Raw genomic sequence first — 57,671 nt, forward strand, 5'->3', positions numbered from 1 at the left:
AAAAGTTTTAGGAAATATTATGACATTCACTCGTACACTTTTGGCGTTAACGATGGCTATCGTACCTGCCGTATCTTTCGCATCAGAAAAGACCGCAGAACAAAAGCTAGAGGAAGTTACTCAGATACTAAAAGAAAACCCTCAAATTCTTGATTCATTGCACCAAAACCTTCAAGAGTACATTGCGTATCAACAGTCATTTGGCGACACCTTGAAGGAGGTTCGTCAATATCTAAGTGATGGCAAACATTCCTCTTTTGGTGCTGAAAACCCTGAGTTAACCATTATTAACGTAACAGACTATAGCTGCCCTTTTTGTAAACGTTTAGAAGGAGAGCTGGTCAAAGTTGGTAAGGAATATCCGCAGGTAAAAGTGCTTAACCTCAATGTCTCTTTTAAAGAACAATACGAGAAAAACGGCTACAACTCGGCAAGTTACGCATTAAATGTTTGGCAAAACCAGCGAGATAAGTACGAACAAGTGCATGAGTTATTGGTGAAAAAACCGGGCGCACATGACGCACGTTCCTTAAATCAAATAGCGAAAAAAACGGGGACAGAAGCACAGATTGTCGACGACAAAGAGACCAAGGCGTTGCTTGATAAAAACTATCAGTATTTCACGCAACTTGGTTTACGCGGCACGCCCGCGTTGATCATTAATGATCAAGTCATTCCTGGCTATGTGCCGTTTGACGAGCTAGAAAAAGTCATCGACCAAGAACTGGCGAACTAATACAACAAAGCCCTTCCCTGATAACTCAAGGAAGGGCTTTTTCTATCTAGGCTTAAAACGAAGTTCTAACTACTTGTCGCGACCCACAAACGCCACAACGACTTTGTCATTGCCAAGCGAGCGAGAGAACACGTACGCGCCTTCTTGTTCAATTACTTGATGCTGACCCGCACCAATCGCTGGGTGCGCTTTACGGAACTGACCAAGAGTTTGCCAGTGTTTGAGCAGCGCTTGCTTCTCATCAGATAGCTTCCATACCATGTCAGAACGAGTGCCTTGGTGGAAATCGTCCGCGTAAGGACCAATGTTACGACCAACTTCATCACCATAATAAACCTGAACAGCACCAGGACTCAAAAGCAGTGCATTCGCGGCGTTACGCTGCATACCGTAATCTTTGAAGCGAGAGAAGAACAGCTCGGTATCGTGAGAAGACATGTAGCTCACAGGGTTAAAGTCTTTCTCATTGGCGATAGTGTCCGCATAGCTTTGGTAAGTGTCTGCCATTTGGCTGAAACACGCCGCGCCTTTGTCTAACTTCTTCTGCATATCGAAGTTAATCAACGCATCAAAGCCGTCGTCGAAGTAAGGGCTGCGATATGCGGTATGTCCCCATACTTCACCCATCATCCAGAATGGCTGACCTGACTTACCGTTCTCTTTACGCCACTGCTCAAGGCTGCTTGATGCCTCTTCTTTCAAGCGTTTCCACACATCGCCTTCAACGTGCTTCACCGTGTCGACACGGTAACCATCAATACCAAAGCGTTTCACCCAATCAGTTTGCCACTCAATTAGGTAGTCCGAGACGGTGTAATTATCACGCTCCTCAACGCGAGTGCCAGGGTTATCCAATAGCCATTGAGCTGGCTTCACGGCTTTGTCTGATTCAGTGATAAAGTCTGGCAAACCCGCCAATGACATGGTGATATCACTGCTGCCCGGAACTGGGTATCCCGGTAGACCTGTTCTTACCCAGTCACCGCCCCACCATTTCGCCCAGTTTGGACTCTGGTAATCAATATTCTGGTGGTAGCTATGCCAGTTTTCGCCCGCTTTTGGTTTCCAATCCCCCCATTTCTTAGGTAGGTCAGCGTTTGGTTTTAACATCTCAATACCGTCAAATTGCAAATCGGCTAACGTTGAGTAACCAGTGTGGTTGATTACTGCGTCCATCAAGACTTTAAGGCCACGTTTATGTGCCTCTTCCACCAGCTTTTTAAGATCAGCTTCGTTACCGAAGTTCTCATCAATCTTGGTAAAGTCACGCGTCCAGTAACCGTGGTAAGCGTAGAATGGGAATGAGCCGCTATCGCCGCCACCCACAAAGCCGTGTACTTGCTCAACGATTGGCGACAACCAAATCGCATCGGTACCTAGGCTCTTTATGTAATCTAGCTTTTCGATCACACCTTTTAGGTCACCACCGTGAAAGGTACCAATCTCTTCTTTACCGTCTTTCTTGCGACCATAGCTGTTGTCATTGCTCGTATCAGCATTATTGAAACGGTCGACCATCACGAAGTAAATGTTGGCATTGCGGTAATCAAACGGCACTGCTTCTTTGGTTTTCTTCACTGGCTCTAGTAGCACCAAACCGCCTGAATCTTTGCTTGGTGTCAGCGATACTTGCTGATCTTTTACTTCGACCATCTGACCAGAATAGGCATCACGCAACTTGGTGCCATCGGGGAAACTGTCACCCAGCGCGATGGTGACTTCGCCGCCTTGGTAAACCTCACATTGCACTTGTGGGATTGGGCGTTTAAATTCTGTCTTGGCAGCTTTCTTAGGCTCTCGCTTGAAGCGTAGAGTTTTGGCTTCCGCATCAAAAGCAAAAGAGTAATCGCCAGTAAAACGGATTTTTAAAGGCAGTTCTGTTGGCTTTCCACAGTTCAGCGCGATAGGTTTGTTGAATTTGACCTTCTGACCATCAGGCGCGACACAGTCGCCTTCAATACCCGTGATTTTGAGCGTGTATCCGTCTTTGGTTAAGGGCACAACCAAAGGCTGCTCTGCACTTAACGGAAAGTCACGGCTGTTGGTCGTGGTAGCAATGGTGATGTTTGGCTCGGCGATGGCACTTGCCGATGCAAGCAATAAGGTAGTCGTAATCAGATTCAGTTTCATCGTTCAGTCCATTGGTTGCGCATAGGCGCAGTATTCGTGTTGTAGTTTTATTCACACTAATAGTAAATGGATGAAAAACTGAGCACATCATTCTGAAAGGCTACGCCCTAAAGCTTGTGACGCTTCACATTTTGCTTTTATGGGGGCGTAGTTCTACTTATGAGCAGGGTAAAAAGGAGTTTAAAGCTGAATGCTACCAAGGTTACGCATTTGTCTCATCGCCCAATTGACGCGGCTGATGGTGTAAGAAGTCTGAGGGTAAACTTTGATGCGATACGGATTTGGCAGCACCACCGCAAGCCTTGCTGCTTGGCGTGTTGAAAGTTGTTTAGCAGGAATACCAAAGTAGTTTTGCGCAGCGGCTTCCGCGCCATAAATACCTGGACCAAACTCCACCACATTCAAATACACTTCAAGAATGCGTTTTTTACTCCACATTGCTTCCATCAGCAGAGCAAAATAAAGCTCATACGCTTTGCGCACATAAGAGTGTGAAGGAAACAGAAACACGTTCTTTGCAGTTTGCTGAGTAATCGTGCTCGCACCGCGAGAGGGACCGTTCTCGCCAGACTCTGAGATCACTTTAAACAAGGAATCAAAATCCACTCCGTAATGGGTCGGGAACTTTTGATCTTCTGTCGCAATCACGGCCAGTTGAATGTGTTTAGAAATATCACTCAAAGGCACCCATTCATTTTGACTCTCTTCAGGAAATCCTTCAGGAGGAGAAATCATGCGGCTGATCTTCCATCCCCAAATTGGTGGATCGATGTATTTCACTATGCCAACGAGCATCACTGGTAAAAGCAAAAGCACCAATAAGATATTGAACAGAAGGGATTTAATCTTTCTCAAAGTCCGACCTAGCCTGATTTAACAAAACAATATGATGCAAGTATAGAGTATGCAGTCTGTTTATCGTTAGTGAAAACTTGGTCAAAAAAAGCCCGATTTACAATGTAAAACGGGCTTAGAATTTGATTAGACTAAATTATTTGTGCAGCTTGTAGAACACGGTTGAAAGTGGAGGCAAACGAAGCTCAAGTGATTGAGGCAGTGATTCACTTTCAACTTTTTCCGTTTTCACACTGGTCAGCACTTTAAAATCGCTGCCGCCGTATTTGCTGTCGTCTGTATTCAGTAGCAGTTCGTATTGACCTGCATTTGGAACGCCTAAACGGAAACGCTCGTGCGGTACGGGCGTAAAGTTGGTGATGATCAGAATACGCTCACCTTCTTTACTAATACGCTCGTGCGCTAGGATGCTCGCATCCGCTTCGTCTTGTAGACGCCACTCAAAACCAGCAGGAACACAATCTTGATCGTGCATCGCCGCTTCATTTCGGTACAAGTGGTTCAAATCTCGCATCAGCTTTTGAACGCCTTGATGACGCTCGTATTCTAGCAAGAACCATTGCAACTGATCATCGTGGTTCCACTCCGCCGTTTGGCCGATTTCCGCGCCCATGAAGTTCAGCTTTTTGCCCGGTTGACCATACATATAACCGTAGTATGCTCGTAGGTTTGCGGTTTGCTGCCATTCATCGCCCGGCATCTTGTTGTGAATAGAGCCTTTGCCGTACACCACCTCGTCGTGAGAGAGAGACAAGACGTAGTTCTCGCTGTGCGCATAAACTAGCGGAAATGTGATGGTATTGTGGTGGTATTTGCGGTGAACAGGATCTTCTTTGATGTATGAAAGACTGTCGTGCATCCACCCCATATTCCACTTGAAGCCAAAGCCTAAACCACCCATAAAGGTTGGCGCAGACACACCCGGAAACGCCGTTGACTCTTCCGCAATCGTCATCGCATTCGGGAAGTACTTGTACACTTCTTCGTTCATCCATTTTAAGGTTGCGATTGCGTCGTAGTTTTCGTTGCCACCATCAACGTTCGGGACCCACTGATCGTGGCTACGTGAATAATCGAGATAGAGCATCGACGCGACGGCGTCCACGCGAATGCCATCAATATGGAATTGTTCAAACCAGTACAGCGCATTCGAGACAAGGAAGCGACGTACATGTTCACGGCCTAAATCGTAAATGTAGGAGTTCCAATCTTGGTGCCAACCGCGACGAGGATCTGGATCATGGAACAGAGGCGTACCATCAAAGTTCGCTAAACCATGATCATCCGATGGGAAGTGCGCAGGAACCCAATCCAGCACTACACCGATACCAGCTTGGTGACACGTATCCACGAAGAATTTGAAATCATCAGGTGAGCCAAAACGGCTAGTTGGTGCAAACAAGCCAACAGGTTGATAGCCCCATGAACCATAGAATGGATGCTCAGACACAGGCATCAGCTCAACGTGGGTGTAGCCCATATCCACAAGGTATGGCACCAACTGCTCCGCGAGTTCGCGGTAGTTCAGGAAATCACCTTTCTCGTCGCGCTTCCATGATCCAGCATGCAGCTCGTAAAACGATAACGCTTCATCACGCTTTTGTGTCACTGCGCGATTTTGCCATTTCGCATCTTGCCATTGGTAACGCTTGTGATCGTAAGTAATGGATGCGAACGATGGGTATTGCTCAGAGTAGAAACCCCAAGGGTCTTGTTTGTGTGGCAGCCCTTCCCCATTTGGCCCTTTGAGCTCAAATTTGTACTGAACGCCTTCTTCTAAGCCAGGAATGAATAGGCCCCAGATACCGTAGTCTAGGCGTTGCATTGGATGACGACGGCCATCCCATTGGTTGAAGCAACCCACAAGGCTAACAGCAGATGCATGTGGTGCATAAACAAGGAAACGCACACCAGAGATGTTTTCACCGCCACGTTCTAGCGTGACAAAGTGTGCGCCCATGTAGTGATACATGTCTTTTGGCGTATGCAGATGCTCGTACTCTTGGTAGATATTGTGGTACTGGTACGGGTCATCAATAATTTGTTCAACACCATTCCAATCGACCGCTAAACGGTAGTGGGTCAGGTGTAAATCGCGTTGCTCTTTTAAGATGAAACCGCTGTCGCCATCACGCTCAAGCGCCACACGAGGTTCACCATTAACAAGCAGTTCAACCTTGTTTGCGCCCGGCATCCAAACTCTCAGCGAAGCTTCGTCGTCAATGAAAGGACCCAGCGCCGCAAATGGATCTGAGTAAGCCGCCTCAGCAAGCAGTTCGTATGCGCGTTCGTGTTGTTTCTTTATTTTCTTGGTTTTGGTGGTTTTCAAATCTTTCTCCCTAGAGCCAACATCCTTTTCAAGACCAGAGATCTGAATCAAACATCGGTTTCTCCACAGCCAACGTTGTGAACTCACAAAAAGACTCCGCTTCTCACGTTCGTTGCGTAAACGGCGTCAAAATACAAAAATGCCCGCTATTGTCGCGGGCATAATAACGGTACTTCATCCTAACGGATTGTGTTTTAGGAATGAGTGACCTAGACGGAACTTTCGTACCTCTGAGCTAACAAAATTGGTAATCAGCTCGTCCATCTACGTCACTCTAGGCATCTTACTTACTCGCCTGTGCGCGAACTTCAGTAAGGCGTTTAGAAATACGATTCACATCTTCACGGCTGAAGATTTCATCTAGGTTCATCGACAATTTACGACGCCAGTTTGGATACTCATCCACCGTACCAGGAATATTGACAGGTTGATCCATTTCTAGCCAGTCTTCAAGCTGAACGCTAAGCAGTGCAGAGTCACCCGCGGCTACGTGCAGTTGCAGCGCTTCGCTTAGGTATGAATCCATTGGCACGTACTGAGCATCATGACCAATGCCTTCTGGCAGATAGCCATGCCAGCGAACACTGTCTAGAATGCCTTGTTTGCACTTCAAGCGGTCAGCGAATAGGCCTTCCAACTGCTGCTCATCAGGGTACAGACCAATCTCACGCCCCATCTTCAAGTCATCACAGTGCCAGAAACCGCGTAGTGTTGGCATATCGTGCGTACACAGCGCAGCCATAGACTGCTCAGCGTAGTGCTTCGGAGAAATAAAACCGCCGTCGTCTTTTGATGTTTCGAAGAAGAAGACTTTGTACGAATGCACACCCGCATCACGAAGGATATCAACGATTTCATCAGGTACAGTACCCAAGTCTTCACCGATTACAGAACACTGATGACGGTGAGATTCCAACGCTAGGATTGCTAGCATGTCTTCAACTGGGTAGTACAGGTATGCGCCTTCTGTCGCTTTCTCGCCTTTTGGAATCCACCAAAGGCGAAGCAGGCCAAGTACGTGGTCGATACGCAATGCACCACAATGCTTCATGTTAGCACGTAGCAATTTGATGTAAGCGTCGTAGCCAGTCGCTTCTAAAACCTGAGGGTTAAGCGGAGGCAGACCCCAGTTTTGGCCTAGTGGACCAAGTACATCTGGTGGTGCACCGATGCTTGCATCCAATACTAGCGCGCCTTCATCAGCCCATGTTTCACTACCAGAATCAGCAACACCAACCGCAAGGTCACGGTATAAACCCACAGCCATGCCTTTTTCTTCGGCTAGCGCTTGCGCTTCTTTGATTTGATCGTCTGCGATCCATTGCAGGTACATGTACAAGTGAACACGATCTTGGTTGTCCTTAATGTACTTCTGAGTACCAGCTGCGTCGAATGTGCGGTATTTCTCAGGGAATACAGGCCAACCCCACATGTTTGCATCTTCTGCATGTAAATCAGCATGAAGTGCATCGAATGCAGCTTGATGTAGCAAGCTGTCGCCGCCTTTTTCAACAAAGTCCAAGAAGGCACGAGCGCGATCGGTGTTCTTGTCTAAATGGCGAGCTTTAAACTCACTGAATAGCAGCGGAAGAACGCTCATTTTTAGTTGCGAAACTTCGGTGTAATTCACCCAATGAGAGTCTCGCGCTTTTTGTAAACGTTGTTGGAACTCTGCGCTACCAACACGCTGTTGTGCTTCTGCACTTAGCGCGAATTCAGGTACAGAGCTTACGTCGATGTACATGATGTTCAACCAACGACGAGAAGACGGGCTGTATGGGCTTGCCCCTTCTGGATTCGCAGGGAACAGCGAGTGAATAGGGTTCAAGCCAATGAAGTCACCGCCACGAGAGGCAATATCACTCACCAGTTGTTTTAGGTCGCCAAAATCACCGATGCCCCAGTTATGCTGAGTACGCAGTGTGTAAAGCTGGATACTAGGACCCCATAGCTTTTTGTGTTGGTTTAGATCGTCTTGTTTGAAACACGCTTTCGGCGTAATGATCAATGACATCTCGTAAGGTGTTTTACGACGCTTACGACTGATGATCAGTTTGTGATAACCCCAAGCCAAGTTCTTTGGCAATGCAAACACTAGAGGGCCACCCTCAGCACGCTCATCACGAACAATTTGGGACTGAAGATAGCCTTCAAGTACCTCTCCTTGTTCTGTTTCTAAACGCCAGCTGAATTCACTCTCACGAGCACTCGTACCTAGGTTTAGTTCCACTTCGACTGGTTCGCCGTCGCGTAAAACAAGAACAGGGGCTAGTACGTCTTTTTTATGTTTCTTTTCAGCAGAAGCCAGTAGTTTTTCATCACTGCTAGTATCGTAGCCAAGCGAAGCGAGCAAGCGGCGTAGCGTCTCCTCAGACACTTTAGCCTCATCTCCCCAAGCACTGACATAGCTATCAGCCAATCTCGCCATTTCCGCGACTTTCTTTAATGCTGTTTGTTCTTTCATCGCTTTCTCCGAAGGTAATACCAACACCTTCCATGTAGGGTTTTATTGTTATCAATAACTTCTTTTGGAAAATGACCAAAGGTAGCGCTTGGCTACCTTGGTCTTAACTAGGTTCTATTAGCGTTTCACCGCTTCAAGTTTCCAGATATTGTTCACGTAGTCTCGGATTGAGCGGTCTGACGTGAACTTGCCAACAAGGGCGGTATTAAGAATGGCCTTCTTCGCCCAGCCAGCTTGATCTTTATATTGTTCGCTCATGTCTTCGTGCGCTTTCACGTAAGATGCAAAGTCCGCAAGACATAAGTACGGGTCACCGCCGTCTAGTAGGCTGTCGTATGTGGCACGCAGTAAGCCCGGTTGACCTGGAGTGAATTCTTCACCCAGTAGTAGGTCCATGGACGCTTTGAGTAAGTGATCCGCATTGTAGTAATCAAATGGGTTATAACCTTGAGCTTTCAGCGCTTTCACACCTTCAACATCTAGACCGAAGATATAGATGTTCTCATCGCCTACTTCCTCACGAATCTCAACGTTTGCACCATCCATTGTACCGATAGTTAGCGCACCGTTTAGCGCCATCTTCATGTTACCTGTACCTGATGCTTCTTTACCCGCTAGCGAGATTTGTTGAGAAACGTCAGCCGCAGGGATAATGATTTCAGCCATGCTCACGCGGTAGTCAGGGATGAATACCACTTTCAGCTTGTTACCGATGCGAGGATCGTTGTTCACCTTGTCTGCAATCTTGTTGATTGCGAAGATGATTTCTTTCGCTAGGTGGTAACCCGGTGCTGCTTTTGCTGCGAAGAACACAACGCGTGGCGTACACTCAAAACCTGGTTCATTAAGAATACGGTGGTACAGAGACAGTACGTGTAGCAAGTCTAGATGCTGACGTTTGTACTCGTGCAGACGCTTGATTTGAACATCGAAGATTGCATTAGTATCGAGCTCGATACCCATGTTCTCTTTCACCCAAGTTGCTAGGCGTTCTTTGTTCTCTTTCTTCACTGCCATGAATTCTTTTTGGAATGTCGCGTCAGTAGCGTACTTCGCAATACCTTCAAGTTGCTCTAGTTTCGCTGGCCATTCTGGGCCGACTTTCTCAGTGATAAGCTGAGACAGACCTGGGTTACAGAACTTCAACCAGCGACGTGGCGTAATACCGTTCGTTACGTTGTGTAGACGTGTCGGGTACATTTCGTGGAACTCTGGGAATAGGTCTTTCTTAACCAATTCAGAGTGAAGTGCTGCTACACCGTTTACTGCGTAAGAGCCGATTACACATAGGTTTGCCATGCGAACCATGCGGTGGAAACCTTCTTCGATGATAGAAAGCTTCTGTTGTTTCGCGACATCACCCGGCCACATTGCACGTACGTCTTGTAGGAAGCGGTGGTTGATCTCGTAAATGATCTCCATGTGACGTGGTAGCAGGTGCTGGATTAGCGACTCTGGCCATGTCTCTAGTGCTTCTGGAAGTAGCGTGTGGTTGGTGTACGCAAATGTCTTAGAGCTGATTTCCCAAGCCGCTTCCCAAGTTAAACCTTTTTCATCCATCAGGATGCGCATTAGTTCAGGAATCGCAATCGTTGGGTGCGTATCGTTAAGCTGGATAGTCTCTTGCTTAGGTAGATCCGCTAGCGAGTAGCCTGCTGCTTCGTGGCGACGTAGGATGTCACGTACAGACGCTGCTGAGTGGAAGTACTGCTGCATCAGACGCAGTGTTTTACCTTTCTCGTGGTTGTCGTTCGGGTAAAGCACTTTAGTGATGTTACCTGCGTCGATCAGTGCGTGCTGAGCTTCGAAGTAATCACCATTGTTAAAGCTTGCTAGTGAGAATGGTGCAATCGCCTGACATTCCCAAAGACGTAGCGGGTAAACCGTGTCTGATTCGTAACCCACAATTGGAAGATCCCAAGGCATTGCTCTTACTGTCATGCCTGGTACCCATTTGCGAACTTCTTTACCGTTCTCGTTAATCACTTCAACGTGACCGTAGAAACCGATCTCTTGCGCAAGTTCTGGACGCGCAATTTCCCAAGGGTAGCCTTCTACACCGCGCCAAGCGTCAGGTGCTTCTTGCTGGCGACCATCTTTGAATGACTGTTTAAATAGACCGTATTCGTAATGTAAACCATAGCCGACAGTTGGGAATTCTTGTGCCGCACATGAATCCATGAAACACGCAGCCAGACGACCAAGGCCACCGTTACCCAATGATGGGTCGCGCTCTTCTTCTAGCAGATCAGTTAGGTTGTAACCCAGTTCAGCCATTGCTTCTGTTACTTGTTCATACAGACCCATGCTGATTAGGTTGTTACCCGTCAAACGACCGATAAGGAATTCTAGCGAAAGGTAGTTAACGCTCTTCGCACTTTTAATGCGTGGATCTTCTTCTGTCGCAAGCAAATCTAGAGTAGTAAATTCAGCCAGAGCATGCCCCATTGCTAGGTACCATGCGCGGCTGTCTGCGTTTTCAATCGTATGAGCGTAAGTTACAGATAGGTGTTTCTTTACGCTTTCTTGGAACGACTTCTTGTCAAATTGTTTTTGTTGAGTAGGTTTCATTACGAAATTCTCACGTCTTTTGGTAATTCATCTGCCATACATCGTGCATTTACCTCTGTGAATAAACATCCTCCTAATTCTCATCCTTTGAAGGAGGAGGGCTGAGGGCGTAGAGGGGGTACCATTGCTAGGTTAGTGATCCAAATCTCAACAAAGTGAACTTTGCACCAGTTCTTAGTGATTTTGATCACAATGGAATGTGAGAAAGGTTAAAACCCGTTCATGACGCTTTTTATAGTCCACTCATCTGATGATGTGAAAATTGTAATATCGGTCACATTAACTCGGTCAGCGTAGAAGAACTTTTCGTAATCTATGTGCAACGCGATCTTAACGCTAACGAAACAAACGACATTTAAGTGACGACAATCACAAATAAAGGGCGTAGTTGATGGTAAATCCATCAACCCTTGAGAATTAGGAAGTGGATCAAAGTAACGAACATTTCTGATGTCGTAACATCCCTCTCAGCTCACAGGATTGTACGCTTTTTATACAAACTAGAATTAGGCGATGTGAGTTATTTCTAGTTTTCGCTAGCTTTTATATCTAAGTGACCGTATGGAATGGTTTTTCAGACGGACACAAGCCCCAATAGTAGCGACATTATCCGGTATTCAAACAGTGTTTTTGATGCTGATGACATCATTCAGTAAGACGGCTTTCAAGGGGGCTTTACTAGAATGATCACGTTGCTGTCATTTGGGTATACATAAATAAGGACATAACTACTAATGTGGATTCCATCTAAGCTTACTCGACCAGGACGCCTGCACAATGCCATCGTGCGCCCACGAGTGTTGGACTTACTACAGCAAGCGCCTTACTACAAATTGGTTTTATTCCGATCCCCAGCAGGTTACGGAAAAACAACAATGGCAGCGCAGTGGCTATCCGATAAGCCAAACGTCGGTTGGTACAGCATTGATGACAGCGATAACGACGGCTTTCGCTTTGTAAACTATCTGCTTCAAGCATTAAACAAAGCCACCAACTTCAGTTGCGCTAACGCACAAAAACTGGCGGAAAAACGTCAGATCTCGTCTTTACGCTCCCTATTTAGCGAAGTATTCGCTGAAATGGCTGACTTTCATCAAGAGTGCTACGTGGTGCTTGATGACTACCATTTAATCACGAATGATGAAATCCATGAATCCATGCGTTTCTTCTTAAAGCACATGCCAGACAACCTCACCGTTGTGGTAACCAGTCGTGCAGCGCCGCCTCTGGGCACTGCAAACTTACGTGTTCGTGATTTAATGATCGAAATCGGCAACGAGATGTTGGCGTTTGATACCGAAGAAACCACTCGCTTCTTTAACCAGCGTATCGCCGATGGTATTGATGAAGACATGGCGAACAGCCTAAGAACCTATGTTGAAGGTTGGCCATCGGCGATGCAGTTGATCGCATTACAAGCCCAACATCAAAACCGCACATTGGCACAAACTGTAGAGTCGGTATCGCAGTTCAATCACGCGCACTTGTGGGATTACTTGGTCGAAGAAGTGTTTGACTTACTCGATCACGAAACTCGTCACTTTTTAATGCAAGTATCCGTGCTTGACCACTTCAATGATGAGTTAGTGTTTGCCCTTACCCAACGCGAAGACGCACTGGGAATGATTGAATCGCTTAACCGTTACGGCTTATTTATTTACCCGCTCGAAGGGGAACAGAACTGGTTCCGGTTCCATAACTTATTTGGCGAGTTTTTATCTCATGAGCGCCAAGCTCGTATTCCTCAGCAAGAAAAAGATCTCCACCGCAATGCTGCTATCGCTTGGTTACAACAAAAAGCACCACACCAAGCGATTCATCATGCACAAAAATCGAATGATAAGGACTTAGTGGTAGAGATCCTAAACGAATTCGGCTGGAAGATGTTTAACCAAGGCGAACTCAGCACACTGGAAAGCTCAATTAACAAGTTGGACGATGATCTGTTGTTCAGCCACCCAAAACTTACGATGCTCCGAGCATGGTTGGCTCAAAGTCAGCATCGTTATAACCAAGTGGGCCACCTGCTTGAAGAAGCGGAAGAGGAACACAAAAAGCGTAACATTGCGTTAGATATTCATTATCAAGGTCAAGCAAACGCGTTGCTTGCTCAAGTGGCTATCAACAGTAACCAGCCAGAAAAAGCTCTCGAATTAGCGGAGTTAGCGCTTAGCCAACTTGATAACACAATTTACCGTAGCCGAATTGTGGCGACTTCGGTTGTTGGTGAAGTTAACCACGTGCTAGGTAAACTAGACCGTGCTTTGCCAATGATGCAACAAACTGAAAAGCTAGCTCGTCAGTATCAGGTATACCACCAAGCGTTATGGGCAATATTGCAGCAAAGCGAGATTTTAATTGCACAAGGTTACGTGCAAGCGGCCTTTGAACTACAAGATTCCGCATTCCGTCTGATTGAAGATCAGCAGCTTCAGCATGTTCCTCTTCATGAATTTTTGCTGCGTATTCGCGCGCAAGTACTTTGGTGCTGGAACCGACTTGATGAAGCGGAAGAATGCGCGTACAAAGGTCTGCAAATTCTCGAAAACCATTCACCAAGCAAGCACTTACATAGCTATTCGATGTTGGCGCGTATTGCGATTGGACGCGGTGAATTAGACAAAGCCGGTAAATTCATTGAGCATATACAGCACTTGATGAAACAGTCGACTTACCACGTAGATTGGACTGCAAACGCTTCACTATCGTTGATTCTATTTTGGCAAGCGCGCGGGAATACCGATGCAATGCAAGAATGGCTCAACACTGCGGTTCGTCCTGAATCGGCATGCAACCACTTTTCTCAATTGCAATGGCGTAACATTGCCCGCGCCCACATTAACTTAGGCCAATATACCGACGCTCGTGCTGCGTTAGATTTCCTCCAAGGTGAAGCTCGTCGCACTAACCTAATCACAGATACTAATCGCAACTTAGTGGTTGAAGCGGTCCTTTCTGCTCGCCAAAAAGATGAGGAGCAAGCCAAGGCACTGTTAAAAGAAGCATTAGTAATGACGAACCAAACTGGCATGGTCGGAAACTTCCTGATTGATGGTGCAACCATTGGCGGTCTGCTGGAGAAGTTGAGCCTCCGCCATGAACTGGGCGATCTTGAGCGTCACCGTGCTCAACAGTTAATGAAGGACATTTCATCGAATCAACGTAGCCGGTCAATTCACTTTGATGAAGACTTTATTGAAAAGTTGGTGAATCACCCTAATGTGCCAGAGCTAGTACGTACCAGCCCATTAACACAACGCGAATGGCAGGTTCTGGGACTGATTTATTCAGGCTTTAGTAACGAGCAAATCGCACAAGAGTTGGATGTGGCAGGTACGACAATTAAAACCCACATTCGCAACCTGTACCAAAAGCTTAATATTGCTAATCGTAAAGAAGCCATTGTGACAGCTGAAAATTTGCTACAGTTAATGGGATACTGAACTGCTAGATAAACGGGTTAAAACGTAAAGTAAAACACAAGGGTTGGCGTAACACGTCAGCCCTTTTTTATGACTGACAGTAAGAGAAGTGCAATTTGCAAAGCACGTAAGTAACGTTGTTCATATAAAAAAATAGCCAACCGCAATAATCGCGATTGGCTTATATTTAGTGTGAACAAATTGTATTCACTAACAACGTCAGTTGGCTAGGTGACCCTCGGCTTAAGAAGGGTCGAGCAGTATTATGCATTAATCATGCCAAAATGCAAAGACTTATTTTTGGGCACAAGATCTCATATAAGCTGGATTTATTTACGCGAAAATTATCAAAATGCAATTTAACAACGCAAATTGCAATTGCATAATGCAACCAAGATTGATAATTGATAGTAGAGTTAATCATCTCAAAAATGTAAACCAAGCATTAAAAGCTCGTTACGGCGGCATTGTCTCTTGGCGGGTAATAAAAATAGGCAACAGATTGGATATAAAACCAAGTAGTTACAGCACTATTTCATACTTTTTTCATCGCAATGTTTGTATACTCTCTGCCATCGAAACGACTTAGCATTAGAGCAATGAACTACTTAATTACTTTCTTCAAGGGAATCGCCATGGGTGCAGCAGATGTTGTACCTGGTGTATCTGGCGGCACCATCGCGTTTATCACTGGTATTTACGATACGCTGCTTGAAAGCATTCGACGCATTAACCCCTCACTTTTCTCTATCTGGCGAAAAGAAGGGGTTAAAGCCGCGTTTAATCACATCAACGGATTCTTCCTTATCGCTCTGTTTGCCGGCATTTTCACCAGTATTGCAACGCTAGCAAAGTTGATTACTTGGCTTCTTGACACACACCCGATCCCACTTTGGTCATTTTTCTTTGGTCTGATTTTGGTCTCTGTGTATCACATTATTCGTCAGGTTGAGCAACGCGATCTTGTCCGCTTTGTCATTCTGCTCGTTGGTGTCGGGTTTGCTTATAGTATTACTGTGCTCAAACCTTTACACATGGAACCAACGGCCATTAACACCTTATTCGCTGGAGCTATCGCGATTTGTGCGATGATCTTGCCAGGTATCTCTGGCAGTTTTATTTTGCTGCTGATTGGCATGTATGCTCCTGTATTAGCCGCAGTGAAAGGTTTTCAAGTCGATACATTAGCGCTATTTTTGTCTGGCTGCGTGATCGGTTTACTGTCCTTCTCTCACTTATTGTCGTGGTTACTACGCAAGTTCCGTGATTTCACCCTGATGTTTTTGACTGGATTAATGATTGGTACGTTGCCAAAGATTTGGCCATGGAAAGAAACCATCACTTGGCGCACCAATTCGAAGGGCGAACAAGTGCCATTGCTACAGCACAACCTATCACCATTTGAATTTGAACACGTGACATCACAACCTTCTCAGTTAGTACTTGCTGTCGTGATGATGCTTGCAGCCATTGCTCTGGTTTTAGGTCTAGAGAAATTCGCAGACTCAGATCAATAACTTTGGTATCAAACATATACTGAACCAAATAAAAACGGAGCCAATTGGCTCCGTTTTTATCTATTGGCTAAGGGCAAAACATCTCAATTGAAAACTCTGCTGTATTTGATGCAATAAAGTCCGTCGCGTTACTAGGAAGCTGGTCACCGAGGTATAACGCACAATTTACCGAGGTCACGAGTTGGCGAGCGGCGCATCTGTGCTACGATGCTCGTAATGTTAAGTGATAAATGCTGAACCTTCATGAAAGTGTTACAAATCGCCGCTGTTTCAGCCGCATTAGTTGCGGGATTTTATGCCCCGACTCTAATAAAAAGCTTTTCTTCTTCCACTCAAAGCAAGTCAATAGATGAATACTGCTTTCTCTCTACAACCTCTTGCGTCCAAGAAAATGTTACGATGACACTAAACTCAGAAACTGCTCAACCCTTGGTTCCTACCACTCTAAATGTTGAGTGGCATACAAGCGATGCTAAGCAACTCATCCTAAGTCTTTCAGGAAGAGAAATGGAGATGGGTGAGCCTAAGTTTTTGCTGAAGCAAATCGCTCCTGGCCAATATCAAGGTGACATCATTCTCCCGGTTTGCACGGAGGATGCGATGACTTGGGTTGGTGAACTCAGTGATGGAGAGAATACCGTTTACCCTGCTATAAAAATGCAAAGATAAGGAATCGTTATGAGCCGCAATTGGTCCCTATTTCTCGTAGCTGCTTTCGCACTCGGGTTTGGCGTAAAGAGCTATTTAGATAATCAGAACACGAAGCCAGAGCTAGTGGACAGTTCCACCTCTCAACAAACGGTATTGTTTGGGGAAAATAACCAAGCCGTCAATATCTTCGATGTGAATGACCCTCGCATCCGAGTTGTCTATTTTGGCTTTACTCGCTGCCCAGACGTTTGCCCAACTTCTCTTGCAATGCTGGCAGGGGCACTGAATCAAATTGACGACGCGCAAAAAGCACAACTACGCCCGATGTTCATTTCTTTAGACCCAGAGCGTGATGAGGCCGATGCATCAGCAAAATATGCCCATTACTTCCATCCAATGATTGAAGGCCTATCGGCACCACTTGATGTAACGACACCTTTGGCACACAACTATGGTGTCATTTTCCGTAAGACAGAACTGGAAGGCTCGGAACTAAAGTACACGCTGGATCATAGCTCTTACTTTTACTTCTTGAAGCCGGATGGCACGTTAATCACTAAAGTACCGCATACACTCTCACCGGCACCGATTGTTGAAGCCATTTCAAAACTAACGACCGAAGGCTCTTCAAATGACGGTTAAGTCAGTGCTGAAGCAATTTTTCAATTTCCTAACTCATACCAACCCCAATGTCGAACAAGACGTCGATACGATCATTGACGCCATTGGGGGCATAGAGAACCTGCTAGAAACTGGTGCATGTGCGACTCGGCTGCGCCTTACCCTCAGAGCGACGTCCGTCATCGATAAGAACGCACTCAAAAATCATGGCGCGCATGGCGTCGTGATATTGGATGATCGTCATGTCCAAATCATATACGGCTTAAAAGCCAACACGTATTCGCAGATTATGGAAGAGCGCATCACAAAACAAAGTTAATATTTTTGCAGTATAGCTACCCTCTTTAAAAAACGGCGGCTATACTCTTTTGGCTTAATTAACTCACTTATTTATTAACCAACGAAGAGGACACAAGATGATTGTATTGAATAACACTAACTGGGCATCGCAAGGGTAACCCTAACAGCACCAACTCTGTGGCATAGCCACAACTCCCCTTCTCTGCCCGGTCTTCACCGGGGTCAACTCTATCCGAATTAGACCCTAATGCGATTTGTATTAAGGCGCTTTGTTGCGTCTGGGATAATTCAATAATGAATCAAACACATACTTTTTGTGACACATTAGTTTCAACTTCAAACCCTCTAAAACAATTGGGTTGGAAACCATTTTTTCAGCAACAACTGACATTAGACGATTACGACAACACTATCTTTGCTCGTGTAATTGCGCATCACCGAAGTGGTTATTTATTGGCAACAGAAACTGGGCAAGTTCATCTTAATGCCCACCATTCTTTACCCAACATGACCGTCGGAGACTGGGTAATCTTAAATGAAGATCAGCAATTTGTTCGCTTACTGGATCGCTTGAGCCTCTTTAGCCGCAAAGCCGCTGGCAGTAAAGTGGCAGAGCAACTCATCGCAGCCAATGTGGATACAGTGTTTATCGTCTGTTCCCTTAACGACGACTTCAATTTAAGTCGTATTGAACGTTATCTTGCCTTGGCTCATGAAGCCGAAGTCGAACCCGTCATCGTGCTTTCCAAAGCCGATTTGTGTGACAATACTGATGAACTAAAAAGCCAAGTACAGAAGCTCGATCCTCTATTAGCTATAGAGACAGTCAACGGCTTAGAAATAGAGAGTGCTTCTAAACTCATGACCTGGTGCAAAGAAGGACAAACCCTCGCTTTTATCGGTTCTTCAGGCGTTGGCAAATCAACTCTTGTTAATGCATTACTCGGGCAACAAGAACAGGCAACTGGGCATATTCGTGAAGACGATAGCAAAGGTCGACATACAACTACATCGCGCTCTATCCATCTATTACCTGATGGCGGCATCTTGATTGATACTCCGGGAATGCGCGAGCTTCAACTAGCAGATTGTGAATCGGGGGTCAGTGAGGCGTTTTCTGACATTGAGGCTCTCGCTCAGCGTTGTCGCTTTGGTGATTGCCAGCATCAAACTGAGCCGGGTTGCGCAATTCAAACTGCGATTGAAAATGGCAAACTGGAAGTTCGTCGTTTCAATAACTATCAAAAACTATTGCGAGAACAAGCCTTTAACGGTGCGACTTTGGCAGAGCAACGAGCACAAAGTCGACAATTCGGTAAACTTGCTCGCAATGCCATGAATGATAAGCGCAGGCGCCAACAAAGTTATTAATTTGTTGCGTTTGAGTTGTCAATAAAATCAAAGGAGACGAAAGTCTCCTTTTTAACAACTTTATTAAAAACCATTACTCATAACTAATGATAATTTTCAACATAAAAATCTTATTTAAATAACATTGAGCAAACATTTAATCCAAAAACAAACTAAAACTAGACACAAAATATTACCAAGCTAAGATATGTGATATTCAGCAAGAAAATGGCTGAATTTATAAAAACAGGATAATTGATAATCATGTGTCTTAGTGACCAGAAGCAATGCTCACCCCTTGCAATATAAGGGCATTATCGCCGTGTAATGATGGACTATTGCCCTGCCACTCTGGCATAAAATTGCAGGAATGATGTATGCAACACAACAGCCTCGTTGCCCGATATGCTCGTGGTAACCTCGTCGTCCAGATCCTTGTAGGTATCGTCTTTGGTATTTTGCTCGCGACAATTTCTCCAAGCCATGCCGAAAGCGCGGGATTAATTGGTAGCCTTTTTGTCGGTGCGCTTAAAGCGATCGCGCCAATTCTTGTGTTTATTTTGGTTGCCGCTTCAATTGCAAACCAAAAGAAAAACCAACACACTTACATGCGCCCAATCGTTGTACTGTACCTGATGGGTACATTCTTCGCGGCGCTATCAGCAGTGGTTCTAAGCTTCCTTTTCCCGACCAATTTAACGCTTGTCACCGGCGCTGAAGGTGCAACGCCTCCTCAAGGTATTGCTGAAATTCTACGCACATTGTTGTTTAAACTGGTCGACAACCCAGTAAATGCACTAGTAGAAGCAAACTACATCGGCATTCTTGCTTGGGGTGTGGGTCTGGGTCTTGCACTACACCACGCATCGGCAACAACGAAGGCCGTATTTGAAGATCTAAGCCACAGCGTGTCTCACATTGTGCGCTTTATCATTCGTCTTGCACCATTTGGTATCTTTGGCTTGGTTGCTTCAACGTTTGCGACAACGGGCTTTAGCGCACTAGCAAGCTACGCACACCTTCTGGCGGTTCTTCTTGGCGCAATGATGATCATCGCACTCGTTGTAAACCCGGCGATCGTGTTCGTTAAAACCAAACAAAACCCTTACCCACTTGTATTCCGTTGTCTACGTGAAAGTGGTGTAACTGCGTTCTTCACTCGTTCAAGTGCGGCGAATATTCCAGTAAACATGGCACTATGTGAGAAGCTAAAACTGGACGAGGATACATACTCAGTATCTATCCCTCTAGGTGCGACCATCAACATGGCTGGTGCTGCAATCACTATCACAACACTAACGCTTGCAGCTGTGCACACTATGGGTATCGAAGTTGATCTACTGACTGCGCTACTTCTAAGTATTGTAGCTGCGGTTTCTGCATGCGGCGCATCAGGTGTTGCAGGTGGCTCTCTACTACTTATCCCTCTAGCGTGTGGCCTGTTTGGTATCTCAAACGACGTAGCCATGCAGGTTGTAGCGGTTGGCTTCATCATTGGTGTGATTCAAGACTCGGCTGAAACAGCACTAAACAGCTCAACAGATGTTGTCTTTACGGCAGCAGTTTGTAAATCAGAGCAGCAAAAAGCTCAGTAAGACTGACAGAACAAAGAGAAAGGGGAGCCGATGATGGCTCCCCTTTTTTGTTTAATTGCGCTCAATTACGCGGTGACCAAAGCCACCTCTTCAATTGAGAAATGCTTACTTGGCTCAACAAACTCTTGCTGCGCAGCAATAGTTTGCAGCTCCCATTCGCCTGCATGGTACGTTGCACTTAACACCCCGTAGCATGCGTCATGACAATGTTGGAAAGCTTGCTTGGGAGACCAGCCTTTTAAGAGTCCCGCGGTAAAGATAGCTGAAATAAGATCGCCCACGCCAACAGGTTGTTTAGCAAACTCAAATTGAGGACGCTTCGCAAGGTAAATGCCTTCTTGCGTAGCCAATAGCATGTTGAAGCTGCCATTTTCTAGGCAGTAAAGGTGCTTAACTAGCACCACTTTTGGACCTTTTTCTAGCGCACGTTGGCATGCGGTGATCGCATCGTCTAGTGAGTGGATTTCCATCTCAGAAAATTGACTTAGCTCGAATTGGTTCGGAACGATCACGTCCGCCATTGGCATCAAACGCGTTAGAAGATTTTCAGCAATGCCCGGAGCCACAATGCAGCCTTTGTCTGGCGCGCCCATCACAGGGTCGCAAACGTAAAGTGCGTTCGGGTTTGCTTGTTTCACTTTCGTCACGGTATCTTCAACAGCAAGGCACTGCTCTGCGCTACCTTGGTAGCCCGTCAATACCGCTTGGCACTTTTCCAGCGCGCCGATGTTACCAAGTCCACGAACTAACTCGCTGATGTCTTCAGCCGCAAACGCTCGCCCAGTCCAGCCTTCTTGATACTGCGTGTGGTTAGAAAATTGAACGGTATGAATCGGCCATACTTCGAAACCCATGCGTTGCATTGGGAAAACGGCACTGCTGTTACCAGCATGACCAAAAGAAACATGAGATTGTATAGAGAGGATACCTTGCATAGTACCTTACCTCTTATTGTAGTTATCGATAGTTCAAAGACAGCGGCAAGCGCCAGTTTTGCGAAACCAGTAGTGTATCCGACAAACCAAGATTCTCTAACTCAATTCTCCTCAATATCTTCAGAGTAAGTTGGCGCGCTGGTTTTCAACACCATCTTCTTAATTTCCATTTTGTCTTTATTCAGTGCGATTTCTAGGGTATCTCCTTCCCTTATCCCGAGCTGAGCCAGGATTACGCTTGGAATGACTACGGCGGTGTCGTCACCGATTTTAACAGGTTGACTTATCATCTTTCGTCCTCCAAATGTCGAAAATGAGTTTTCACGTCATTGGATGTCTAGCCTCAAATACATTAAGCTGACTTGGATTTGGCGTAAATGCCTAAAAGCAAAGAGCCTTCCACACCGCGTTTGGGAAGGCTCTTTCAGTATTATTTTCAATTTGCTAAAGGCTCATGCTTCGCAGCAATCAGACCGTAAGCACTCCAGCCTAGGAAGGTTACGATAGAGCCCCACATCATCGCTTCGTAGCCGGAGCCATAAAGCGCATAGAAGCTGTACAGAGAGCCAATCAGAGCGATAACGTTGGTGGTTTTCATCTCACGCTCTGGCACGTGCGCCACTTGCTGCATAATAAAGATTGCGCCCATACATAAGATGTAAGGAATAACGTTTGTTACTACCGCTAGGTTAACCAGTGCTTCGAACTGCTCGTTCAGCGTTGGAGAAATCGTCATTAGAGACAATACTGATTGGATGATAGTAATCGCGATCATACCTTTGATCGGTGTGCCGCGTTTGTCCACTTGAGAGAACAATTTAGGGAAGAAGCCCGCGTCAGAAGACGATTTGAACACTGACGCGATAGTGAATTGCCAACCCAATAGAGAGCCTGCACAAGCCAATACCGCCATACCCGCAACCACTTTACCAGCGGCTGAACCTAACATCACTGTCCATACGGTTGAGAATGGTGCTGTAGATGCAGCAAGCTCAGAGTTTGCAACGATACCAGAACAGATGTTTGTCGATACAATGTAAACCACAGCCGCGATTAGCGTACCGCCTAGCACTGCGATTGGTACGTTCTTCTCTGGGTTTTCTACCGCTTCAGAGTTCGCACAAGCTGATTCAAGACCAAGGAATGCCCATAGCGTCATCGCAATAGAAGCACTCACTGCCTCACCAAATGGCAAGCTGTGTGGGTTCCAAGCTTCAATGTACATGGTTGGGTTAAACCAGAACCAACCAACAATACCCAATGAACACACTGGTAGGATTACGCCCCACACGGTGAATGTACCAATTTGACCTGTGATTTTCGCACCACCGAAGTTAGCGAAAGTACAAATCCAAAGAATGGCGATGGTGTACAAACAGGTTTCGACCGGAGATAGGGTCACTTCAAAGAATGCGGAGCCGTAACCCACACAAGTAATCGCGATCGCAATGTTCGCAATAAGGAGCGACAAACCGTAAGTCCAGCCCGCCATAAATGCACCCGATTTACCGAATGCATAAGACGCGTAACCGTTCATACCACCGTCACGTTTACTAAAGCGACCACATTTTGCAAACACATAGGCCAACGCCAAAGAGCCCGCCGCCGTGATCAGCCAAGACAACACAGAAATGGTGCCCACTTGCGCCAGTTTACTTGGCAGCATGATGATGCCGGAGCCGGCCATGTTGATGAATGTCAGAATGGTTAACTGCACCACCGACATTTTTTTAGTTTCAGTACTCATAAATTATTCTCCACGAATAAGCGGTTCGCACCGACGCCGGAGCGTGGTGCGAACGGGTAGATTAATCTTTTAGGACATAACAATGTGCGGTAGTGCGACCGTTAACATCTTCAAGGTACACACCTTGAATTTCTGGCGCGAAGCCTGGGAAGCGGTTGATGCCTTCTTCTAGAGATAGGAAGTAATCCACCACGTGTGGGGTCCAGATTTCACCAGTGATCACACAGATGATGCCTGGAGGGTAAGGAAGTGCACCCTCAGCGGCTACGCGACCCACGGCCTCTTTAAGTGGTAGGTAATCGCATTCACCACGGAAGTATTTGCGTGTTGCCACGTCTGGTTTGTGAACCATTTGTGGGAAGTACTCGCTGCGGAACATCGCTTTTTGTAGCTGTTTCACGTTCAGCTCTTTGTACATGTCATGCATTTCCTGACATAGCTGACGGATGGTGTAGCCACGGTAGCGTTCTTTATTCGCTTCGTAGACGCTTGGAAGTACGATACTTAGAGGCGCATCATCACGGATGAATTTTTCGAATCGGTTAATTTGAGCCACAAGGTGACGGATCTTACCCATATCTTCCGCAGGAGTGAGTAGGAACAAGATAGAGTTCAAGTCACACTTCTCAGGGATGATGCCGTTTTCACGAAGGAAGTTCGCCAATAGCGTTGCAGGAATACCGAAATCTGCGTAGCTGCCGTCTTCTGCAATACCCGCAGTAGTTAGCAACAATTTACATGGGTCAACGAAGTATTGACCTTCACCGTAACCTTCAAATTTGTGCCAGCTTGCGTTTGGCTCAAACATGAAGAATTTCTTGTTCGTGGCGATCACGTCAGTGTCGTAGCTGCCCCAAGGTTGACCTTCGACTTCGTCTGGAATGAACGGACGAATCAATTCACAACTCTTAAGGATTTCTTTACGCGCTTCGATACCAGTCTTAACCGCATCACGCCATAAACGCAGACCTGCTTCGCCATCGTGGATCTTCGCGTTCACATCAAGCGCAGAGAACAGTGCGTAGAATGGTGAAGTCGATGCGTGCATCATAAACGCGTTGTTAAAGCGTTTGTGGTTACAGTAACGAGCTTGACCTTTGATATGGCGGTCTTTTTTGTGGATTTGCGATGTTTGAGAGAAGCCAGCTTGTTGTTTGTGAACAGACTGAGTCACGATCACACCTGCGTCTTCTGGTTTCAAATCCAGCAGCAGTGGTGAACAGTCTTTCATCATAGGGATGAACTGCTCATAACCAACCCACGCAGAGTCAAACAGGATGTAGTCACAAAGATGACCGATCTTATCCATCACGTAACGAGCGTTGTAGATAGTACCGTCGTAAGTACCAAGCTGGATAATAGCAAGACGGAAAGGACGTTCATCGCGTGCACGTTCTGGATCCACTTTCGCGATTTGAGCACGAATGTATTCTTCATCGAAACAGTGCTCATCCATACCACCGATGAAGCCCCAAGGGTTACGCGCCGTTTCTAAGTAAACTGGCATACCACCCGCTTGGATTAACGCACCGTGGTGGTTCGATTTGTGGTTGTTACGGTCGAACAGTACCAAATCACCTTCAGTTACTAGCGCGTTACACACCACTTTGTTTGAAGCAGAAGTACCGTTGAGTACGAAGTAAGTTTTGTCCGCGTTAAATACTTTTGCAGCGTGCGCTTGCGCTTGGTGTGCAGAACCTTCGTGGATCAGCAAGTCACCTAAATCCACGTCCGCGTTACACAAGTCACTACGGAACAGGTTTTCGCCAAAGAAATCGTAGAATTGTTTACCAGCTGGGTGTTTTTTGAAGAACTGACCACCTTGGTGTCCCGGACAGTCAAACGCTGAGTTACCCATCTCAACATAGTGCGTTAATTGCTTGAAGAAAGGAGGAAGCAGACGACATTCGTACTTGGTTACTGCTTCGTTGATTTGACGACAGTAGTACTCAATAGATTGTCTTTCTAAATCGATAACGCCAGTTAGCCAAACGTAATCTTCTGCCGAAACTGGGTTTTCATCCGTTACTAAGAAAACTGGAATACCGTAACCCGTTTCGGAAATCATTTTATGCAGACCTGCTTTAATGTCTGCTGAAGTAATAATAGCCGCACCAACGTCGGTTAATTCAACTTGCTCTAAAGGTTGTAAATGACGATTAAATTGTTCATCTAAAGATTCAGCTAATAAACTGAAGTCTTCTGGCATGTAATTACTAACACCTATAATTAAACGTTTCATTTGGAATATCTCTTTTTTGTTCTTTAAAATTGACAGGTACAGATATTACAAACTAAAATGATATTTAAAATTAAAAAAACAAATTTCGTGATTAAATTTTCATATTTAAAAGTCTTATTTTCTCGAATTAGAATTTCGCGACCTTCATCACTTTCCAATTGATAGTCCAATGATATTTAAACCAGAATTAAAAGGAAAAATAATTAAAAATTGTGTGACCACAACCATTATTGTTATAAATAAAATATCAATAAAATAATTTTTTGAGATTTACATCACTATATAATTATTAGGAATGTATTATTAGGGATGATAAATATTTTAATTTTAACTAAATTTAAACATATAATAAAAAAGCCATCAACACATGTATTGATGGCTTTTTACTTAAGGTGCAAAGGAAACACAATTCAATTAAATAAATGACTATCTAGTTTGACTCCATCATTCGACCATTGCTGATAACGTTTTACAGACATGCCTGACGAGTACATAGTGTGTTTACAATCCATGCACTCGACAAAATACAAGCCACTCATGCCAGCCATAACGTGCAGTCTACGGCTATCGCAACGCTTACAGGACAAGCGTTTTACTTTGGTATTGACGTCAATACGACGAGCAAAGTTTAACGTTTCATGAGAACATAAAGCATCAACAGCACTATCTTTAAATGGATGTTCACTCAACAAGTAATTAATGGCGTAATCATACACCGGGGGGATTGAAGATTTTCCACTTTCAATATTACTTATTTTAGCGACGGAAACACCTAATAAAGAAGCGAACTCAGCCTTACTGTACTCTAAGATAAACCTTGAAGAGATAAATTTATCTGCACTAATGATTCTCAACATACACAAATCTCTAATATAAATAAAAACAGAGATAAAAAATCATCTCTATTTATTATGAAACATGTAATGAAAAAGTTACTTCCTAGTGTAATTCTGCATATTAACTATGCTATTTTATTTTTACGTTATCTTGCGCCTAATTAATCATAAAATCAATAATCGACACCTAAATATAAAAGAACAATTTAAGATTTATAATACATTTTTTAATTTACATTATTAGATAAAGTAATGAGTACTATTCACCTATAAATCGGGACATCAAGTATTGCTCTTCAATCATTATTACTATCAATTGAAAAGGCTTGATCTAAGCCCAATAGCGGAAGTAAATAAAGAGGGAAAAACCTCTTTTTTAAGGTAAACAGATCCCATCTTAGTTAAGTACTAAAAATATGTTGAAAAATCGCATAAATAGTATGCACATCAGTAAAATGACTGCTTAAGTAAGTTTACATTCTGTTGTCGTGACTGATAGAGATACTGGCAAAAGAGCAAAAGAAAAGCCTCAATCTTGAGGCTTCTGGATAAGATAGGTTATGGCTGAAGGAAGTTTTGAGTGAAATCGAGCGCCTCTTTAGAGAGTTTTTTTTCGTTGGGCGATGTGCTTGCCTGGTCTTCTGCTGTTACCGTTGTCATGTTAGGCTGAAAATCTAGTGTTGATGCCTCCTCCCAAGCTTCGGAGGCGTCTTTATTCTCATCATTCAACACCGCATTGAGCTCCTCTTCCGCAGGAAAATACGCTTCGCGTTTGTACACTTTGTTAAGGGCTCGAATAATAGAGTGCTTTCTCACCATTCCTGAGGCCAGCTTTCTTTGCAACGGCTTCGCTATGGACTGCAATCCAACGACAACATCAACACCAATATTGGTTGCCACTTCATCACGTAACATACGCGCAGGTTGGTAGCCCATATTGGCAGCAAGAAACAGCCAAACGTAAGCAATTGCATTACCCGTTTTACCTTTATCCTTCCACGCTTCGCCAGCATGATACATCGCTTTAGCACTGCCACCTTCCGCGGCCCGTTCCAGCCAGTAGCAACCTTTAACCATGCTTTTTTCTGTACCAATGCCATTTAGGTAACATAAGCCGACTTGGATCTTGCCATCTGCACTGTCTTTTTCCGCCGCTTTCATAAACCAGTAAAGCGCATCTGCACTGCGTCCCGCACTATTGTCTGGTGAAAGCTGCCATTCCCCCATATAAATCATGGCATCAATGCAGCCTTCTTCGGCGGCAGTTTCAATCAGTTGGTTACCTTTTGGGATATTTTTTTCAGTTCCTCGACCAAAGACCAAGGCCTTGCCCGTCGAAAATTTCGCTTCGGTATCCCCTTCCATTCCCGCAATTGCGGTACGCCAGAAGTTTGCCTGCTCTTTTAAAATCACATCTTCGCGCATGCGTTCACTTAAGCGAACAATGCCGTACATCCCCGTCACATTGTCCAGTTTAGCGGCTTTATCATACCAATACAGCGCTTGGCGAATGTTGTCCTTTTCGGCTTCTTTCGCTAGAAATAAAATGGTGGGGATATGCCCGGTTTCTGCTTTGAACTCTCGCTCTTTACGCTCTTGCTCTCGCGCTTTATGCATCGCCTTTCGATAAGCGGCTTCGCGAGCTTTCCTCTCTGCCTCGAGTCTCTGTTTCCGCATCGACAACGAGATCATCCACACAAATATCAGGACGAGTGAAAGGCCAGTTGCCGCAATGGCAATGCCCATACTACTCATAAATAGCCTCTTTTGGTTTCAGGGCCCAATTCAACTCCCTTTCAGGGAAATCTTATGATTACGCGCCGACATAACGCCGACTACCTTCATTATATAACGACCACTTAGCGAAAATCTGAAGCTTGCGAAGACTTAATGGCGGTATTTTATTCAACATCACTGCAACTTATTTTTAAAAGAAAAATATAGCCCTCATTTTTATAGAACTTAATCACGGTTTTGGGGCTGAGACATTCTCATCCCCTATCATCCCCCCTTACTCATCCCATAAAAATTTACATTTTAATGATGTGCAGAATCTCTCACTATGCGCCTGTTTTATTATTTAATTTGTGAACAAAATCGACTGTGACAGAAAATTTGCACCTGTAAAAAACTTAACAGCCTGCTCTCACATTTTGCTGATGATTCAGTGTATTAGCATCTAATTGAACATTTCCTTTTTTGGCATCTGCCTTTCTAGCGTGTGCAAAACCTTCTTGATGATTGAGTCAGCGAAGGCAGCGCGCAGCTCAATATCAATTCAATAACAATGGATTTGTAAACGTGGACAATAAGACATTTAAATTATCAACAATTGCCAAAACCGTACTGCCTTTGATTTCCGTCGCGGTAATCAGCGGTTGTGGTAGTGATAGCACGAACGAAGATACGACGACCCCTGGCTCAGGCTTGTACCCTGCGGGAGAGAACGAAGTCGTCATTTATTACAAACGTGACGTAGCATCAGCTTCAACAGCCAGCGACTACGAAGGTTGGGGCTTGCACCTATGGAACGGTGAGGGCTGTACCAGCACAGATTTAGACGCAATGGGCATTCCGGGAACAGGAACGGATTGGTCTGCGCCACACCCATTCGATGGCATCAACGACACCTACGGTGCTTACTACGTACTGAAAATAAACCCTGACGCCTCTGACCCACACGAATGCATGAACTTCATTCTGCACAAAGGTGATGAGAAAGCGTTCGGCAGCGCAAACTCAAAAGTAGAGTTGACGAAAATCGGCGAATCGAAAGGTTTGTTTGGCTTCCACGGCAGCAGTGAACTTTACTACGAGCCAATAGAAGAGCGCCCTGTTGATATTGATGGTCAAAAAGCCCATTGGTTAGACGCCAACACCATCGCATGGGAAGCGGCGACCAGTGCGGATTCCATGAAGCTGTTCTACAGCCTTAGCAATGACATCAAAATGGATGAAGACAAGCAAATCTCTGGCGGTACAGCCGTTGAGCTGACAAAAGCTGGTGAGTTGTCTGATGGTCTGAAATCACGCTTCCGTCACCTTGCTAGCCTTCAAGCTGCGGGTATCGATGTCGATGACGCGACCTTGCGTACGATCCTGAAGTCACAAATTGTTATGGTGGCTTACAACGCAAATGGTGACGTCATTTCTGCAACTGAAATGCAAAAGCCGGGCGTTTTGGATGCGGTGTTTGCCGATTCCAAGGCAGGTAACGCGATCGGTCAAGAACTCGGTGCGATTGTGGAAGGCGGTGCCGCAACCTTCAAACTATGGGCACCAACTGCCCAAGATGTTGATCTGATAATCTACGATGAAAACTTAGCAGAAGAAGCGACCGTTGCCATGACGGAAGACCCAGCAACAGGTATCTGGGTTTCTGAGGCACAAAGCAACGTTGTCAACAAATACTATCGCTACCAAGTTAAAGTATACCACCCAACAACTGGCGTCGTTGAAACGCGTTTGGTAACAGACCCATATTCAATGAGCTTGTCTAAGAACTCACGATACTCGCAAGTGGTTGATTTAGATGATCCAAGCTTAATGCCTCAAGATTGGAAAAACTACGCACGCCCAACGGTTAAAAAAGACGAAGACCACGTCCTTTACGAGTCACACATTCGTGATTTCAGCTTTAACGACAGCAAAGGCACACCAAGTCTTGATGGCAAATATCTGGCGCTTACAGAACCTGAGCGTGAGTCTGTATCTCACTTACAAGCTTTAAAAGATGCTGGCCTAACAACGCTACATATCCTGCCTGCGTTTGATATTGCAACCGTGGATGAAGACGCTGACAAGCGAGTCGATATCACCGACACCGTGGGTAAACTTTGTGGCATCAAGCCAGAAGCCTCCATTTGTGAGACCGAAGATGACGGCAAAGTAATTGAAGAGGTATTAAATAGCTACGACCCAACAACGGGCAAAGCACAAGCGTTGATGAACGATCTTCGCATGCTAGACAGCTTCAACTGGGGTTATGACCCTTACCACTACACCGTGCCAGAAGGCAGTTATGCGACCGATCCTAACGGGTCTAAGCGTATTCTTGAGTTCCGCGAAATGGTTCAAGCGACGCATAAAATGGATCTGAAACTGGTCATGGACGTCGTGTACAACCACACAAATGCATCTGGTGTGAACGAAAAATCAGTACTGGATAAGATTGTCCCTGGGTACTACCACCGCCTAAACGTCAACACTGGCGGCGTCGAAAACTCAACCTGTTGTGATAACACCGCAACCGAGAACTTGATGATGGGTAAACTAATGGTTGACTCATTGATGGTATGGGCGGATGACTATAAAGTCGATGGTTTCCGTTTTGACCTTATGGGCCACCAGCCGAAAGATGTGATGGTTTACGCACTTGAAAAAGTCCGTGAAATTGACCCGAATACCTTGTTCTACGGCGAAGGTTGGGACTTTGGTGAAGTCGCGCAAAACGCTCGCTTCGATCAGGCGACACAAGTCAACATGGCGGGGACAGAAATCGGTACTTTCTCTGATCGTCTGCGTGACGCAGTTCGTGGCGGAAGCCCGTTTGATGGCGGTGTAGATTCTGAAGGTAAGCACCCACTTCGCTTTAACCAAGGCTTTGGTAACGCCGCTTACCCTAACGAAGAAACCAAAACTGACGCAGAGTCGGTGAATGGTCGTTTACACAACCAAGATCTGGTTCGTCTAGGTATGGCTGGTAACTTGGCTGACTACATCCTTCTTGATTACAAAGGCGAAACCAAGCTGGGTAAGAACGTTGATTACAATGGTGCGCCTGCAGGCTACACAAAAGTGCCATCAGAGAACATCTCTTACGTGTCTAAGCACGACAACCAAACATTGTGGGATAACAACGCCTACAAGATTGCGACAGGCACTTCATCTGCCGAGCGTGCACGTATGCAGTCTGTGTCCCTATCAACGGTGATGCTTGGTCAAGGCATTCCATTCATCCACATGGGTTCTGAGCTATTGCGCTCTAAATCTATGCAGCGCGACTCGTACGATTCTGGTGACTGGTTCAACCGTGTATTCTTCGACGGAAGCGACAATAACTGGAACGTTGGTCTACCACGTGAAGACAAAGACGGTGCAAACTGGGAGCTGATCAAAACCATCGTTGGTGACAGCACGGCGAAACCAGATTCAACCGACATCGAGCTGACTAAGCAACAATTCCTAGAGCTACTTAAAATCCGTAGCACAAGCGAACTGTTCCGCCTAGATACCGCGCAAGAAGTGATGAACCGTGTGGACTTCCGCAACGTAGGGAAAGACCAAGTGGAAGGCTTGATTGTGATGTCTATCGACGATGGTACATCAGCGGGTGCCGATTTGGATTCGAACTACGATGCTGTCGTGGCCGTTGTGAACTCAACATCAACTGAGAAATCTTTCAAAGTTGCTGGCGCAACTGGTTTCGAACTGCATGAAGTTCAACAAAACTCTGCGGATGACATCGTCAAAGGTGCAAGCTTCACCAATGAAACGTTCACAGTACCAGCACTGACAACAGCGGTATTCGTGCAGCCACAAAACGGCGCGCAAGGTGCTGGCCTACCAGTAAACACGGATAACAAAGACGTATCGAGTATTCCTCCTTACGGCGAAACCGTTGTTTACGTGAAAGGCACGATGAACGAGTGGTCTGATAGCAGTGATTGGGCGATGACCTTTATTGGCAACGGTATGTACTCTGTAACTGGCGTTCTTGAAGCTGGTGAACACGAGTTCAAATTCGCGGACTCTGGTTGGGCAAATCCAAACATCGGTTGTGATGCTGCGAATATAGCTTCTGGTTCACTAGAATTAGGTTCAGAAGGTAACTGTAAGCTGTCTGTTGCTGAAACAGGTAAGTACAACTTCACTCTGAACGCGCTACATGTTCAAGATGAAAGCGTAGAAAAACCGGTCGTGTCAGTGACCAAGTCAGCAGATGCACCAACATTCGGTGAAACAGCACTTTACTTACGTGGCACTATCACTACATGGGATGCTCCAGCACAAGACTCAACAGCGAAGTTCAGCTATGTTGCAAATGACGTTTATTCGCTAGACATTACCCTAGCGGCGGGCAACTACGAGATGAAAGTTGCGAGCGCAGACTGGGCAGCAGACACCAACTTCGGTGGTGAAGGCAGTGTTGAGCTTGGTAAAGCGCTGACGATGGAAGCCGGTGGCGGTAGCGCAAACCTAAAAATTGCGATTGCAGAAGCAGGAAACTACAACTTCCACTTCAATGCGGCTGACAAGTCGGCGCCAATCGTGACGGTAACGAAAAACTAGTTTCATTTAAAAACATCCGTAATGAAAAAGGGGAAGCATCACGCTTCCCCTTTGTTTTGTTGGCGTCACTAAATGGTGGATACCAAAATCAAAAAGGTGTTAGTTTCCCCAAATCTGTTCAACAAACTCAGGATGATCAATGAATGGATTACGATTGCCCTGAAAATCAAACACTTGTTGATTGCGGTTTCGTTCTTTTTCACTAACGGGATCATTTTTGTGCCAACGTTTCAGCATGTTTAACATCCAAGGTTCAAAAACCGTTGAACTTGAACCATCAAGGACAGCATCCGCATTGCTTGAATTGCCTTCCCAGTTACCTACAACATTTTCATAGCGGGTTGCCATGTAGAAATAAGCACGGGCGAAGTCGCCCTTAAACTCATCAATCGGCTCAAACACCGTACCGGAGTAGCCCAGACTAGTGCTTGCTTGTCCAAGTTTAGAGCCATTACTAGACACGTAGGTCGCGGTGCCCACTTCACCAAATGGCCAATTACTGCGCTTCGCGTTTACATAACCATCAGTTGCAAACAAGTGATGACCGTCTGAGTTCATCGGCTCAACCTTACCGCCAAACCAGCTTTTCGGAAAAGAGTGCTCACGGTTGTAGCAATCCCCTTCCGTTTTGTATTGGCCACATTGGTCTGTGACTTTGGTAAAGCTTACTGTATCGCTAGCAGATGGCTTTTCAGAGTACATATCGAGAATAGAGCCATCATTTTCATAATAACGATCAATATCGGCATCTTTTACCAAGGTCCAGACCGCAGAATAGCCTCGGCTGGAGTGATTACTGATAATGTTAAACAACGCTGTTTTTAGAGCGTATCCCGTCTTACCAGATGCCGCTTGATAGTAACCATCAACCACTGGTGGGGTCGTCGTTGTGTCACCTAAGTTAAAATCGGTGGTTTCACTTTTCGAGAATTCAGCGCCAGAAGCAAGAGTCTTATCTCCCTCAGTCAGCGTGTACGACCCCGCGCCACTGCCACAACAAATGCCGTCACCATACTCGTCTTGAATCGTGAATTGGTAGTTACCGTCAGCTAAGCACATGCTCTTTTCAATGGTGGTTGCTGACTCGTACCCCTGACCAGAAAACAGCACTTCGGCTTGGTTGTTTTTTAACGTCCAGCTAGTTTCTGAACCATAGTCATCTGTTGTGAGAGTCAAGACCACTTGGTGATCACTACAACTTTCTACAGGAGGTTGTGTACTCGTCTCAGTCGGTTGAAAATTATCGACGTAGACAACTTCTGAGCCATCAAAACTGGCTTCATCGTAAAAACGCAAACCGACGTTGATGGTCTTGTTCGAGCTCGCTGTGTAGTTGTGCGCGAGCTCTTGCCACTGGTTTATCTGTTGTGGGTTCGAGTAATTGTGATAACCATCAACCACCAGACGTGCTTTTACATTTCCTTCGGTATGATAAACCGAGACAGAAAACGGATAGGTTTTCCCTTGCTCCACATTAATGGTTTGCAAAAAGTCGGTGTTGCTTTGGGTACCTGTATTCACGACGACCTGGGCAACCAGACCACCCGATTTGATTTGCTCGCTGCTTGGCGACACTGTAATGCCCGCGTCAATCTCTGACCACTGCGTAGGTACATTGCCATTCCACTGCTCAAAGTCACCGTTGATAATTTGGCTATATGCAAACGGAGAGCTAACAGCAGCAAGGAGACAGAGGGAGTTCGTTATGGATTTCATTATACTTTTCCATTAGTTATATAAATCCCAAACACGATAAACATATTAGTGGGGCATAAGTAATCCTTCAGTCACATTTTTACGTTGCACAAGTGTTAATTTACTTTTTAATGTGCAGCTTATCTCACAAATATCCATCTGCTGAAAACAAATGCCAATACAAAAAGCGAAGCAACTTGTTGGCTACATCGTCGTAAAACCATTAAGGGAAAAGTAAAACAGACAGAAACAAGCCAAGTGTGAGCCTATGGAGGTCAGCAACAACACTTGGCTTGTTTATAAGAAAGCTTGTGGTCAGCTCAACTGGTGAGCATCAATTCTGGATAATTCCTTAAGGTTTTACCGCAAAGAATCGTCCTTGTAGTGGCGACATCAGAATCTGATATTGACCATTACTCGGAGTAATTTTTTCATTCGTGAGCAAATCCACCAACTCACCAGTACCAACACTCTCCTGAGTAAGAGTGACGCTTCTAGCGCTCTCTAAGGTATTTAGCGCAAACAAGACTTTGTCCGAACCAGATTGTTTCAAGTCCACATAACTGCCGTTACTCGCAACTAAATTCGTGCGTGACCCTTGATAAAGTGCAGGATGCGCATCGCGCATTGTCATCAGCGATGTCACATAAGATTTGAGATCGGCTTGGTTTGCATCAAGCGTCGCCGTCACGCCTTCAATTTTCGCACTACTGCGCGCAACGTGATCATCGCACAAACCTTGAATGGCGCAGGTGCTGTTGTCTTCTTTTGCGGCAAAACCATCCACTTGATCCCCGATTTCATCACCGTAGTACAACGTGATTGGCCCGGTGTACGCCGCTTGGAAAGCAAACGCGGCTTTATGGCGTAACCAATATTCTGCATCATTCACATCCGCCAAGTTTCCGCGCTGTAACAAGTCACCAAAGCGCACTAAATCATGGTTGCCGATCATCAAATTCGGCTGCGCATGTGTTGGATATTGGTTGTGTGTGCTGTAGCCGTTGTCTAACCAATCCGCACCGCGACCACCCACGCCGCTCTCATTCACGGCCAAAGTTTCAACGATGCGATATCGCATAGGGAAGTCAAACGCAGAGCACAATGCTGGATCGCTGTTCGATCCATACGCCTCATTCGCGATTTCAGACTCCCCTTTCCAAATCTCTGCCACCATATAGCCCAACGGATTCACTTGTTCGCCTTTGCTATTGGTGTACGTCACACTTTGTGAGGCTTCATCGACGGCTTTACGAAGTTGTGTCCAAGCGTCTGTCGGAACTTGATAGGCTTGATCTAAACGCCAGCCGTCAATCTTCAGTTCTTTGATCCAATACGTTGCCACTTCTTTGTAGAAATCGAGACTGGCCGGGTAATCAACGGGATTGCTCGATCCCGATGGCAACAAACCGGAAGGAGATGGTTTGATCAAACCATCTTTGTGATGACCAAATACACCATCAAAAAACACGTATAAGCCGCGTTTGTGTGCTTCCTCGACCAAGGTTCTCGCCGTTTCTAAATCACCAAAACGTGGATCAATGGTGAAGTAATCCGTTGCAAAGTAGCCCGTGGCATCCAGACGATCGGCCCAGTGCTCTTGGCCCGCTATCGCTTCCGATTCAAAAACTGGCGTCAACCAAATCGCGTTCATCCCTAAATCTTGGATGTAATCGAGTGAATCAATCACTCCTTGCAAATCGCCATTATGATGGCTGGTGCCATAACCTGTACCGTGACCAATGCTCGCATCACCATCCACAAAACTCTCTACCATGATTTGATAAGTACGAAGTTGGTTACTTTGCGCCATGACATTGGCTTGGCAAGCATAACTGGTATCCGGTAGCGGAGTGCTGCTATTAGTGTCGCCACCACCAGAAGAATTACACGCAGATAAAGCACCAATCACACTTAACGCAAGCAACGATCGAGGCAGGCGATGGTTACGTAGGATATTACGCATTTTATTCTCCCTAACTTACTCAAATAAACTACGGAAATTTGAGTAATAAAATTAACCCCGACATGTGTTTCATGCAGGGGTTAATAAATAAAAATAGATTTTAAATAACTGAATGGAATATTATTGGCACTTATTTACCATGACATGAACAGGTTTGCCTTTTCCTTCAAACTGAAGACTCCATACATATTTACCATCTTCTTTAATATCAACCGAAGTGTCCGTACCGTAACCACCAAATGTTAATGGTGTTAATTCACCAACGTTCATTCTATTACCTTTTGCGGTAAATTGTGGGAACCACAACTCGGTCGCGTACTGCATTTTGTAGGAGCCTACTTTTTCTTGAACCACGGCTTGGTAGAAATTATTCCCTTTGTAGGTGTATTGACGCTGAGGCACGTGTTTCCAATCGGAATCCGCAAAAGTACCCACCACAAATAGTGGTTTAGAAATAGGTCCTTTCGCTGTGCTATCTGGGTTGTCACACGCTTTCATGAAAGCAACCACTTCGTCTTGAGACATATTAACAACAGGCTCTGCGGCCGCTTCTGGTTCTGCAGTCGATTGACAACCCACTAAGGCAACAAGTAGAGCAGCAGCAAGAGAGGTCTTCATCATGTTCATTTCACGTAATTCCTTTTTAGTATATCCAAAGCAAAATAAACTCAACGGTTAAAAGAAATATTAATCGTTATTAAAATGGAAATATCAAACGCCAAATAAATATCGTCAGATTGTGAATTTAAATCACTTCGAGAAGTTTGTTTATTTCCTAAGTACAAAAAATAAATTAGGAACTGCCATTAATTATTGATCCAACCTATATAAAAAACAAAGTAATAAAAATAATTATGTGAATAAGGTAACTCTATGTAGGGGTATTTTTATTAGTTTATTTTCTATGAAAAAGGTCAGCATTTCGCTGACCTTTTTTATCTGATTATTTTCTATTTACGGCTTTCACAAACACTTGTTGTGCACCTTCAATACCTAGCTCTTTTGCTTCATCAAGCAAAGTGAGCGCTTTCGGAATATCATTCGCTGCGACTGCCGCTTCAATTGAGCTGTAGTAGTAGCTAGTAAGGTCCGTACCTTGGGGAATGTTGTCGTTTTTCGCAACAATCTTAGTATTCACAATATCATTCGCGGATACCGAAAAGCGGAACTGACCGAGTGGGCTATGTTTCGCTAGAGGGTCTGCAATATCTGGCGGCTGAGTGTGACGCGCCATGGCGAAGGCTTTTGCAGGGTGTAAAACTTGTGTACTTCCTTTTAGATCGGCGGAAGTCGTGTAAACCAACACATGCAGATCGTTACCTGTCATGTCTGGAATCACATTGAGATCAAGTACGAATTTATCGTTGTCCAACAGTTTTGCTGGTTCGTACTTAAACTTTGAAAAATCTGCTTGGTAAATGGTTTCTCCTGCCGAGTTCATCACTGCGACATTAGGAGCATAAAATTGAAGTTCTTTACTTACGAATGTCTCTAATTTGATATCGAGACTGCCACGGTTACCTGGAAGAGCAAACGCTGCAATAGCGCCAGCACTGTTACCATCCAACAACATTTGGCTTTTATCAGTCAAAGCGAACTCAGTAACCACAGGCACGTTAAGCGGTACCCATTGAATATCACCCGATTGCGTGATCACTTGTTGCTGACCTTTTGGACTCATCTCTACTTGTTCTACAGACGCACAACCAGTAGCCAACATGCCCAGCAGTACGGGAGCAAGCCATTTTTTCATTACTGTCTACCTCGACTCTTTATTGTTTTTTAAATAAATACAGCCAGATAAGTTCTGGCTGTATCATTCTAGGACAATTTAGGACTTAGTGGTTAGATGATTACCACCAAGCTTCAGCTTGTACACCGAATTGGAACGTATCGTCTGAACGACCGTTGTCAAATGTGTTTGAGTTGTCTTCTTTGTCAGCCGTTAGGTAAGAAGCGTAAACACGGATTTCAGGACGAGCCCAGAAGCTAGAGCCAGCAGACCATGCTTGAGCAACAGTTAGCTTACCGTATTTGTTTTCTTCGCCGTCGTTATCGTCGATAGCGTAACCAGCTTCGAAAATAGTTTTGTGGTTGTCATCCCATTTGTACATTGGACGAACAACAACAGACATTGTTTCCCACTTGTCTTGGCCAGCCCACATGTCTTCACCAACACCGTACACTAGCTGGTGACCCATTTCCCAGCTGTCGCCCATGCCGATTACACCCCAGTTGATTAGGCGGTAACCAGATGCACCGTTGTCAGCTTCTGCGCCGTACCAGCTACCGTCGCCGTAGAATGCCATTGTTTTTGAGTAACCTTCAGTACCGTACTGAAGCACTGTTTTGTTGAAACCAGCGTCTAGACCTTGAGTCAATTCTGCTGTGAACATTACGCCGTTTTTCGCATCTTTAGTGCCGTTTGGCGCAGCGTCAGTTTCGTTAAGAATTGCGTAGTTCAAGCCCATTTCTAGAGAGCCGTTGTCCCATAGAGGAAGACCTGCGTAACGTACGTCTAGAGTGTTTACGTTTGTTGCGCCGCCATCGTTGCCTGGGTCTGCGATATCGCCGCGGTCGTTACGAACCCAAGCGAAAGAAACTTTACCAGGACCAGCTTCGATACCTTCAACACCAGCGCCCGCGCCAGAGATGTTCCAGTAGTAGAAGTCAGAGATATGAATGTCGTGACGTTGGTAGTAGCGTTTACCTGCCCAAAGCGTTGCTTCAGGAGCAAAGTTTAGTAGGCCTTTAGCTTGAACGTTGAACTGACGTAGTGCGAATTGTGCATCGTCTACACATTTCACTTCGCCGTTATCCAAACCACAGTTAGCAGAAGTGCTTTCCCAGTCGTTTGAACCGTTAGAAGTCATTGCAACCATAGAGTCTACGTAGAACGTTTTGCCGTTGTTGTTGTAAACTTCTTTACCTAGTTGAATCTCGCCGTAGATATCGCTTTCATTACCTAGACGACCGATCTTGTTCTTTTCGAATGTTAATTGTTGACCACCGTCAGCGTTCACGCCAACGCCAGCACGCATGTAACCGTGGAAATCCACTGCGAATGCAGAACCAGCAGCTAAAGTTGCAGCTACAGCAGCAGCAATTGCACTTACTTTTTTCATTCTTAACTCCATTAAGGGTATTTATAATTCTGTCTTCCCTGCTCACTCTTTTAGGTGAATATAGGCAGTAAAAACACACCTAAAGAAAGAGAGGTAAGATGGGAACGAATCCCCGTTTGTTTCAACAGTTGTGAGATTACCCGAGGCGTACAAGGATGACTTCCTCCGCCCTAAACTAATTTAAGGGGGATGAGAAGGGAGTAGAAAATTTACCGAATGGTGTTTTTTCGAGTCAGATCACCAATCTAGGGAGGAATTAGTAAGTTTGTTCGGTTTTGAGCCGCTACAAAGTGATAGCCATTTCATATTTTTGACTCTAAGCCGTCACATAAAGTAATTAAATTACACGAATATTTTTATATTTAGGGTGGTTGACCTTAGTAAGACAAAGTTTTTAACTTATAGTTTCCTAAAGGTAGCAATAAATATTAAATAAAGTATCTCCGATGACACGACTTCTCTCTCGCCCCTACCCCCTGGGCGCAACATTGAATAAAGAAGGCTGTAACTTCTCTATTCATGCTCCGGGCGTAAAAGACATTCAACTGGCATTGTTTGCAAACGATGGCAGCTACGAGCTTCACGGTTTACCGAATGAATACGCTGGCATACGTCATACTTTTATTCCAGATATTAAGCCGGGGCAAAAATACGGTTACCTTGTCTCCCACAAGGACGAGCCACTGTTAATTTCTGATCCGTACGCAAAATCAATAGATAAAGCCCTCCACTATCACCCTCCCTACTCTCCAGCCAAAAGTTTCGATATGCCGAAGTGCGTCGTTATCGAAGATGATTTTGACTGGCAAAACACGGATCACCCGCGTATACCCAGAGAAGAGATGGTATTGTTTGAGACGCACGTCAAAGGGCTTACCCAACGCCACCCAGAGGTTGAGGACAAGCTGAAGGGGCGCTATTTAGGTCTTGCATCACCTGAAATGCTGGCCTTTTACAAACAGCAAAACATCAACACGCTGCAATTGCTACCTGTCGCAGCATGCATGCATGAGCCTCATCTACTAGAGATGGAAAAGGTCAATTATTGGGGATACAACCCTTATCTCTTTATGGTGCCCGATCCGCGCTACGCAGAACAAGACGCCGTTACGGAATTAAAAACAACAATTCGCGAATTGCATAAAAACGGCATTGAGGTGATTCTCGACGTGGTTTACAACCACACTGCTGAAGGTGGTGAAGGGCCTACAATCTTCAACCTGAAGGCCCTCGATTCCCGTTTTTACATCAAACATGGCAACCACTTCGCCAATTACACCGGCTGCGGAAATACAGTGGATCTCACCTACCAACCAGCCTTAAACCTTGTGATGGATACATTGCGCTACTGGGTTAGCGAATTTAAAGTCGATGGCTTCCGTTTTGACTTGGCTGCAACGTTAGGTCGACAGGGCGATGATTACAACCCAGAAGCAGCTTTCTTTAAAGCCGTTGCGCAAGACCCAATTTTGCGTGAAACCAAATTGATTGCCGAGCCTTGGGATATTGGTCCAAATGGCTACCAAGTGGGTAACTTTCCATTTGGTTGGAACGAATGTAATGACAAACTGCGTGATATTTCCCGCAGTTTTTGGCGCGGTGATCAAGGCTATTTAAAAGAGTTTGCCACTCGATTAATGGGCTCTCGTGACATTTATAGTGCAGCGAACTGGCCATACAAACTCACCGTAAATTACATCACGTATCACGATGGCTTCACACTGCAAGATTTAGTGTCTTACAAGCACAAACATAACGAAGCCAATGGCGAAGAAAATCGCGACGGTCACGGTGACAATCGTTCAGAAAACTACGGTGTTGAAGGCGAGACGGAAAATCTGATGATTATCGCCACGCGTGAAAAGCAAAAACGCAACCTTATTGCTAGCTTGCTGTTTGCCTTCGGTATCCCACACATTCTCACTGCTGATGTTCTGTCTCACACCCAAGGCGGTAACAATAATGCCTATTGCCAAGATAACGAAACCAGTTGGCTGAACTGGGAAGAGACAGAACGTAAGCAACATTTCAAAGCATGGATGTCACAAATGGTCGCCAACCGAAATCAATACATGGTGCCATTTATCCGAGCTTTCAGTGGCGAGAATCGCAATAACAACCGTATTTTCTGGCGCCGTACAGACGGTCGCTTAATGGAGCACGATGATTGGAACCGTTTAAGCTCTGTCGCACTTCACCTTGGTATCGGTAAAGAAGGGCAAGAGCTGGTCTACCTCATCAACCAAACTAACGCCACAGCTCGCTTTAAGCTCCCCAATGAGCGAAAGCAAGAATGGGTGACGATCTGTGATACAAACGTACGTAATCTCAACCCAGGACATGCTGAAGGCGAAGTCTTGCTGTCACCCACCTCGATGGTGATTTTGCACTATCAACCAAACCAAAGCACACCAAAAGGTGAGCAAACGCATAGCTAAGTTATAAACGCTCCAAAAAAGGAAAGCCGATGCATCTCAGTGCTTCGGCTTTTTTGTTGGTTAGATGTGCCTAACTCATTATTCGCAAGGCGGCGCTAGGTGAATCAAAGCTAACCCACCCAGTGACGTCTCGCGGTATTTCTTGTTCATGTCCTTGCCCGTTTGGTACATGGTTTCAATCACCTTATCCAACGAGATCAAACATTTACTATTACGCTTTAGTGCCATGCGAGATGCATTGATCGCTTTCATTGCGCCCATTGCATTACGCTCAATACACGGTACTTGCACTAAGCCACCTATTGGGTCACAGGTCATGCCTAGTGAGTGCTCCATGGCAATCTCAGCCGCAATACAAATTTGCTCATTGCTGCCACCACGTAGCGCGGTCAAGCCAGCTGCCGCCATAGAGGAAGATACACCGACTTCGCCCTGACAACCCACTTCGGCACCCGAGATAGACGCATTGGTTTTGTACAAGATGCCAATCGCACCGGATACAGCAAGGAAGTCTTTAAGCTGTTTAGTATCGAGCTCTTTGATGAAGCGATGGTAGTACATCAATACCGCCGGAATCACACCCGCCGCACCATTAGTTGGCGACGTTACGACTTGTCCACCAGCCGCGTTTTCTTCACTCACAGCAAAAGCAAACAGGTTAATCCAATCCATGATTTCCATCGGATCGTTTTCGATTGCTGCATTTGCTTCAAGCTTCTTCAGCAAGTTTGGCGCACGGCGGGTCACGTTCAAGCCGCCATCCAAGATACCTTCTGTCTCGAAACCGCGCTCCATGCAACGCGTCATCACACGCCAGATCTGCTCTGCGCGTTGATTGATGGCTTCCATATCCTGAAACGCTTGTTCGTTTTTCAGAATCATGCCGCCAAGGCTCATGCCATTCTTCTCTGCCTGTGCCAACATTTCGTCCGCACTGGAGAATGGGAACTCAACTTCTACGGGCGCAGTCGCGCTGCCATTTTGCAGTTCATCCGCCGTTGCGATGAAACCGCCACCGATAGAGTAGTAAGTTTCAAACCCAACCTGATTGCCGTGCGCATCTAACGCAGTAATCGTCATTCCATTCTCATGCAGAGGAAGGTTCTCTTCATGGAACAACATGTCCGTTTTGTAGTTGAATTCGATTTCATGACGGCCATCGACAGACATCATGCCCTCTTCAATCGCCTTGCGCATCGCTTTGTTCGCAGAAGCGATTTTGATGGTATCTGGTTTGTTACCCAACAGACCCAAAATGGTTGCACGGTCAGTATGGTGACCAATCCCCGTTAACGAGAGTGAGCCGTATAAATCGACTTGAATACGAACCACTTTTGCCAAGTTCGATTCAATCAAACGAGTGAAGTGGTAACCCGCGATCATTGGACCATTGGTGTGAGAGCTAGAAGGACCCACACCAATCTTGTAAATATCAAAGATGGACAGCATAAACTTACCTATTACGACAATGCAGCATAAAGCCAATCAGGGAGAACCATACAAGCAGCGATGGTCGCCACAGCGAACACCAACAGCCCATAATGGCTTGCGGTTGGCTTTGCAAAAAGATGTTTTTGATTATTGATAAAGATTTGTTGCTCGGCAGTCACAGCGCCCCAACGACGGCTCACTAACACACCAAACAAAAGGAAGACGAACGTACCAATTGGCGCGAACCACGGCCAAGCCACGTCGAGATACATCGCAGTAAACACCGCAATCACACTCATGATACTGCCAACGATCACGCCTTTCTCATTGGCTTTCACCCAGAATAAACCAAGCACGAATGAACCCAAACGGATACCAACAAAGATAGAAGTCAGACTAGCGATGGTTTTGAGTACCGATTCATTCGATACCGCCAGAAGAGCTGGCACTACCACCATAGCCGCAGCGAGCAAACTCATCTTTCTTGCGACTTTTTCGTAGTGCTCATCATCGGCACTCTTGCGAACGAAACGCTTGTAGATATCGAACGTTGCGACGGTCGCCATTGAGTTGTAGGTAGAATCCAAGGTCGACATTGCGGCCGCCGCCAATGCGGAAATGATCAAACCAACGACGATTGGGTTAGTGTGGTTGAAGACGAAATCCAAAATCACTTCGTTGCTGTTTTCAAACGATTGATCTTGATAGAAAACACTCAAAAGAACACCGAGTACCGCGAAGAATAAGTACACAAAAAATGCACCGTAACCACACAACAGCATCGACTTCTGCGCCGTCTTTTCACATCTCGTCGCTAACGTGCGTTGGATGATCAATTGGTTGGTGCCGTACACACTCAAATGCAAAAAGCTCACGGCAACCACGCCAGCCCAGAGTGTGGTATCTACGCCTAAATCAAAGTCTAAGTTGATGATATTCAGGTGATCACGAGAAAGGTAATCTGCCGCATTAATCTCTGTCATTAGAATGGCAAAGATAGCGATGCTGCCCGCAACCAATACTGCAGATTGCAACATATCGGTCCAGATCACCGTGGAAATCCCACCCGCATAGGTATAGCAAGCGGTGAAAATACTAATGTAGATAATAGCTTCAGAAATACTGATAGGCAGAACTTGCACTAAGATCAGCGCCACGGCATACAAAATCACACCCGCAGAGATACATTGAACCACAATGAACACAATCGAGTTGATGGTTCTTGCATACACCCCAAAGCGGTGCTCAAGATATTCATAAATCGAAGTCAGACCCAGCTTATAGAAAACAGGCACAAAGAAAATGACGGTGAAAAAAATAACGATGGGATAGTTAAGGTGAATACTCATCGCTTCCATGCCAGAGCTATAAACCCAACCTGGCATCCCTACAAACGTCATCGCACTAATGTAAGTCGCAAGTATCGAAACACCTGCCGTAAACCAGCCAAATTGCTTTCCACCCGTAGAAAAGTCGCCACCATTGCTGTAGCGCTTATTCACTAAATAGCTGATTAATATGGTGATTAACACGTATAACGCAATCACCACAAAACTTGAGTACGTAACCATTTCAGGGTTTCCATAATTCTGGGTGCTAATTATTTGTGCTTGGATATTACTTTAAAAAAGCATATCTAAACGATAATACCGCCATAACTGTGACTAAAATCACCAATATAGACGGTTATATATTCAAAAATGCCAAAAAGACCGATTTAATGAGACTCCCATCACTAAAAACCACTAATTGGGTACGCATTCATTTTAAAATTGATATTGATCACGGATCTAATGACCTTAAAAAAACTATGATTCACCACGACACGAAATCGAAGATGATCCCAATAAGATCGTGTTCTTTAAGTTTGAATAGCAACAAATCCTAAGTGAAATAGAGGTTTATCGGTCATGAATGCCAAAAGACACATGAGCGAAGTTCCTATGATTCAAAGGGTAGCTGCCTATCTAGCGATACTGGTTGGTTACTTTTTCTATTGTTATAACTTTGTAATTATTGACTACGTACGCCCATACATCGTTGAAGCGTATGATGGTATTAGCCTGTCAGACACTGCCCAGTTCTATACATGGCAGTCGGTTGGTGCGCTTATCGGTGCATTGAGCTGTGCTTGGTTCGCAACAAAATTTGGTAAGAAATCCACTCTTATTACCATCACAGCCCTAAACGGTGGCGCAACGATCATCAATATGATGTTCACCGACTACACAACATGGGCAGCAATGCGTTTCATCATTGGTTTGTCACTGGGTGGTTACTTCACCGTGGCAGTAAGCTTGATGATCGGCCTATTTACGCCAACGGTACGTGGTAAGTTGACGGCATTCGCGTCTTCTATGTTCTCTGTAGCACTGATGGTAATGGGTGCATATGCAGCATTTATTGCAAGCATTGATGCACCATGGGAAAGCCTAATGCTTGTAGGTGGTATCCCACCATTGGCAGCAGCTGTTGTCATGATCTTTGTACTACCTAGCGACAGCAAAGTGATCGCTTACGGTGAAGAAGAGCAAGCAAAGGCAGAAGAATCAAATGCACCAGCGAAAAAAGGCTCTTGGGGCGAAATGTTAAGTAAACCTTACCGTAAGATCACTCTAACGTGTCTATTGCTGGCTGGCCTTAACTTCTACGGTTTCCAATTCTTTGGTGGCTTCGTAACCACTTACCTACGTGATGTGCGTATGTTCGACGGTGCAACCATCGGTCTCATCTTCTCTATCTCAGCGTTTGGTTCACTGTTTGGTGCGTGGTTCTGGGGTTGGGTAGCTGACAAATTCGGTCGTAAGGTGAACGCATTTGGCTTCATCCTAGCGGGCATCATGGTTTCAATCTTCTTTGTTGCACCTGGCGACATGGTGATTGGCGGCCTAAACATGCTGGCTCTACTTGGTCTGATTTACAACTTCGGTCTGTCTTCTTCTGCGGTATGGGGTGGTTACTTCTCAGAACTGTTCCCAGCACACCTACGTAGCTACGGCGCGGCGCTATTCCACGGCGGTCGTATCCTCGGTATGTGGGCACCAATGGTACTTATCTTCATCCAAGAACGTACCGACCTACAAACCGCAATGTGGGGTTCACCAATCGTATGGATCCTTGCTGGTCTTCTATGGCTATCACTGCCAGAGACACTAAAAGGCGGCGTGTTCGATAAGAGCAAAAAAGCCGAAGCAGCAAAAGCGTAACTGAATTTCAAAAACTCCGGCTGGCTCCCCGGCCGGATGAAAAAACTTAATTTCGAGTCCTGTTCCCAAAGCCGACTCGACAGCAAATAAGAGAGTTTATTATGTCTAAATATCAAGAAGCGAAACGCGTTGTACGTGAATACTTCAGCGCAATGGAAAACGCAACTCACGAGAACGTGGCAGAAGTACTAAAAGCACACACTTCAGAAGATTACCTATGGCGTGGTGTTTACCCATTCCGTGAGCAACAAGGCGCTCAAGCAGCGGCTGACGTTTTCTGGGCTCCTTTGATGAAATCAATGACTCGCATGCAGCGTCGTCAAGACATCTTCATCGGTGGTGAGAACGAAGTAACATCAGGTGAAATCTGGGTAATGAGCATGGGTCACTTCATGGGTCTATTCGACGCTGAATACCTAGGCATGCGCCCAACTGGCAAAATCATGAACATCCGTTACGCAGAATTTAACTGTGTTGAAAACGGCAAGATCACTAAGACTGGCCTATTCCTAGACCTTCTAGGCGCGATGGACCAAGCGGGTTGTTACCCACTACCACCATCAACAGGTAAGCACTTCGTATACCCTGGTCCTCGTAACCACGACGGTCTACTGTTCGAAGACGCAGCACCAGAAGAAGGCGTAGCAACACTAGCACTAGTGAACAAGATGGTTGATGACCTATCTGCACTGAACGACAGCGGCGCTATGGGTTGCCCACCAGAAGTTCTTGAGAAGAGCTGGTCTAAAGACATGATCTGGTACGGTCCATGTGGTATCGGTGCGTCTTACACAATTCCTCGTTACCAACAGCAGCACCAATTGCCGTTCCGTAACAACCTGAAAGACAAGAAGTTTAATGGCCACGTATGTCGTTTCGCAGAAGGTAACTTCTCTTGTTTCTTCGGCTGGCCAAACCTATCTAACACGCCAATCGGTGGTTTCCTAGGTATGACAGGTGGTGAAGTACGTGCAGACATGCAAGTGGTTGACGTTTACTACCGTGACGGCGACAAGCTATCTGAGAACTGGGTACTGATCGACCTACCTTACTGGCTAAAACAGCAAGGTCTAGACGTATTCGAGCGTACTCAACAGATCCTAAACCCTTCTCTATAAGAAGTCCTAGGGGCGGATTGTCAACCCGCCTTTATGTTGCCTGAATCCCCTCTCGGTTCAGGCGACATGCTCCCAACTCGTGCCTCAAGGATGGGGCACAACCTCAAGATAGAACCCTTATTCAAAACGGGCATGAACGCACGGTGGCTTTCTGCGCCCTGAATAATGAGATTGATGATGAAAAAGTCGACCCTTTCTGCAGTGATTTTAGCAGCGCTTACTTCTAGCTCAGCCTTTGCTGCACACACTTTTGTTAATGACGCTGGCGACAGCCTAACCATCGATGGCCGTTTCGATCTTCGCTACCAAGACCGTGGCGGTGATGACAACGGCGAATGGAACAGCGGCAGCTCACGTTTCGGTTTGAAAGGCCAAATGGGTCTGGATAACGGCTGGACTGGTTTCGGTCACGCGGAATGGGGCTACAACTCTGGCGCGAACGGCGAAAACATTTACGACCGCTTGCTATACGCAGGTGTTGATCACGAAAAATATGGCAAGATTGCTGCAGGTACTAAGCAGTGGTCTACCTTCTACGACGTAGCATGGTACACCGATTTAGGTCGTGTATTCGGTACTCGTGGCTCAGATGTTTATAACCTAGCTGACTGGGGTATCGCATCCGGCGCGGGTCGTGCAGAAAACTCAATTACGTACCGTAATTCAATCAATGAAAAAGTGAGCTACGGCTTTACTTACCAAACCACGCGTGAAGGTGTTGCTCTAGCAAATAATGCGACAGCCTCACTGAAAAACGGCATAGGTGCGTCTATCACTTACAAACCCGTTGATGGCGTAACACTGGGTGCGGCTTACCATCAAAATGAAGTTGCGGATCTAGACGCAAGCGTGGTTGGCGTAGAAAACGGCGACAACATGCGCATCATGCTATTGGGCGCAAACTACAGCAACGGTGGCTTCTACGCGGGTGCGACTTTCCACGTTGGCGAAAACTGGGAAGCAGTGAGCCAAGGCGGTACGGACGTAATGTTCGATACCCTAGGTGGCGAAATCTACACTTACTACCACTTCGATAACGGCCTACGCCCAACGTTGAACTACAACTACATGGAAGATCGCGGTGACGAGACACAAGGCTACGAGCGTAACTTGCTGATTCCTGGTCTTGAATACCACTTCCAGAAGAACAAATTCCTAGTTTGGACTGAATACCAGTTCGACCTAGGTAAAGATCAGTACGATGGCAGCAAATTCGAAAATCGTGATGATCAATTCGCGGCAGGTATTCGCTACTACTTCTGATAATACTCATCGCTCACCACCTATACCCAAGTAACCTTAAGGTGGTGAGTGATGAAGTTCTTATCAACACTAAGCAAAGTTATCTTGAAGCCAAGTAGTCATCACTTCACTAATAATTAAAGGCTGCTCAAGCGTAGATAGATGCCCACACTCAGGGATAACATGAAGTGTGACGTTTGGGATGCATCTCTCCATGAGCAGATGATTGTCTAGCGGACAAAGCTTATCTTCTTTACCTGTTATCACCAACGTAGGAGCTTGAATGTCCGCCAATAAAGGTCGAGCATCCGGGCGAGTTGCTAACGCTTTAGCATGTGCTTCAAATGCCTCCAAACCTACATTAACCGCCATGCCTTCGATACGCTCAGTTAACGCTTTGTCTTGCAAACGGCTTGGATGAATCAGCACAGGCATCAGAGTGTCAGCTGTAATGCGTTCAAACTCACCACTTAACGCACGGCTAACCAGTGCATCACGCTTTTGTGTCACCTCTGGCTTTTCATCTGCTGCATTGGTATCCATGAGGATCAAGCCTTTGACTCTGTTTGGCGCTTGACGGTACACCTCAAAGGCAAGAATCCCACCCATTGATAAGCCCCCCAAGACAAACTCCCGCGGTGCGTCTTGCAACACTCTCTGCGCCAGCTGTTCCATTGACGGCAATGAAGCCAGCGTCGGGCATGTAGGCTCAACCCAACTTGGCAACGCTCGGTTGATATCCTCAAACAATGTGCCATCACAAAGTAGTCCGGGTAGCCAAACTAACGAGGTGGGTTGCGTCATTTTATTCTCCTGCCAGCGGCTTTGGTTGATCAGAGCCAAGAATGCAATACGTCAAACTATTACCACGCAAGTTCGTCAGTGAGTATGACGCACCTTCTGGAACATTCAGCACATCACCGCGCGTTAAAACAACACTCGCTTGTTCGCCCTGATGCGTGAGGACCACTTCAGTATCGCCATCAAAGTTGATAAGCACTTGTTTTTCTTCTCGCCAGTGTTGAGGAATCGAGCCACCTTCAGAAAGCTCATAAGCCATGATGCTCACTTCATCTTCACTCTTTACTTGGAAGTCATAACTCGCCAAAGGATGACCCGTTAAGGCGTATTGTTTCACGTTGCTTCCGCCGAAATCGCCTTTGATTTCACGATAATCTTTTTGCAGAGCGACAAATGGCATCATCTCTTCTGCGGTGTATGTATCGAAGGTCGCGAGCTCTTCTTCGGTAAGCAGCGGCATCAATTCTGATTCTTGTGGCACCGGGTCGCCATTAATAGTGTCCACGAGTGTGCCATCGGCTTTGAGGTATAAACCATAACCTTGACTGTCTTTAATAACGTTTGGATGCCAAATAACGCCGCCACCTGAATCGTCGCCGCCAAGTACCGAGAACATAAAGCCGTAATCGCGGCCAACCACTTCAAATCCACGGAAGAGATTGGTTGGAATCGAGATGACGTCACCGTGAGACAACACCGCCTCATGCTCTCCATCGTTCCCCCAATAAAAACGGAACTGACCTTTGAACACCAAGAAAAGCTCGGCGGTACGATGAGAGTGCAACGAATTTTTGATGCCCGGCGGTTGGCCTGCGGCACCAATGTTAAAGCCCGCCGTATCGCGAATATGAACATGTTGACGACTGCTTTCTGCCACCCCAGCACCGATAATGCAGAAGTTATCTTTCAGATCACTGCCTGGCGTGCGCGCATCAATAAACGCACTCGTACCCGGAATCAGTTCCATGTAGCGGACCAGATTATTATTCATTTTAGATTGTAGAGTCATTGTAAATCCTTGTTGTCCTTGTTTGGACCTAGCCTTTGAATTGTTAGTTACAAACCGAAAGTGTGTTACAGACCTAAAGGTCGCCCACCATCAACCGCGATGGTATTGCCTGTCGAGAAGGTCAGAAGATCTGCCGCGGCGTACACGGCTTGAGCGACTTCTTCATCATTGGCTAAACGCTTAAGCGGTGTGGATTGTTCTTGTTGATTACGCCATGCGTCATCCAAGCCTTTGACAAACTCAGTGTCGACAAGCCCTGGAGCAACAGCCAGAACTCGAACCTCGGGAGACAGAGCGCGAGCTAAAGAACGGGTCATGTTCTCCGCGGCAGATTTACTTGCACAGTAAGCAATGTTGCTCCCCATCGCAGTCTGTGCCGCGATAGAAGTAATGTTCACCACACAACCATTGGCTTGCTTAAGCCAAGGCTCAAACGCTCGAACCATGGCAAAAGGCGCACGGACGTTCACTTGGAAAATTTGGTCAAACAGCTGGTCATCTAAACTTTGCAAATCAGAGTGCGCGACGAATTTCGTCATCCCCGCACAGTTGACCAACAAATCCAGCTTGTCGCTTATTTCACTGACTTGATGTTTAAGCTGTTCAATCGCACTAGAATCTGCCACGTTCAATTTGAATGCTAGATGCTCGTTACGTGGCAGCGAGGAAAGCACATCCTCGGCCGCTTTCTGATTACTGTTGTAAGTCAGAATTACGCGATATCCCGATTCAGCTAGCTTGCGACAAATGGCGGCACCCAGTCCGCCACTGCCGCCTGTGACTAAGGCAAGTTTCGACATATTACGCCTCTTCCACTTTGCCTTTGTAACGGCGCACACGAATATCCGCTTGCTCTTTGTGGCCAGCAAAACCTTCGAGTGCACACAAGCGAGAGCAATACTCACCGACTTTGAGGGACGCCGCTTCCGTTACACGCTGGTAAGTACAGGTCTTGATAAATTTACCTACCCAAAGGCCACCAGTGTATCGCGCCGCTTTCTTCGTTGGCAGTGTATGGTTGGTACCAATACATTTATCGCCGTAAGAAACGTTGGTTTCACGACCTAGGAACAAGGCACCGTAGTTGGTCATGTTATCTAGGAAGTATTTAGGATCTTCCGTCATCACTTGAACGTGTTCAGAAGCGATATCGTCTGCCACTTCCACCATTTCTTCGTAGCTATCACACACAATCACTTGTCCGTAATCTGCCCACGCTTTACCCGCGACTTCAGCCGTTGGAAGAATGGTTAACTGACGTTCAATCTCTTTGATGGTTTCTTGCGCAAATGTTTCGCTATTGGTCAACAATACAGCGGGAGAGTTGTAACCATGCTCAGCCTGACCAAGCAAGTCTGCCGCTGCCAATTCCGGGTCACAGCCTTTCTCATCGGCAATGACTAGGGTTTCCGTTGGGCCTGCAAACAAATCGATACCAACGCGACCAAACAGCTGACGTTTTGCCTCTGCTACAAATGCGTTACCCGGCCCTACAATCATATCGACCGGTGCAATAGTCTCCGTCCCCAGAGCCATTGCACCTACCGCCTGAACACCACCAAAGCAATAGATTTCATCCGCACCCGCCATTGCCATCGCAGCGACAATCGCCACATTCGGCTGGCCATTAAACGGTGGCGCACAAGCAATAACACGTTTTACGCCCGCGACTTTCGCCGTCAGTACACTCATGTGAGCGGATGCAACCAATGGGTATTTACCGCCAGGGATGTAACAACCCACGCTGTTGACTGGAATATTTTTATGCCCCAGTACCACACCAGGCATGGTTTCTACTTCGACGTCTTTCATTGAGTCACGTTGAATTTGAGCAAAGTTTCGAACTTGTTGCTGAGCGAACTCGATATCATGACGAGTCGATTCATCAAGCGCATCCACACAGGCTTGGATTTGCTCTTCTGACAGGCGGAATTGCTCCGGCGACCAGTTATCAAACTTTTCAGACAACTCACGTACAGCGCTATCACCTTTCGATTCAATATCAGCAAGAATGTTTTCGACAATCTGACGCACTTTTGCGTCATTTGATGCTGATGCTTCTTCAGTGATTCCGTTTTTTAAAATGCGTGCCATTGGGTTTCTCCTTGAACATTGAGGCTGACGAACGGTTATTTTTATGCCTTTGGATACGAATGCAAAATCAGATTAAACACTTAATTAACATTTGACAAGTTAAGTAAACAAACCACAAAAACAATCCTTAAGCCTTTGTATTTATTAGTTTAAACAAATAAAAGCAAGTAATAAGGACCTTGATTGAGTTTAATTTTTAATCAAAAATGAGTTTTAGATCACATCATTTTTACTCATCATTTACATTTCGCCGTGTTAGCTTTTGCATACCTTTGCAAAGGAGATAATCATGAGCAATTTTAAGCAACGTCTGACTAAAGAAACGCTATTAGGTACATTTGTTAAAACCCCTCATCCTCACATTATCGAGGTATTGGCACTGGCAGAGTTGCCTTTTGTGGTACTGGATGCAGAGCACGCACCTTTCGATCGTTCCTCGCTTGATCTGTGCATCATGGCGGCCAGAGCGAATGACCTCGCGTGCGTGGTACGAGTACAAGACAGCGCCCCTTCAACCATTTTGAACGCGCTTGACTGTGGCGCGGCGGGTGTACAAATTCCCCATGTTTGTACTGCTGAGCAAGCGACGCAACTGGCGAAAATCTGCCATTACGGCGAAGGTGGCCGAGGGTATGCTGGTTCCAGTCGAGCAGCGCAATACGCCACTAAGCCCATGGTTGAACACTTAAAAGACAGCCGTGCGAATACGATTGTCATTGCACAAATTGAAGACCCTCAAGGGGTCGAAAATGTTGAAGCGATTGCCAATGTTGAAGGTATTGATGCGCTCTTCATTGGCCAAGTTGATCTCACTGTCGCTTATGGTGCTGATAGCGTTCATGATGAGAAAGTCGCACAAACAAGTATGCGAGTAATCGAAGCGGCCAGAGCCGCCAATAAACCTGTTGGCATGTTTGTCGCGACGGCTCAACAAGCTCGGGAATGGCGTGAACTCGGCGTTAGCTTCTTTTGTGTTGGCTCTGAACACAAAATGATCATTGATGGCTTCAAGCAAGAGAGAAATGTGATGAATTCTTGAGTTTTCTCTGATATTTACGCCTTATCAATGTAATGCTCTAGACACAGAAATCCCCTAGCCCATACACTCAGCACGTATGAGAAGGTTCAATGGCCTTAAATAAGGAGTATCACCATTAAAGCGAAAGTAACTTCGATCGACGTCGCGAAGATGCTCGGCGTCTCTCAATCGACGGTATCTAGAGCATTCAGCCCGACTGCGAGTATTAGCGAGAAGAAACGCAAAATGGTGATGGATGCCGCAGCTAAGCTCGGATACACACCGAATGCCATCGCCCGAGGTCTGATTTCGAATCGTTCAGGCTTAGTGGCGATTGCGTTAGATAGCGAATCAAACCCAATGTACGACATGCAATCTCGTGCTTTGGCTGTCGAAATTCAAAAGCGAGGCGGACAAGTTGTGCTTTGCCCTATCGACAAGGACGACCTCGATCTCGCCATTTCACGCGCCATTGAATACCAAGTGGACGGACTCGTTATCGCCACCAGCCGTTTAACCTCACGCGCGTTTGCCCAATGCGAAAAGTTTGGCGTTCATTTAAGCTTGATTAACCGCTACGCCGAGGGTATTAATGCCAATAGCTCTGGTATTGATAACCGATTGGCGGGCCAACAAGCAGCCGAGTATTTAACGCAGAAAGGCGCAAAACAGTGTGCTTATATCAGTGGCGATGCTGGCTCCATGACCAGTGAAGAGCGTTGGCTGGGTTTCTCTTCAAAATTGCAAGAACTCGGCTCCCCGTCACCAACCTTTATCCAAGCCAAGTACAGCTTTGAAGCAGGCTTAGAAGCGGCGAAAGCGATCTTGTCGCACACTAGCAAACCCGATGCAATTTTTTGTGCAAACGACATCCTCGCCATGGGTGTGATGGATGGCTTGCGACAAGCCGGAGCAAAGATCCCCCAAGACTTCTCTGTGATGGGTGTAGATAACATTCCGATGTCTGCATGGCCGAGCTATGATTTGACCACCATTGCTCAACCAGTCGACAAAATTGTTAAACGAGCGGTTGAAGATTTGATGAATCGAATCAACGGCAACCTGGATGCAACTGGCGAATACCTTTTCGAGCAAGGCACCTTGATCGAACGTAGTAGCACCATTTAATAAATCCATTTTTATTCATTCTTCATAAACAAAATGCCTTGCTTTCGAGTAAGGCATTTTCTGTGATCACGATTAAATTTTCACCAATCGTTATTTAATTCCTCATCAATTCATCAATCTTGTTATTGACTTGTTACTTTAATGTTTTATTTTGGATTCGTATGCAAAATGGATATGAATTGCTCAACTAATTTATAAAAACATAAAAAGTTGTGTGACTTGCCGACGAATGCCAATGGCAGGTCATACCAGAAACAAGGAAGAACGGTGAAGAAAGTAATCCTTACTTCACTTACCGCACTGGGGCTTGCATTTAGCAGTATGAATACGTTTGCAACCAGTGTTATTCGTCTTGCTCATGACAGTCAAGAAACCTCTCCCGTACACAAAGCAATGCTCTATTTCGAACAAGAAGTGGAAGCTCGCTCAAACGGTGAGATAGAAGTTGAAATCTATCCGGCGAGACAACTAGGCGATGTGCGTGAGACGACTGAACTCGTACAGCAAGGCAACTTACAAATGACGTTTGGTGCGTCAGTTTTACTCTCTCCCTACGTCCCAGAGTTTAACGTGCTCGACGTGTTCTACCTTTTTGATAGCGAAGAGCAAGCACACAAAGCGCTCGACAGTGAGAAGATCGGACAACCATTGTTGAATGCTATGGAATCAAAAGGCTTTCATGGACTTGGCTTTATGGAGGTCGGCTTTCGTAGCGTGACCAACAACAAACAGCCAATTGATAGTATTGAGGACCTGAAAGGGCTAAAGATTCGCTCGGCATCTAACCCCACTCAAATAAGCGCGTGGAAATCTATTGGTACTGCGCCAACACCTCTGTCTTGGGGAGAAATTTTCACCTCGTTACAACAAGGCCTGATTAACGCTCAAGAAAGTGCTATCTACTCTATTTATGCCGAACGTTTTTACGAGGCACAAAAGTACCTCTCTTTAACTAACCATATATACACCAACTACGTGTTGTTCATGAACAAATCGTTTTGGGATTCACTGCCGGCCGCACAACAAGCGCTGATCAGTGAAGTAAGCAAAGAAACCATCGCAAAACAGCGTGAGCTCGCCGCGCAGCAAAACCGAGAAGTAATCAAAGAGCTCGAAGCAAAAGGCATGACGGTTAACATCGTCCCAGACGAGGTACGCAGCATCATGAAAGAGAAAATGAATGCGGCCGTGTACCAGGACTTGCGCAGTAAAACGGGTAAAGACTTGTTTGACAACGTGATGGCCGAGATAGAACGCCTATAACTCCCACTCTTTTGCACGATCTGGCAACAGGTCGTGCTTTCTCGTTTTGGAGGTGAACATGAAGTGGTTTCGCTTACTAGACAAATACCTAGAACCAACCCTTATCGTTATCGCGATCTCAACGATGACAACTTTACTGTGCTTGCAAATCGCCCTACGCCTGTTCGATGCAACGATCGCGTGGGCTGAAGAGCTGGCTCGTTATTTATTCGTATGGGCGATGTACCTGAGCATCAGCTACTGTATCCGAGATGATCGACACATCCGCATTCGTGTGTTCATCGATAAACTTCCGGGCAATTGGACGCAATTCAGTTTGATTGTCTCTGATCTTATCTACCTTGCCTTTAGTGCAACTGTCGCCTGGTTTGGATTTAAGGTTATAAACCGCAGCCTGCAACTCGGTCAGATTGCTCCCGCAATGGAAATACCTATTGCTTGCCTGTATGCGTCCGTTTTGGTTTGCGCAATCTTAAGCTGCGTACGCTTGGTAACCAGCATTTATCAACGTGTGAACGCGTGCTCCACCAGCAATGAACGAGTTCGCTTTTCTCGCCAACGCTATCGCCATATCAAAGCAAAGTATCGTACTTCTAACCGACTATTGGAGTTTAACGCATGACGTCTGCACTTTTGTTTGGCAGCTTTGGTCTGCTTCTGCTCATTGGCGTTCCGGTCGGTATTGCTCTGGCGGCAGCCAGTATGGTCGCGATATTAAGCCTGCCATTCCTTAACATCGAGTTTTTAGTACAAGGCTTGGTGACAGGGCTCGACTCCTTCCCTCTCCTCGCCGTCGTTCTTTTTACCTTAGCAGGTAACCTTATGAGCCAAGGAGGGATCTCAAAACGATTATTGCATGTGGCGGAGGTCTTCTTTGGCCACTTTACTGGCGGGCTTGGTATCGTGGCCATTGTGGCGTGTATGTTCTTCGCATCCATCTCTGGAACAGGGTCTGCCACTGTTGCCGCTATCGGCCTGACGATGATTCCTTCGATGGTGAAGAAAGGCTACGACCGCAGCTTTGCAGGTGCTTTAATCGCGTCCTCCGGCGGAATTGGCGTCATTATTCCACCCTCTGTGGTGATGATCGTCTACGCGATCACTGCTGAAGTCTCCGTCACTAAGATGTTCATGGCGGGCATCATTCCTGGCTTGGTCGTCGGTATGGTTTTGATCGGCTATTGTCTAATTGTCTCAAAATTGCGGGGCTACACAGGTAACGAGCGCAAAGCGACCTGGGCAGAGCGTCTTGATGCGCTAAAAGAAGCCAGTTGGGCAATGCTACTCCCCGTGATCATTCTCGGCGGTATCTATTCCGGTATCTTCACACCTACCGAATCAGCCGCCATTGGTGTGCTCTATGGCTTATTCTTTGGCATGTTTGTTTATAAAGAGCTCAAACCAGCGCAAGTTGTGAAAATCATTCTAGAGTCGTCACTGTTAGTTGGCGCAGTACTCGTCATTGTGGGTGCGTCCGTGACGTTTGGCCGCATATTGACCCTAGAACGTCTACCGACCGAGATTGCTCAGTTCATTCTATCGATT

General features: G+C 45.9%; 40 protein-coding genes (1 of these 40 running past the window's edge). 18 read left to right on the forward strand and 22 right to left on the reverse strand.

Annotated elements, in window-relative coordinates; genetic code table 11:
- Positions 1 to 19 precede the first annotated feature (19 nt).
- Entirely contained in the window at positions 20 to 736 is a 717-nt protein-coding gene (locus R7040_RS06915; protein ID WP_213967500.1) for a DsbA family protein, read from the forward strand.
- 69 nt (positions 737 to 805) lie between these two features.
- On the opposite strand, the gene R7040_RS06920 is transcribed toward R7040_RS06915, so the two are convergent.
- The 5 genes from R7040_RS06920 to R7040_RS06940 all read right to left on the reverse strand — a co-directional run bounded on the left by R7040_RS06920 (position 806) and on the right by R7040_RS06940 (position 11,085).
- Entirely contained in the window at positions 806 to 2,866 is a 2,061-nt protein-coding gene (locus R7040_RS06920; RefSeq protein ID WP_213967501.1) for an alpha-amylase, read from the reverse strand.
- Between the two features lie 180 nt (positions 2,867 to 3,046).
- Positions 3,047 to 3,721 (reverse strand): monofunctional biosynthetic peptidoglycan transglycosylase, encoded by a 675-nt coding sequence (mtgA, locus tag R7040_RS06925; protein ID WP_025768637.1) that lies wholly within the window; start codon positions 3,719 to 3,721, stop codon positions 3,047 to 3,049.
- Positions 3,722 to 3,857: 136 nt separating this feature from the next.
- The gene (gene glgB, locus R7040_RS06930; RefSeq protein ID WP_250155567.1) at positions 3,858 to 6,050 is read right to left on the reverse strand and encodes a 1,4-alpha-glucan branching protein GlgB; all 2,193 of its coding nucleotides are present in this window, start codon (positions 6,048 to 6,050) and stop codon (positions 3,858 to 3,860) included.
- Between the two features lie 283 nt (positions 6,051 to 6,333).
- A complete protein-coding gene (gene malQ / locus R7040_RS06935; RefSeq protein ID WP_005374838.1) occupies positions 6,334 to 8,514 on the reverse strand; it encodes a 4-alpha-glucanotransferase in 2,181 nt (726 codons plus the stop codon).
- A gap of 117 nt (positions 8,515 to 8,631) precedes the next feature.
- On the reverse strand, positions 8,632 to 11,085 hold the full coding sequence (locus R7040_RS06940; RefSeq protein ID WP_053307964.1) for a glycogen/starch/alpha-glucan phosphorylase: 2,454 nt from the start codon (positions 11,083 to 11,085) through the stop codon (positions 8,632 to 8,634).
- A gap of 734 nt (positions 11,086 to 11,819) precedes the next feature.
- On the opposite strand from R7040_RS06940, the gene malT reads away from it, so the two are divergent.
- The 7 genes from malT to sstT all read left to right on the forward strand — a co-directional run bounded on the left by malT (position 11,820) and on the right by sstT (position 20,541).
- Positions 11,820 to 14,528, forward strand: coding sequence for an HTH-type transcriptional regulator MalT (malT, locus tag R7040_RS06945; RefSeq protein ID WP_005374834.1), 2,709 nt, complete (start codon positions 11,820 to 11,822; stop codon positions 14,526 to 14,528).
- A 578-nt stretch (positions 14,529 to 15,106) separates the two neighbouring features.
- The gene (locus R7040_RS06950) at positions 15,107 to 16,024 is read left to right on the forward strand and encodes a DUF368 domain-containing protein (protein WP_053307965.1); all 918 of its coding nucleotides are present in this window, start codon (positions 15,107 to 15,109) and stop codon (positions 16,022 to 16,024) included.
- A gap of 243 nt (positions 16,025 to 16,267) precedes the next feature.
- Positions 16,268 to 16,693, forward strand: a complete 426-nt coding sequence (locus R7040_RS06955) for a hypothetical protein (RefSeq protein WP_017820123.1) — start codon at positions 16,268 to 16,270, stop codon at positions 16,691 to 16,693.
- A gap of 9 nt (positions 16,694 to 16,702) precedes the next feature.
- The gene (locus R7040_RS06960; RefSeq protein ID WP_017820122.1) at positions 16,703 to 17,317 is read left to right on the forward strand and encodes an SCO family protein; all 615 of its coding nucleotides are present in this window, start codon (positions 16,703 to 16,705) and stop codon (positions 17,315 to 17,317) included.
- A complete protein-coding gene (locus R7040_RS06965; protein ID WP_005384641.1) occupies positions 17,307 to 17,615 on the forward strand; it encodes a PTS transporter subunit EIIB in 309 nt (102 codons plus the stop codon). Before R7040_RS06960 ends, R7040_RS06965 begins: the two co-directional genes overlap by 11 nt.
- Positions 17,616 to 17,890: 275 nt before the next feature.
- A complete protein-coding gene (gene rsgA / locus R7040_RS06970) occupies positions 17,891 to 18,967 on the forward strand; it encodes a ribosome small subunit-dependent GTPase A (protein ID WP_053307966.1) in 1,077 nt (358 codons plus the stop codon).
- Positions 18,968 to 19,323: 356 nt separating this feature from the next.
- The gene (gene sstT / locus R7040_RS06975; RefSeq protein ID WP_005374821.1) at positions 19,324 to 20,541 is read left to right on the forward strand and encodes a serine/threonine transporter SstT; all 1,218 of its coding nucleotides are present in this window, start codon (positions 19,324 to 19,326) and stop codon (positions 20,539 to 20,541) included.
- Between the two features lie 65 nt (positions 20,542 to 20,606).
- Here the strand turns inward: sstT and pdxY are convergent, their stop codons facing one another.
- From pdxY to R7040_RS07005, 6 genes are all read right to left on the reverse strand, one after another.
- Complete coding sequence (gene pdxY, locus R7040_RS06980; RefSeq protein ID WP_054574874.1) at positions 20,607 to 21,476, reverse strand: pyridoxal kinase PdxY; 870 nt, start codon at positions 21,474 to 21,476, stop codon at positions 20,607 to 20,609.
- 101 nt (positions 21,477 to 21,577) lie between these two features.
- Positions 21,578 to 21,766 carry an AbrB/MazE/SpoVT family DNA-binding domain-containing protein gene (locus R7040_RS06985; protein ID WP_017634469.1) on the reverse strand — a complete coding sequence of 63 codons (189 nt, stop codon included), beginning with the start codon at positions 21,764 to 21,766 and terminating at the stop codon, positions 21,578 to 21,580.
- A gap of 146 nt (positions 21,767 to 21,912) precedes the next feature.
- Complete coding sequence (potE, locus tag R7040_RS06990) at positions 21,913 to 23,223, reverse strand: putrescine-ornithine antiporter (protein WP_005374814.1); 1,311 nt, start codon at positions 23,221 to 23,223, stop codon at positions 21,913 to 21,915.
- 61 nt (positions 23,224 to 23,284) lie between these two features.
- Entirely contained in the window at positions 23,285 to 25,465 is a 2,181-nt protein-coding gene (gene speF, locus R7040_RS06995; protein WP_011106546.1) for an ornithine decarboxylase SpeF, read from the reverse strand.
- Positions 25,466 to 25,875: 410 nt separating this feature from the next.
- Complete coding sequence (locus R7040_RS07000; protein WP_005374797.1) at positions 25,876 to 26,322, reverse strand: helix-turn-helix transcriptional regulator; 447 nt, start codon at positions 26,320 to 26,322, stop codon at positions 25,876 to 25,878.
- Between the two features lie 537 nt (positions 26,323 to 26,859).
- On the reverse strand, positions 26,860 to 28,056 hold the full coding sequence (locus R7040_RS07005; protein WP_213967507.1) for a tetratricopeptide repeat protein: 1,197 nt from the start codon (positions 28,054 to 28,056) through the stop codon (positions 26,860 to 26,862).
- 546 nt (positions 28,057 to 28,602) lie between these two features.
- On the opposite strand from R7040_RS07005, the gene pulA reads away from it, so the two are divergent.
- Positions 28,603 to 32,592, forward strand: coding sequence for a pullulanase-type alpha-1,6-glucosidase (pulA, locus tag R7040_RS07010; RefSeq protein WP_213967508.1), 3,990 nt, complete (start codon positions 28,603 to 28,605; stop codon positions 32,590 to 32,592).
- Between the two features lie 99 nt (positions 32,593 to 32,691).
- On the opposite strand, the gene R7040_RS07015 is transcribed toward pulA, so the two are convergent.
- From R7040_RS07015 to R7040_RS07035, 5 genes are all read right to left on the reverse strand, one after another.
- Positions 32,692 to 34,308 (reverse strand): endonuclease, encoded by a 1,617-nt coding sequence (locus R7040_RS07015; RefSeq protein WP_158173269.1) that lies wholly within the window; start codon positions 34,306 to 34,308, stop codon positions 32,692 to 32,694.
- A gap of 331 nt (positions 34,309 to 34,639) precedes the next feature.
- A complete protein-coding gene (locus R7040_RS07020) occupies positions 34,640 to 36,253 on the reverse strand; it encodes an alpha-amylase family glycosyl hydrolase (protein WP_213967509.1) in 1,614 nt (537 codons plus the stop codon).
- Between the two features lie 120 nt (positions 36,254 to 36,373).
- Positions 36,374 to 36,880, reverse strand: a complete 507-nt coding sequence (locus R7040_RS07025) for a hypothetical protein (RefSeq protein ID WP_005374788.1) — start codon at positions 36,878 to 36,880, stop codon at positions 36,374 to 36,376.
- A gap of 316 nt (positions 36,881 to 37,196) precedes the next feature.
- Positions 37,197 to 38,006, reverse strand: coding sequence for a MalM family protein (locus R7040_RS07030; RefSeq protein WP_005374786.1), 810 nt, complete (start codon positions 38,004 to 38,006; stop codon positions 37,197 to 37,199).
- Between the two features lie 100 nt (positions 38,007 to 38,106).
- Positions 38,107 to 39,378: a maltoporin gene (locus tag R7040_RS07035; RefSeq protein WP_005374784.1), complete on the reverse strand. Its 1,272-nt coding sequence runs from the start codon at positions 39,376 to 39,378 to the stop codon at positions 38,107 to 38,109.
- 446 nt (positions 39,379 to 39,824) lie between these two features.
- On the opposite strand from R7040_RS07035, the gene glgX reads away from it, so the two are divergent.
- Positions 39,825 to 41,816 (forward strand): glycogen debranching protein GlgX, encoded by a 1,992-nt coding sequence (gene glgX / locus R7040_RS07040; RefSeq protein ID WP_005374781.1) that lies wholly within the window; start codon positions 39,825 to 39,827, stop codon positions 41,814 to 41,816.
- A gap of 78 nt (positions 41,817 to 41,894) precedes the next feature.
- Here the strand turns inward: glgX and R7040_RS07045 are convergent, their stop codons facing one another.
- Positions 41,895 to 43,265, reverse strand: coding sequence for an L-serine ammonia-lyase (locus R7040_RS07045; RefSeq protein WP_005383410.1), 1,371 nt, complete (start codon positions 43,263 to 43,265; stop codon positions 41,895 to 41,897).
- An 11-nt stretch (positions 43,266 to 43,276) separates the two neighbouring features.
- Positions 43,277 to 44,818 (reverse strand): sodium:solute symporter, encoded by a 1,542-nt coding sequence (locus tag R7040_RS07050; RefSeq protein WP_170889941.1) that lies wholly within the window; start codon positions 44,816 to 44,818, stop codon positions 43,277 to 43,279.
- 339 nt (positions 44,819 to 45,157) lie between these two features.
- Here R7040_RS07050 and R7040_RS07055 point away from each other — a divergent pair, with 339 nt between their 5' ends.
- The 3 genes from R7040_RS07055 (at position 45,158) to R7040_RS07065 (ending at position 48,834) form a co-directional block, all read left to right on the forward strand.
- Positions 45,158 to 46,453 (forward strand): MFS transporter, encoded by a 1,296-nt coding sequence (locus R7040_RS07055; RefSeq protein WP_017634479.1) that lies wholly within the window; start codon positions 45,158 to 45,160, stop codon positions 46,451 to 46,453.
- 101 nt (positions 46,454 to 46,554) lie between these two features.
- A complete protein-coding gene (locus R7040_RS07060) occupies positions 46,555 to 47,571 on the forward strand; it encodes a nuclear transport factor 2 family protein (protein WP_005374772.1) in 1,017 nt (338 codons plus the stop codon).
- A 177-nt stretch (positions 47,572 to 47,748) separates the two neighbouring features.
- Positions 47,749 to 48,834, forward strand: coding sequence for a porin (locus R7040_RS07065; protein WP_318095530.1), 1,086 nt, complete (start codon positions 47,749 to 47,751; stop codon positions 48,832 to 48,834).
- A 69-nt stretch (positions 48,835 to 48,903) separates the two neighbouring features.
- Here the strand turns inward: R7040_RS07065 and R7040_RS07070 are convergent, their stop codons facing one another.
- The 4 genes from R7040_RS07070 to hisD form a co-directional block, all read right to left on the reverse strand.
- Complete coding sequence (locus tag R7040_RS07070; protein WP_213873735.1) at positions 48,904 to 49,617, reverse strand: alpha/beta fold hydrolase; 714 nt, start codon at positions 49,615 to 49,617, stop codon at positions 48,904 to 48,906.
- 1 nt (position 49,618) lies between these two features.
- Positions 49,619 to 50,623, reverse strand: coding sequence for a cupin domain-containing protein (locus tag R7040_RS07075; protein WP_213869927.1), 1,005 nt, complete (start codon positions 50,621 to 50,623; stop codon positions 49,619 to 49,621).
- A gap of 65 nt (positions 50,624 to 50,688) precedes the next feature.
- A complete protein-coding gene (locus R7040_RS07080; protein ID WP_025768659.1) occupies positions 50,689 to 51,423 on the reverse strand; it encodes an SDR family NAD(P)-dependent oxidoreductase in 735 nt (244 codons plus the stop codon).
- Between the two features lies 1 nt (position 51,424).
- On the reverse strand, positions 51,425 to 52,717 hold the full coding sequence (hisD, locus tag R7040_RS07085) for a histidinol dehydrogenase (RefSeq protein WP_005374756.1): 1,293 nt from the start codon (positions 52,715 to 52,717) through the stop codon (positions 51,425 to 51,427).
- A 289-nt stretch (positions 52,718 to 53,006) separates the two neighbouring features.
- Between hisD and R7040_RS07090 the strand changes: the two genes are divergently transcribed.
- The 5 genes from R7040_RS07090 to R7040_RS07110 form a co-directional block, all read left to right on the forward strand.
- Entirely contained in the window at positions 53,007 to 53,756 is a 750-nt protein-coding gene (locus R7040_RS07090) for an HpcH/HpaI aldolase family protein (protein WP_213967511.1), read from the forward strand.
- Between the two features lie 150 nt (positions 53,757 to 53,906).
- On the forward strand, positions 53,907 to 54,863 hold the full coding sequence (locus tag R7040_RS07095) for a LacI family DNA-binding transcriptional regulator (RefSeq protein WP_025768661.1): 957 nt from the start codon (positions 53,907 to 53,909) through the stop codon (positions 54,861 to 54,863).
- A gap of 267 nt (positions 54,864 to 55,130) precedes the next feature.
- On the forward strand, positions 55,131 to 56,126 hold the full coding sequence (locus tag R7040_RS07100; RefSeq protein WP_213967512.1) for a TRAP transporter substrate-binding protein: 996 nt from the start codon (positions 55,131 to 55,133) through the stop codon (positions 56,124 to 56,126).
- 58 nt (positions 56,127 to 56,184) lie between these two features.
- Entirely contained in the window at positions 56,185 to 56,748 is a 564-nt protein-coding gene (locus R7040_RS07105) for a TRAP transporter small permease (RefSeq protein ID WP_085569423.1), read from the forward strand.
- Positions 56,745 to 57,671: the 5' portion of a TRAP transporter large permease gene (locus tag R7040_RS07110; protein WP_054578612.1), read on the forward strand. 354 nt of this gene lie beyond the right edge of the window; 927 of the gene's 1,281 nt are visible here — the first part of the coding sequence; its start codon is at positions 56,745 to 56,747; the stop codon falls past the right edge of the window. The genes R7040_RS07105 and R7040_RS07110 overlap by 4 nt, the downstream gene beginning before the upstream one ends.

The organism is Vibrio sp. 1069, from assembly GCF_033340555.1.

Coding starts and splice junctions, on each gene's coding strand:
- R7040_RS06915 (WP_213967500.1), top strand. CDS start 20: ATGACATTCACTCGTACACTTTTGGCGTTAACGATGGCTATCGTACCT.
- R7040_RS06920 (WP_213967501.1), bottom strand. CDS start 2,866: ATGAAACTGAATCTGATTACGACTACCTTATTGCTTGCATCGGCAAGT.
- malQ (WP_005374838.1), bottom strand. CDS start 8,514: ATGAAAGAACAAACAGCATTAAAGAAAGTCGCGGAAATGGCGAGATTG.
- R7040_RS06940 (WP_053307964.1), bottom strand. CDS start 11,085: ATGAAACCTACTCAACAAAAACAATTTGACAAGAAGTCGTTCCAAGAA.
- malT (WP_005374834.1), top strand. CDS start 11,820: ATGTGGATTCCATCTAAGCTTACTCGACCAGGACGCCTGCACAATGCC.
- R7040_RS06950 (WP_053307965.1), top strand. CDS start 15,107: ATGAACTACTTAATTACTTTCTTCAAGGGAATCGCCATGGGTGCAGCA.
- R7040_RS06955 (WP_017820123.1), top strand. CDS start 16,268: ATGAAAGTGTTACAAATCGCCGCTGTTTCAGCCGCATTAGTTGCGGGA.
- R7040_RS06960 (WP_017820122.1), top strand. CDS start 16,703: ATGAGCCGCAATTGGTCCCTATTTCTCGTAGCTGCTTTCGCACTCGGG.
- R7040_RS06965 (WP_005384641.1), top strand. CDS start 17,307: ATGACGGTTAAGTCAGTGCTGAAGCAATTTTTCAATTTCCTAACTCAT.
- rsgA (WP_053307966.1), top strand. CDS start 17,891: ATGAATCAAACACATACTTTTTGTGACACATTAGTTTCAACTTCAAAC.
- sstT (WP_005374821.1), top strand. CDS start 19,324: ATGCAACACAACAGCCTCGTTGCCCGATATGCTCGTGGTAACCTCGTC.
- pdxY (WP_054574874.1), bottom strand. CDS start 21,476: ATGCAAGGTATCCTCTCTATACAATCTCATGTTTCTTTTGGTCATGCT.
- R7040_RS06985 (WP_017634469.1), bottom strand. CDS start 21,766: ATGATAAGTCAACCTGTTAAAATCGGTGACGACACCGCCGTAGTCATT.
- potE (WP_005374814.1), bottom strand. CDS start 23,223: ATGAGTACTGAAACTAAAAAAATGTCGGTGGTGCAGTTAACCATTCTG.
- speF (WP_011106546.1), bottom strand. CDS start 25,465: ATGAAACGTTTAATTATAGGTGTTAGTAATTACATGCCAGAAGACTTC.
- R7040_RS07000 (WP_005374797.1), bottom strand. CDS start 26,322: ATGTTGAGAATCATTAGTGCAGATAAATTTATCTCTTCAAGGTTTATC.
- R7040_RS07005 (WP_213967507.1), bottom strand. CDS start 28,056: ATGAGTAGTATGGGCATTGCCATTGCGGCAACTGGCCTTTCACTCGTC.
- R7040_RS07015 (WP_158173269.1), bottom strand. CDS start 34,308: ATGAAATCCATAACGAACTCCCTCTGTCTCCTTGCTGCTGTTAGCTCT.
- R7040_RS07020 (WP_213967509.1), bottom strand. CDS start 36,253: ATGCGTAATATCCTACGTAACCATCGCCTGCCTCGATCGTTGCTTGCG.
- R7040_RS07025 (WP_005374788.1), bottom strand. CDS start 36,880: ATGAACATGATGAAGACCTCTCTTGCTGCTGCTCTACTTGTTGCCTTA.
- R7040_RS07030 (WP_005374786.1), bottom strand. CDS start 38,006: ATGAAAAAATGGCTTGCTCCCGTACTGCTGGGCATGTTGGCTACTGGT.
- R7040_RS07035 (WP_005374784.1), bottom strand. CDS start 39,378: ATGAAAAAAGTAAGTGCAATTGCTGCTGCTGTAGCTGCAACTTTAGCT.
- glgX (WP_005374781.1), top strand. CDS start 39,825: ATGACACGACTTCTCTCTCGCCCCTACCCCCTGGGCGCAACATTGAAT.
- R7040_RS07045 (WP_005383410.1), bottom strand. CDS start 43,265: ATGCTGTCCATCTTTGATATTTACAAGATTGGTGTGGGTCCTTCTAGC.
- R7040_RS07050 (WP_170889941.1), bottom strand. CDS start 44,818: ATGGTTACGTACTCAAGTTTTGTGGTGATTGCGTTATACGTGTTAATC.
- R7040_RS07055 (WP_017634479.1), top strand. CDS start 45,158: ATGAATGCCAAAAGACACATGAGCGAAGTTCCTATGATTCAAAGGGTA.
- R7040_RS07060 (WP_005374772.1), top strand. CDS start 46,555: ATGTCTAAATATCAAGAAGCGAAACGCGTTGTACGTGAATACTTCAGC.
- R7040_RS07065 (WP_318095530.1), top strand. CDS start 47,749: ATGAAAAAGTCGACCCTTTCTGCAGTGATTTTAGCAGCGCTTACTTCT.
- R7040_RS07070 (WP_213873735.1), bottom strand. CDS start 49,617: ATGACGCAACCCACCTCGTTAGTTTGGCTACCCGGACTACTTTGTGAT.
- R7040_RS07075 (WP_213869927.1), bottom strand. CDS start 50,623: ATGACTCTACAATCTAAAATGAATAATAATCTGGTCCGCTACATGGAA.
- R7040_RS07080 (WP_025768659.1), bottom strand. CDS start 51,423: ATGTCGAAACTTGCCTTAGTCACAGGCGGCAGTGGCGGACTGGGTGCC.
- hisD (WP_005374756.1), bottom strand. CDS start 52,717: ATGGCACGCATTTTAAAAAACGGAATCACTGAAGAAGCATCAGCATCA.
- R7040_RS07090 (WP_213967511.1), top strand. CDS start 53,007: ATGAGCAATTTTAAGCAACGTCTGACTAAAGAAACGCTATTAGGTACA.
- R7040_RS07095 (WP_025768661.1), top strand. CDS start 53,907: ATGCTCGGCGTCTCTCAATCGACGGTATCTAGAGCATTCAGCCCGACT.
- R7040_RS07105 (WP_085569423.1), top strand. CDS start 56,185: ATGAAGTGGTTTCGCTTACTAGACAAATACCTAGAACCAACCCTTATC.